The organism is Klebsiella sp. 141198, assembly GCF_050600785.1.
GTDB classification, from domain to species: domain Bacteria; phylum Pseudomonadota; class Gammaproteobacteria; order Enterobacterales; family Enterobacteriaceae; genus Klebsiella; species Klebsiella aerogenes.
In genome coordinates, this window is record NZ_JAQIRM010000004.1 from 113,736 (window position 1) to 171,406 (window position 57,671).

The following is a 57,671-nucleotide window of genomic DNA, read 5'->3' on the forward strand; positions in this document are numbered from 1 at the left end:
TCCACGTTCGAAGCATCTTCCATCGCCTGCACGAAATCATCGCAGGTGGCGGCGCTGCCGTCGTGGCGTTCAAAGTACAACTGCATCCCTTTCTGGAAATTGGCTTCGCCCAACAGGGTGTGCAGCATACGGATCACTTCGGCGCCCTTTTCATAGACCGTCAGGGTGTAGAAGTTGTTCATTTCGATAACCATATCCGGACGGATCGGGTGCGCCATCGGGCTGGCGTCTTCGGCAAACTGTAGCCCGCGCATGGTACGCACGTTATTGATACGGTTTACCGCACGCGAGCCGAGATCGGAACTAAACTCCTGATCGCGGAATACGGTCAGCCCTTCTTTCAGGCTGAGCTGGAACCAGTCGCGACAGGTCACACGGTTGCCGGTCCAGTTGTGGAAATATTCGTGACCTATGACGCGTTCGATATCGAGGTAGTCTTTATCGGTCGCGGTATCGGTACGGGCCAGCACGTATTTAGAGTTAAAGACGTTGAGGCCTTTGTTCTCCATCGCGCCCATGTTGAAGAAGTCGACGGCGACGATCATATAGATGTCGAGGTCATATTCGAGACCGAAACGAGTTTCGTCCCACTTCATCGAATTCTTCAGCGAAGTCATCGCCCACGGCGCGCGGTCGAGGTTGCCGCGGTCAACGTACAGTTCAAGGGAGACTTCACGCCCGGAACGGGTGGTGAAGGTGTCACGCAGCACATCGAAATCGCCGGCTACCAGCGCGAACAGGTAACAGGGTTTCGGGAACGGATCCTGCCATTGGATCCAGTGACGGCCATTGTCCAGCTCACCCTGGGCTACGCGGTTACCGTTAGAAAGCAGGTAGGGGTATTTCGCCTTATCGGCGATGATTTTGGTGGTGAAGCGCGCCAGCACATCCGGACGGTCGAGGTACCAGGTAATATGGCGGAAGCCCTCTGCTTCGCACTGGGTACATAGCGCTTCGCCTGACTGATACAGGCCTTCCAGCGCGGTGTTCGCCGCCGGGCTAATTTCATTGACGATAGTCAGGGTGAAACTGTCCGGCAAACCGCCAATCACCAGCTGATTATTTTCTTCTTTATAGTCGTTCCACGGCTGGCCGTTCACCTGTAGTGAAATCAGAGTCAGGTCTTCGCCATCCAGACGCAATGGCACATCAGACGCAGCCGCGTGACGGGAAACCTTACTCTCGGCCGTGACAACGGTTTTCGCGGCATCCAGGTCAAAGGTCAAATCAATATCGCTAATCAGATAATCCGGCGCACGGTAGTCGTGGCGGTATTTGGCTTGGGGCTGTTGTGTCATAAAAAACCTTTAGCGTGTCTGTAAAGTATCGGCTCCAGTCTATTCCTGTTGCGCAGATCGCGCTATGCAGAATCTTCATCTTTTCAACGTTCAACACGAAAATCGCTACATTTTGATAACACATGAGGCACGAAATGCGCTCGACCCGACGCAAAGCTTGTGGTGTGATCCGTGTTCAATATATTAAACTAGGCCTCGCAAATGACCGTCAGCGTTACCGTCGAGCCATCGCAGCAGGACAGCACCGGGTATTAAAGGTATACTCCGCCTCCTTTTTTCTGCTTTGGTTTGAATGGAACGCCCCAGTGAGAGGATGCTACTGCGCACCATGACACAATTCACTTCTCCTGTACTGCACTCGCTGCTTGATACGGATGCCTATAAGCTGCATATGCAGCAGGCCGTCTTCCACCGCTACTACGATGTGGAGGTAGCGGCAGAGTTCCGCTGCCGCGGAGACGATCTGCTCGGCATCTATGCCGACGCGATTCGCGAGCAGGTCGAAACCATGCGCGACCTGAAGCTGCAGGACGATGAGTATCGCTGGCTGTCCACCCTGCCGTTCTTCTCGCAGGACTATCTCGACTGGCTGCGCGACTTCCGTTACGACCCAAGCCAGGTCACCGTTATCAACGATCATGGCAAGCTGAATATTCGCCTCGCCGGGCCGTGGCGCGAAGTGATCATGTGGGAAGTGCCGCTGCTGGCGGTCATCAGCGAACTGGTGCACCACTACCGTTCGCCGGAAATCGGCGTCGATCTGGCGCTGGAGACGCTCGAACATAAGCTTGCCGACTTCGCCGACATGACCGCCGACATCGATATGTCGGCATTCCGCCTGATGGATTTCGGCACCCGCCGCCGCTTCTCCCGTGAAGTACAGCAGGCTATCGTGCAGCGCTTGCAGCAGGAGCCGTGGTTTGTCGGCACCAGCAATTACGATCTGGCCCGCCGACTCAATTTAACCCCGATGGGCACCCAGGCGCACGAATGGTTCCAGGCCCACCAGCAGATCAGTCCAAACCTTGCCAGCAGCCAGCGCGCGGCGCTTGCCGCCTGGCTGGCGGAATATCCGGATCGGCTGGGTATTGCTCTGACCGACTGCATCACCATGGACGCTTTCCTGCGTGATTTCGGTCCTGAATTCGCCACCCGCTATCAGGGACTGCGCCATGACTCCGGGGATCCGCTGGAGTGGGGCGAGAAAGCTATCGCCCATTATCAGAAATTGGGTATCGACCCGATGAGTAAAGTGCTGGTGTTCTCCGATAACCTCGACCTCGGCAAAGCGGTCGATCTGTATCGCCACTTCTCCTCGCGGGTGAATCTCAGTTTCGGTATCGGCACCCGGTTAACCTGCGACATCCCACAGGTGAAACCGCTGAATATCGTCATAAAACTAGTAGAATGTAACGGCAAGCCGGTGGCGAAACTCTCCGATAGCCCGGGTAAAACCATCTGCCACGATAAGGCGTTCGTCCGCGCCCTGCGCGAGGCCTTCGACCTGCCGCCGATTAAAAAGGCGAGTTAATTTCAACAAGGAGCCTGACAGGCTCCTTTTTCTTTATTAATTATTATCAAATTATCCCTTTATGATGCGAATTCTGCTTGTCTGATGGAAGATGACAGGTAACATAGATATCCCCCCTCTGAAGGGGGAAACAGAATTTTTTATTGGACTACAAAGAGAGACTATTATGAGCGTTGTGCCTGTAGCCGACGTACTCCAGGGCCGCGTTGCCGTTGACAGCGAAGTCACCGTGCGCGGATGGGTGCGTACCCGCCGAGATTCTAAAGCTGGCTTTTCTTTCCTCGCCGTCTATGACGGTTCCTGCTTTGATCCTGTACAGGCCGTTATTAATAATTCTCTGCCCAATTACAATCAGGAAGTATTACGCCTGACCACCGGCTGCTCGGTTATCGTCACCGGCAAAGTCGTGGCCTCCCAGGGTCAGGGCCAGAGCTTTGAAATCCAGGCCTCCAGCGTGGAAGTCACCGGCTGGGTTGAAGATCCGGACACTTACCCGATGGCGGCGAAACGCCACAGCATCGAGTATCTGCGTGAAGTGGCGCACCTGCGTCCGCGCACCAACCTGATTGGCGCGGTAGCGCGCGTACGTCACACCCTGGCGCAGGCGCTGCACCGTTTCTTCGACGAACAGGGTTTCTTCTGGGTATCCACCCCGCTTATCACCGCTTCCGATACCGAAGGCGCCGGTGAAATGTTCCGCGTATCAACGCTGGATCTGGAAAACCTGCCGCGTAACGACCAGGGTAAAGTCGATTTCGATAAAGACTTCTTCGGTAAAGAGTCGTTCCTGACCGTTTCCGGTCAGTTGAACGGTGAGACCTATGCCTGCGCACTGTCCAAAATCTATACTTTCGGCCCAACCTTCCGCGCCGAAAACTCCAACACCAGCCGCCACCTGGCGGAGTTCTGGATGCTGGAGCCAGAAGTTGCCTTCGCGAGCCTCAACGATGTTGCCGGTCTGGCGGAAGCCATGCTGAAGTACGTCTTCAAGGCGGTACTGGAAGAGCGTGCGGATGACATGAAGTTCTTTGCCGAGCGCGTAGATAAGGACGCCATCGACCGTCTGCAGCGTTTTGTCTCTGCTGATTTCGCCCAGGTTGATTACACCGACGCCGTCACTATCCTGGAAAACTGCGGCAAGCAGTTTGAAAACCCGGTGTACTGGGGCGTGGATCTCTCCTCCGAGCATGAGCGTTATCTGGCCGAAGAGCACTTCAAAGCGCCGGTGGTCGTGAAAAACTATCCGAAAGACATTAAGGCGTTCTACATGCGCCTTAACGAAGACGGTAAAACCGTCGCCGCAATGGACGTTCTGGCGCCGGGCATCGGCGAAATCATCGGCGGCTCCCAGCGTGAAGAGCGTCTGGATGTTCTGGACGCGCGTATGGCCGAAATGGGTCTGAATAAAGAAGACTACTGGTGGTATCGTGATCTGCGCCGTTACGGCACCGTACCGCATTCCGGCTTCGGTCTGGGCTTCGAACGTCTTATCGCCTACGTAACCGGCGTACAGAACGTTCGCGACGTGATTCCTTTCCCACGTACGCCACGTAACGCCACATTCTAATCGCGTTTCGTAAAAACACTGACAAGGTCGGCGCAAGCCGACCTTTTTTTATGTCAATTTTCGTGAGCGAATTTCAACAAACTTAAACATCAACCTTCACATTTCGTAATTATGTTACTCACTATTTCCTTACCCTTAGTACGTAGATTTCGCACCTTATGTTAAGACACCAGTGAATACGCTGATTGAATTGGCTATTTTTTAATCATTCTGCGCACGTTATGCAAAAATAGCGCCTGAGCGAAAATGGGACGTAATTGAGTCAAAAAATAATCAAATCTGGCTTTAGCGAAAATATTCATAACTAATTCATATAGATATATATGAGAAGGTGACAATCTTCGCAAAGTGGAACGGAATTTTGATTGAGTTCACAAAGTTCCTAAAAATACATATTTAGTTACATGTTTTTTCTTTTTGTAACTAATTTACGATATTGGTAGCATTTTCCGGCTAGCGAAACGGCACCACCGATGGAAAGATGCCTTCAGACACCAAACTATCTTCAATAGTTCTGTAAATTTTCATTGACGGAATTTATTGCTGGCGGTGGCAAGTGTCATATAAAAAATATTAATGAGGGTAATAAATAATGATGAAGCGCAATATTCTGGCAGTGGTGATCCCTGCCCTGCTGGTAGCCGGTGCGGCCAACGCTGCGGAAATCTATAACAAAAATGGTAACAAACTGGATTTCTACGGAAAAATGGTTGGCGAACATGTCTGGACCACCAATGGTGACACCAGCAGCGACGACACCACCTATGCCCGTATCGGCCTGAAAGGCGAAACCCAGATCAACGACCAGTTGATCGGTTACGGCCAGTGGGAATACAACATGGATGCGTCCAACGTTGAAGGTTCCCAGACCACCAAAACCCGTCTGGCCTTCGCCGGTCTGAAAGCGGGCGAATATGGTTCATTCGATTACGGCCGTAACTACGGCGCCATCTACGACGTCGAATCCGCAACCGATATGCTGGTTGAGTGGGGCGGCGACGGCTGGAACTACACTGATAACTACATGACCGGCCGTACCAACGGCGTGGCCACCTACCGTAACTCAGACTTCTTCGGTCTGGTGGACGGCCTGAGCTTCGCGCTTCAGTATCAGGGCAAAAACGATCACGACCGCGTTATTCGTAAACAGAATGGCGACGGTTTCAGCACCGCGGCAACCTACGCGTTTGATAACGGTATCGCGCTGTCCGCAGGTTATGCTAACTCCAACCGCAGCGCCGACCAGAAGCGTGACGGTAACGGTAACAAAGCTGAAGCATGGGCAACCTCTGCTAAGTACGATGCTAACAACATCTACGCCGCTGTCATGTACTCCCAGACTTACAACATGACGCCGGAAGAAGATAACTACTTCGCGGGCAAAACTCAGAACTTCGAAGCCGTGGTTCAGTATCAGTTTGATTTCGGTCTGCGTCCGTCCCTCGGCTACGTGCAGACGAAAGGTAAAAACCTGCAGGCTCGCGGCGGCTTCGGCGGCGGCGATGCTGACCTGGTTAAATACATTGAACTGGGTACCTGGTACTACTTCAACAAAAACATGAACGTGTACGCGGCGTACAAGTTCAACCAGCTGGACGACAATTCCTATACTCGTGAAGCTGGCGTCGCCACCGACGACCAGGCTGCGGTTGGTATCGTTTACCAGTTCTAATCTGTAGTACACCCCTTCGTGATATGCCTAAAAAGCAGGACTTCGGTCCTGCTTTTCTGCGTTACTAAGACGAAGATCGTAACTTGCAAAAACCTTCTCGCTTTTTGTCGCAAACGGTTGGCAATTTGTAAATCTACCGTTACCCTGATAGCGGATTTCCCTCAGTAATCACAATGGAACCTCGTCATGTTTGAGAACATTACAGCCGCCCCTGCCGACCCTATTCTGGGCCTGGCCGATCTGTTTCGTGCCGATGACCGCCCTGGCAAAATTAACCTCGGAATTGGTGTTTACAAAGATGAGACAGGTAAAACACCTGTTCTGACCAGCGTAAAAAAAGCCGAGCAATATCTGCTGGAAAATGAAACCACCAAAAACTACCTCGGTATTGATGGTATTCCGGAGTTTGGTCGCTGCACTCAGGAGCTGCTGTTCGGTAAAGGAAGCGCAATTATCAGCGATAAGCGCGCCCGTACCGCCCAAACCCCAGGCGGCACCGGCGGCCTGCGCGTAGCGGCTGATTTCCTTGCCAAAAACACCGACGTTAAACGGGTATGGGTAAGCAACCCAAGCTGGCCGAACCATAAAAGCGTTTTCGGCGCAGCCGGGCTGGAAGTGCGTGAATACGCTTACTACGATGCCGCTAACCACCAGCTTGATTTCGACGGTCTGCTGGCCAGCCTGAACGAAGCGCAGGCGGGCGACGTTGTGCTGTTCCACGGCTGCTGCCACAACCCAACCGGTATCGATCCGACGCTGGAGCAGTGGCAGCAGCTGGCGCAAATGTCCGCCGAAAAAGGCTGGCTGCCGCTGTTTGACTTCGCCTACCAGGGCTTCGCCCGCGGTCTGGAAGAAGACGCTGAAGGCCTGCGCGCCTTTGCCGCACTGCATAAAGAACTACTGGTCGCCAGTTCTTACTCAAAAAACTTCGGCCTGTATAACGAGCGCGTTGGCGCCTGTACGCTGGTTGCCGCCGATCAAGACACCGTCGATCGCGCGTTCAGCCAGATGAAAGCGGTTATCCGCGCCAACTACTCTAACCCGCCGGCGCACGGCGCCTCGGTGGTAGCGACAATTCTCAGCAACGACGCGCTGCGTGCCATCTGGGAACAAGAACTCACCGATATGCGCCAGCGTATTCAGCGCATGCGCTTACTGTTTGTGAATACTCTGCAGGAAAAAGGCGCCAGCCGCGACTTTACCTTCATCACCAAACAGAATGGGATGTTCTCGTTTAGCGGCCTGACCAAAGAGCAGGTACTGCGTCTGCGTGAAGAGTTCGCTATTTATGCGGTCGCGTCCGGGCGTATCAACGTTGCCGGCATGACGCCTGATAATATGGCGCCGCTGTGCGAAGCCATCGTCGCGGTGCTGTAATTCTCAGCCCTGACGCATAAGAAAAAGGCCGCAAACGCGGCCTTTTTTACTTCCTTGAGGTCAGGCATTACCAGACCGGCATTTCATCCTGCAGGAACGGATTATGCAGGCGCTCATATCCCAGCGTCGACAACGGGCCATGACCGGGGATAAACGTCACGTCGTCGCCCAACGGCAGCAGTTTACGTTTAATCGCATCAATCAGTTGTCCATGGTCGCCGCGCGGGAAGTCGCTGCGCCCTACTCCGCCTTTGAAAATCACATCGCCGGAAATCAGCAGACGAGAGGCATCGTCAAAGAAAACCACGTGCCCCGGCGTATGGCCAGGACAGTGCAATACCTGCAAAGCGATATTGCCGACGGTCACCACATCGCCTTCATTCAGCCAGCGGTCCGGTTGCAACGGCTGACACTCATCCAGCCCGAACATGCGGCTTTGCGCCGGCAATCCTTCCAGCCAGAACTCATCTTCTTTTTCCGGTCCAATAATTGGCACACCGTAATGTTGCGCCAGCTCGGCTGCCGCGCCGACGTGATCCAGGTGACCATGCGTCAACAGGATCTGCATCAGGCTGACGCCTGCCGCCGCCACTTCTTCCTTGATGCGCTCGGCATCGCCGCCAGGATCGACCAGAGCGGCAAGCCGGGTTTGTTCACACCAAATTAAAGAACAGTTTTGGGCGAACGCCGTGACCGGAATAATACGATAGTTCATGATGCTCCTTTCGTTACCAGTGCCGTACCGGACCGGTATCAATATGCACAAAGTTGCTACGTGGGTAGTATCCTACACCACCTGAGCGCATAGATAACGCCGCTTTGCGAATATTGCTTAAGGCAACGCCTTCAATGTGGAAATCCATCGCCTGGCCTTTGGTGTGATAGCTGTGTTTCGCTACACCACGGCTTCGTGCGCGAAGTTCATCGTTGGTATCGACGGAGCGATAACCGGAGATGAGCTGGACAGGCTTGTTGGTGCCGAGTAGTCCCTGCAGGCGGTAAAGCTGATCGAACAATCCTGGGTCAATAGACTTAATTTTGTTCGCGCGGAAATCACGGAAAAAGTGGTTAAGTCTTGCTAATTCATCCTGAATATAGCCTCTACCATCGAAAAACTCCGCCTTGAGTGATTCACCGGTGTGCAGGTTATTCAGCGTCAAAATACGCGGTCGGGGGGTCGAGAGGGTGGCAAATGCCGGCGCAGGGAGAATGGCGGCAGCACCGAGGGCAGCGCCACCCAACGCCAGCAATCTGCGGCGATTAGCGTCAAATTTGTCCATGATAATCAGGTCTACAGGTAAATGAATCGTAATATACTTTTCCGCTAAAACATTTTTGGCTGGGTCGTATTGACCGCCGCAATACATTTTTGCGGATTATATGTATATGCACTTCTGGCGCACGAAAGGCACCTTACCGGGCATTATTGCCAACGTCAAGGCAGCCTCACCCCAGGAAATACGGGCCTTGTAGACGACCATGGCCCGATTTCGTTCAGTGCTAGGACAACATTTTTCGCAGAACTACTTCATTTACCTGATTAATTGTTCCGCTTTTGGCAGAATTTGTGCGCTGGATCGCGCGGTGAGATCGTAATTGTAAATATCTGTTCGATATTGTGTACGTCCATCAGCGCCAACAAAGGCGGTCAAATAATATAAATTAACCGGAATATTTTGCCGAATATTGACGTAGCGCGTATCCCCCTGCTTCAGCGCGTCGGAAATGCGTGAATCATTCCAGCCAGCATCCTGCAAAAGCATATTCGCCAGTTCAGAGGCTTTATTGACGCGAACGCAGCCAGAGCTCAACGCGCGAACATCTTTCTGGAACAGATTGTGGTTCGGCGTATCGTGGAGATAAATAGCATCCGAGCTTGGCATATTGAACTTATAACGTCCCAGCGAGTTGCGCGCGCCCGGCGCCTGCTGGAAACGGAACGGTAGATTCTTCTCGGTGATGGTAGACCAATCGACGCCATACGGATCGATAGCTTCTTTGCTGTTCCAGCCGCGCATCAACGTATAACCATGCTGTTCCAGATAGCCTGGATTGTTGCGCACCTTCGGCAGAATATCTTTGCGCGCCAGCGTCGGCGGCACGTTCCACGGCGGGTTGACTACCACGTTGTTCAACGCGCTGCTCATCATCGGCGTTTTACGATCCGGACGACCGACAATGACTCTCGATGCCAGCACCTGACTGCCGTCCTGGTAATAGACCAGCGAGAACGCCGGAATATTGACCATGATGCCGGTGGACAATTTACTCGGTAACAAACGCAGACGCTGGATATTCAGCGCCAGTACGCCGGCACGCTGCGCCGAAGAGACGTTCAGCCAGTCGCGGGTGGACTGGCCGATGACGCCATCAGCGCCCAGCCCTTGCCAGGCCTGAAAGCGTTTAACGCCCTCGACCAGTTGGCGATCGTACACGCCGCGCGCGGCAGGTTTTGTTTTCGATTTCGGTTTCGCCGATGGGCTTACCACATCGCCCGGGAGGGCGATTTTCGCCGAATCATCCAGCATGCCGGTACGCTGCAGGATTTCACGCAGCGCGCCAATATCGTTGCTCCACTCTCCCGGACGTAGCGAGGCGTTGCTGGTCAGTTGCGGCCACGGACGATTATCCGCCACCAGCGTCAGCAGCGCCTGATGCATTGCTTCATATTGTGAATGTTGCGGCGCCAGTCCGGCAATAAATTGCGCTAACGAACCGTTATCCAGCGCCAGCTGCCACTGATTGATGACCGAGAGCGGCGGCGTCGTCATTTTGTAAGGCGTTGAGCCGTACAGCCAACGGTTTCCCTGCATCGGAATACCGCTAATAAAATGCAGATATCCCATCATGGCGTCGGAGAGCACGACATCGCGGGCCAGGCCGCTGACTGACGGGTCAGTCAGTAGGCTCACCCAGGTGGTGAACTGCGGCTGGAAGCCAGCGATAGCGACCTCCGCCAGCTGCTGCTGGAAGGCCTGTACCGCTTCGCGGTTCTCCCACATGGGTTTCATGTCGCGGGCAGCGTACAGCGCTACCAGCGGATTGATATAAACCGGATGATAACCAGACGGCAGTAAGGCCTCGATTTCAGCACGGCTTTTCGCCACCGCATCCGCCGCCAGCGGCTTCTCGCCGGCCATTTGCGCGACCGCAGCGGACTGACCATCGTTTTGTACCAATGCCGACGAAAGATCGCCCACCGTCGCAGAGCTGTCGGTGGGTATAACTTCAGGCTCTGCGGCCTGGACATTGAACAGTGGAGCAAATGCAAAAGCCAGGCTCAAGCTGAGCACCGACAATTGTCGACCATACCGTTTCTTTAGCAACATCCCTTGCCCCCTGTTAACACATTGCTGCCCGCCTGATGGGGCTTATTCTCAGTATATAAAGGCGAAAACGCTTTTGCCTTACCAAATGTAAAGAAGTTTAAAGACTATACCTTGTTAGCGTACTGTACAGAAAAACAAAAAGGGCGACAAATTGTCACCCTTTTTCCTATTAATCGACGCCCTTTCAGGAGGCGTCAGCGGTTCCAGGCAGCGCTTCCGGTACCGGCGCGGCAAAACCGCGCAGGCCGACAACGTGTACGTGTTCGTGATTATTAAACACTTTACGCACCAGTTTATAGGTGGTGCCTTTTTCCGGGCTGATATTTTCCGGGGCCGCGATAATCAGCTGCATCTCGAGACGTTCGCACAGTTCGAACAGCGTGGCGATAGAGCGAGCATCCAGACGTGCTGCTTCATCGAGGAACAGCAGACGGCAAGGCGAGATATCCTTCCCGCGCAGACGACGGGATTCATCTTCCCAGCTCTGCACCACCATCACCAGAATCGACATCCCGGTACCGATCGCTTCACCGGTCGACAGCGCGCCGGACTCCGCACGCAGCCAGCCGTCTGAACCACGGTTAACTTCCACTTCCATTTCCAGATAGTTGCGGTAGTCGAGCAGTTCCTCGCCGATGGTTTGCGGCGTACGTTGCCCCATGTCAATCTGCGGATTCAGGCGCTGATACAGTTTGGCCAGCGCTTCCGAGAAGGTCAGGCGATTGCTGTTAAACAGATCCTGATGTTGCTCATGCTGTTCAGACAGGACATCCAGCAGCGTCGAGTGGGTCTCGCGCACGTTGACGTTCAGACGCACGCTGTTGACCTGGCCGAACGACACGCTCTGCAGCCCCTGGTTGAGCATGCGAATACGGTTCTGTTCACGCTGGATGGTCTTGCGAATGATATTCGCCACGCTGCGGGAGCTGATCGCCAGCTTCTGTTCACGGTTGGTCAGCTCTTCGGTCAGACGGCTGAGTTCGATTTCCATCTGCTCGATCGCTTCTACCGGATCATCGGTGCGAATAATATCCTGGCGGATTCGCTCGCGCAGATGCTGATAAACGGCAACGAAGAACTGAATTTTGCGCTCCGGACGTTTCGGATCTTCCGAAATACGCAGGACGTCGCGCAGGTGTTCGTTATCGGCGACCGCCAGACGCAGCGCGCCCAGCGCCTTATCCGACATCGAACGCAGTTCGTCGGCGGAGAGATAGGCCAGCTCGCGGCGGTGAAGACGACGTTCCACGCCGTTGTCTTTCACCAGACGCATCACCGCGCACCATCCCGCTTTAGCGCTCACTACCTGCTCGCGCATTTCGCAGTAATCGCGCTCCAGCTTGCGCAGTTTGCGGGTCAGGTTGTCCATCTCCGCTTCGCAGAAGGTCAACGCTTTCTCCAGCTGATTACGGCGGGAGCGGTTGTTGCTCAGCTGCATATGCAGTTCATCACGACGCGCACGCGCACGCTCTTCCGCGCCGGCATCGGCGCGCACGCCGATATCCTGCAGCTCTTTATACAGATCGTTGAGCAGCTCTTTCTTGGTGTCATACGAGCTTTTCAGCGACGCCAGCACCTGGTTGTACTGGTTCAACTGCGCAACGTGGCTACGCATTGCTTCGCGAGCGCGGCTACGCTCGGATTCTGCTTGTTGCAGGCGCTGGCGCAGCTTCTCGTTGAGATCGCTATTGCCGCTGAGCATCTCCGCCGAGTCAGAATAGCTGAAGTGGGCGCGACGCTGCACGACTTCCGCCAGCGCGAAAGCCTGCTGGCGCGCATCGCGCTGGATTTGCTGCGAATAGGCGTAATCTTCTTTCAGCTGCTCGAACTGCTCCGGGTCGCTCTGCAGTACCGAGACGATCGGTTCCAGTTTCGCCAGCTGAATGCCATGCTGCTGGATAAAGCGCGCCGCTTCCTGCGCTTCGTCCAGACGCTCCTGGATTTCATCTACGCGATCGGCCAGCGTCTCATCGGCCAGCAGATTCAGGCGCGGCAGCAGGCGGTTAAGCGCCGACACGCCCTCTTTCGCCTGCTCGTACTGGACGCGGTTCTGTTGGTTATCGCTTTCATGCGCATTCAGCGCGCGCTCGAGTTCTCCGCGGCGGCTGTTGAGTTTGCGGATCTCTTCTTCCGGGTCGTCATCAAAGGCAACCGCCAGATGGCTACCGATGAAGCGGCTGAAGGCCTGATGCAGGCGCTGCGTTTTCTGCACGTCAAACGACAGCGTAGCAAAACGCTCGGAGAGGCTTTCGCGCTCTGCGTGCAGCGTTTCGATGCGGTTTTCACGCGCGGCGCGGCCAAACAGCGGCAGCGTCGGGAAGCGCGAATAGCGCCACTGGCGGTCGGCAATTTTCACTACCACCGCTTTTTCCAGCTCATCGACGCTGAAAACGCTGTCATCGAAGGACTGCGGATCGCCTTCGATCAGATACAGGTCTTCCGGGCAATCTTCCAGCCCTTCGAGCTGCTCCGCCACCTGTGACAGATCCGGAACCACGATCGCATGGCGCGATGGGCCATAAAGCGCGGAGAAGTACGGGGCATCTTCGAGGCTAACGTCGTCGTAGATTTCCGACAACAGCACGCCGCCAAAGCGCTCTGCCAGCGCGTTCAGACGAGGGTCTTCAGAACCGCCCGGCTGGCTGAGACGCTCGATTTCTTCGTCGATGGCGCGCTTGCGGGCGCCGACTTCATCACGCTCAACAATTGCTTCGCGCTCGCGCTCCAGCAGTTGCTGCAGGTACTCGGTGACATCCTGGCTTGATTCAAACTGCTCGCCGCTCTGCTCGCACAGCTGGTTGAGGCTGTTTTGCGCCGCCAGCCAAATCGGCGCCCGGCGCATCAGCGTCTGGGTACGCGACTGCAGCTGTTCCAGCTCCTGACGCAGAGCCATGCGCTGTTCCTGAGCGTTAGAAACGCTATCGGCTAACGAAGCGATGCGCGCTTCCAGCTCCTGATGCAGCGTTTCCAAATCGTCGATATCGTAGCGTTTGCCCTGGCGCTTACAGAACTCGGCCAGCTGGCGCTCGGCGTCCTGTTGTTCACGCAGACGCTGTTCCAGCTCGTTGAGACGGCTACGCAGCCCATGAGCCTGCTCCGCCAGGTGGCGCTGGTTGACGCCGTCGCGTAATAATTCACGCGCCACATCCCAGGCTTCATTACGCGCCAGCGGACCGTTGATCGCCGCAACCAGCTGATACGCTTGTTCAAACTGGCTGTGCGCGGTTTGCGCCACGCTCATTTTCTGTTCCAGCGACAGCATTTTTTCCGTCGCTTCCAGCTCTTTCGCCTGGAAAGTTTCCAGCCATTCGTCGGCGCTGTCGGCGGTTAAATCCGGCAGGTGACACAGCGCACGCGCGCGTTCCAGCGCCTGTAGCGCCTGATTGTACTGAATGGCGCGAGTCTGCTGCACGTCGAGCGCCTGCTGGTAATCGGCGAGCTGGCTTTTCAGCTCATCCACTTCCAGTTCGGCGGCCTCGGCGCGGGCTTCGTTTTCTTCCTGCTGGTCGGCGGCTTCCGCCACCACTTCATTTTGCTCCTCCAGACGAATCTGCAGTTCGTCGAGATCCGCCTCGTAGCGCTCGATTTTTTCTTGCTGACGCAGGGCGGTTTGTACCAGGTTCAGGTGATCGCTGGCGGCCTGATAATCAGCTTCCAGATCGCCTTCTGCGCCGTTGTGTTCCTGCAGCTCGCGCGCCATATCGACATGTTTGTACTGCTCTGCCGCCAGCTGCGAACGCGAGGTAAAGAGCTCGCGACGGTACTCCAGCGCTTTATCCAGATGGATTCGCCGCTCGTTGGCGTGGCGCATGTAGTCCGCCGCCACGTAGTTGGTGGCTTCGCTGATAAGGTGCTTAAACAGATCGCGATCGGACTGAGTAACGCGAATCGCTTCCAGGGTCATACGGTTTTCACGCAGCGCCGCTTCCATATCCTGGAACGCCTTACGCACGCCGCTGTTTTCCGGCAGCAGGTAATCGCGCAGGGAGCGGGTAATGGTGCTGGAGATCCCGCCGTACAGCGAGGCCTCAATCAGGCGGTAGTATTTGCTACGATCGGATGCTGAACGCAGACGACGCGCTACCACGCCCAAATCAAACATCAGCGAGTGATATTCGGTAATCGAGTTAAACTGTTTGAATTGCACCCCTTCCATCGCGTCGAGCTTGTCTTTCAGCTCGTTGAGGCTCACGACGCGCGCCTGGCGCTCGTTAAGGGTTTCGGTCAACAGTTGGGTCGGCTGGATCGAAGTTGGCAATCCCTGGATGGCAAATGGCTTAATATCGACTTTACGATCGCGCCCGGCAACCTGCTGCAGACGTACCCCGACGACCACGCGCTGGTGGCGTGAGTTGATCACATCGAGCACCGAGTAACAGACCCCAGCGCGCAGTTTACCGTGCAGGCCTTTATCGCGCGAACCGCTGGTGGCGCCCGCTTCGGTGGTGTTACGGAAGTGCAGCAGGGTTAAATCCGGGATCAGCGCCGTGACGAAAGCCGCCATGGTCGTGGATTTACCTGCGCCGTTGCCCCCGGAAAGGGTGGTTACCAGCTCATCAAGATCGAAGGTCCGGGCAAAAAAACCGTTCCAGTTAACCAGCGTCAGCGAGCGAAACTTACCGCGTTCAATCATTATTCTTCCTCCCCGCTATCCGGCTGATTCTCTTCATTCTCATCATTGAGCTGCAGGTGATTCTCCAGCGCCATCGCTTCGCCGTCGCGGATCATGCGCAGCTGCGCTTCGCGCGGATCGTCGCCAACGCGCACGTCAGCGCCAAAGCGGAACACCGATTCGGTGATGCGGAATTTACTGCTGTCGTGGCCCATAAACCACACCATGCCGAGGCGGCGCAGGCGGTTGAGGGACGCGCGCATTTTTTCCTGCAGCTTCTGGCGGTCGAGGTCGGAACCGGTGGAACGGTTGTTCACCAGCTTCAGTAATTTACTTTCGTCCGCCAGCGTCAGCAGCTCATCGTAGAGCTCCTGCTGGGTGAAGATGCCTTCATTAGCCAGACGTTCGGGGCTGAGATAGAGGTAGCAAAGAATTTTGCCGACCATCATGTCCAGCTCTGACAATACCGAGCGCGGGATCAAGGTCGTGGAGCGCGGGCGCAGGTAGAAGAACCCCTCCGGCGCGCGGATCAGCTCAACGTTGTAGCGAGCGTAAAACTCTTCCAGGTAATCCTGAAAATCCATCAAAAATGCGTGATTATCCAGCTCATCGAGGCCAATGTGACGGCCTGCGCGCAGGGCGCTATCCAGCGCCGGAAATAACGGATTGGCCAACGCCTGCGCCAGCTTAGCTGGCATCACTTGTTCAATATTTGTCAATGACATGCGCCTGTACCTTGGCTCCGTAATCATTAATCGGCTGCCATTTTGCCGGCAGTCCGGTGAAATCTGCCTGGGCGACGCCCAGCTGTACCGCCTGGTCAACGACGATTCGCGCGACGTCAAAGTGACGCGCGCGCGGATACTGCGCCAGGAACTCTCGCGCCACCAGGCCGAGATCCAGCGGCATACCCTTCTCTTTGTAAACCACCAGCTGCGCTTCAATCAGCGCGGCCAGCTGCTCGCGAATTTCGTTGAACTCTTCGAATTCGAGGTCTGCCGGCAGCTCGCCGGTGACTTCTTCATCGCGCAGCGCCATCTCTTCATCGCGCATATCCAGCAAACGGTCGGCGCTAGCGTAGGTCAGCGCCCACGGAGCATCGAAGTAGGTCTGCACCGACTGACGCAAACGCTGGGCGAAAACGCGGTTTTTATCCATATCGATGGCGGTACGGATAAATTTATGTACGTGACGATCGTAACCGATCCACAGGTCGATAGCCTGTTGGCCCCAGCTGACGATGCGGTCGAGCTTGCTTTGCAGGTCGAACACCAGACGGTCGACAAAATGCAGATCGTCGCGCGCGATGGTGGCGTCCTGGATACGCAGCAGGTTGGCCTGCAGCTTGTCGCCCGCCGCATCCAGGGTATCCTGTAATTCGCGCAGGGTGCCGGAGGTTTCGGACAGCAGCAGTTCACAGCTGGAAATCGCCGCGCGCCAGTCTTTGTTCAGCAACTGGGCGATATCATCTTTCACCTGCTGCTGCTGCTCATCCATGATGCGTTGAGTCAGATCGATACTATCGAAGATTTCCGCCACCGAATATTTCAGCGGCGCAAAAACGTTGCGATGCCAGTGGAATTCATCGCCGCCCTCATCCGCGGAATCTGCCGCCCGCTTCAGTTCGCCGGCCACAATCGACAGCTGCATCGACAAACGCAGGGTAGAAAATTCGCGCTGGCGAATGTAGTAGTCGGTAATGCCGATACCTAACGGCGTCAGGCGGTAGATCGCATTCCCTTCCGTTATTTCGCTGGTAAAGCGGTTCAGCAGACGCTGGCGCACCATATCGTTGATGGCGTTATTGGCGCGCTGGCTGATGGTTTCGCTGGTCTGCTCAAACGCATCACTAACGTGGCGGAACGCGTCCACCAGTTCTCCCTCGGTCATTTCCCCTTCCAACCGCTCGCCGTTCAGCGTGGCGACAGCCAGCAGAAAAGAGAGTCTGTCGACCGGCAGCGAGATGGAAAAATCATTTTTCCTGGCCCAGGCAACCAGTTCGGGGACTGTCTGGGAAAATTCACTCATAGTTTATCCTTGCATCTGCGGCTGTGCGCCTGGATCTTTCTTAAGCGCGGTGACATGAATATAGCGGCCCAGGCTGATATACGGCTCCTGGCGACAGTAGCGCGTTTCCAGCTCCAGCAGCGCCGCAAAGCTGTCATGCTGTTTACGTTTCTCACGCAGATAATCATGAAACACCCGCACGCCGGTTTTACCGGTTATCTGCCAACCGAGATCTTCCAGCCAACCGTAAACCTGCTGCGGATCGCGCGGATAATCCGGCGATAGCGTGCGTTTTTTCTTTTTCGGCATGCCAATTTGCACGTAGTCGAAGTTTCCGGCGACCATATTGTGCATCAGCAGGCCGTTAGCATTGTAGAACATTAACGACAGCGCGCCGCCCGGGCGCAATACCGACCACAGCGTGCGCAACATTTCCTGCGGTTCCGCGACCCACTCAAGCACCGCATGAAACAGTATCAGATCGACGGGGCTTTCCAAATGCTGAGCAATATCCTGCGCCGCGCATTGTACAAAATGCATGTTGTCGATCACACCTTTATCGCGGGCCGCCTGCTGAGCGCGAGCCACCATTTCGGCGGAAAGATCGCATAGCGTGACGTGGTGGCCTAATTCCGCGACGCGGATCGCCGTTTGCCCTTCGCCGCCGCCGGCATCCAGCACCCGCAACGGCCCTGGCCCCATCTGCGTTAGCAGCGGTTCCAGATCCTGCCAAAGGATCGCCTGGCGCAGTTGGCCCTTGGTGGTGCCATAAATATTGCGCGAAAACTTTTCAGCGATGTCATCAAAATTGCGATCCTGCACGGACGACTCCACAAGCCAACACAAAACCGCTATTTTGTCATACCCACGGCGATAATGAAGCGATCTGTTATAAGATCCACGCAGAACTTTGCTTATATGGTTAAAAAAGGAACCATTTGGGATGCTTTTCACACTGAAAAAGGTATTGGGCGGCATGATGCTGCCGCTTCCTCTGCTGTTATTGCTGATGGCGTTCGGCATCATCCTGCTATGGCGCAGCCGTTTTCAGAAAACCGGCAAAGCGCTGGTTACTCTGAGTTGGCTGTTGCTGGCGCTATTAAGCCTGCAGCCGGTGGCTGACGGGTTGTTAAAACCGATCGAGAAAAGCTACCCGACCTGGCGCGGCGGCAAATCCGTTGAGTATATTGTGGTGCTGGGCGGCGGTTATACCTGGAATCCACAGTGGGCGCCAAGCTCGAACCTGATCAACAACAGTCTGCCGCGGCTGGCTGAGGGGATACGCCTGTGGCGGGAAAACCCAGGCGCGAAAATGATCTTTACCGGCGCGGCGGCCAAAACCAACCCGGTTAGTACCGCCGAGGCGGGGGCGCGCGTCGCCGAAAGCCTCGGCGTACCGCGTAGCGCGATTATCGTCCTTGACCGACCAAAAGATACCGAACAGGAAGCGGCTGAAGTCAAAAAAGCCATCGGCGCGGCGCCATTCCTGCTGGTGACGTCCGCCTCGCACCTGCCGCGAGCGATGATATTTTTCCGCCATGCCGGACTGAATCCGTTACCGGCGCCTGCCAACCAGCTGGCGGTGGAATCAGCGCTTAACCCCTGGGAGCGCGCCCTGCCGTCACCGTATTGGCTGATGCACAGCGAACGCGCGATTTACGAGACCCTGGGACGAAGCTGGCAGTGGCTGAAGGGAGCGTCAGGCGATCCAGGGCAGGATTGATTTCGCGGCAAGCGAGAAACGGGCGCGATCGAAGCGCCCGGTATTCACCAGACTTTCGACTTCATCCCATAGCTGATACAGCCAACGCCGCCAGACGAAAGACTCCGCGACCGGCGCCCGCTGCAGGTAGCGCCAGAGTAACTGCTCCCCTAACCCGCCGTCGGCGAGGCGGAACAGTTCGTACTCGCGCGGCGCCCACAGCATCATCCCCGGACCGACCATCGCCAGCAGCTGATCGCTGCGCGCGTCTTTGAGCATACTACGTAGCGTAAAGCAGCCATGAACCAGCACGCAGTTATCGCTAAAATCACTAAACAGCTGCGGCAGGCTCTCACGACTGCGGAATAAAATGCGCTTATCCTGCATCGTCAGCCCGGTGTCGTGATAGAGGTTGAGCGTGCTCCACAGCATTTCTACCCGCTGGCGATACCAGTGAGGCCAGAGGTTTTCCTGAGTGCTATCGACCATCCCCACACAGCCGCCGCTATCGTGGCGATGCCACGCCAGTAACCCTTCGACAATCTGATCCTGCAACTGCTCCCACCGCTCGGGCGTACGCGCCGGCGCTTCCACTGAAACGCCGCGTAACCGTTCAATCAGCAATACGTCAGGTCCAGGATGTTCTTCATGCGTCATGACGCCGTATACCACCGGCATACGAACGGTGCCGCTACGGGCAAGCAGCGAAATTTTCCACGCCAGCTGGCGCGCTACGCCGGGCGTAGTAAAGCTTTTCGCCAACAGCGGCATTGGGTTTCCCTGCGCATCATACAGCGACCATAGCGCTGACGAGGGTTTCTCGCTAACGCACTCCACGCGACTTAGCTTCTCGCCAAGCAGGTGGCTCAGTTCGGCTCGCAACTGTTCCATCATAGATACCCTCATGAAAACTACTGTTTTCATAATGAGCGTATGGGGGCGACTTGTCAGCGGATAAGATCAAAAATGGGCTAATTAGCGGCAGAAATATGTCCCCTCCAGGCGAAGGGGACGGTAAGGATTAACGCAATTCGGCGCGGACGCGCTCCAGATCTTCCGGCGTATCAACGCCGGTGCCAGGAACCACTTCCGCCACCGCGACGTGGATTTTTTCGCCATACCACAGTACGCGCAGCTGTTCGAGCATCTCAATTTGCTCAAGCGGGCTTGGCGCCCAGCTAACGTAACGACGAATAAAACCAGCGCGATAACCGTAAATACCAATATGGCGTAGCAGGGAATCGCCAATTTCTTCGCGCGATTTTGCAAAACGATCGCGATCCCACGGAATAGTCGCTCGAGAAAAATAGAGCGCGTAGCCGTCGGCATCCATGACCACTTTGACCGCATTCGGGTTAAATGCTTCTTCGGCATCGTGGATAGGTACCGCCAACGTTGCCATCCCGCTGGTGCTGGCCGCGAGGTTTTCCGCCACCTGTCGCACGATCGCCGACGGGATCATCGGTTCATCACCCTGAATATTGACGATGATGGTGTCATCGCTGAAAGCGCATTTTTCAACGACTTCCGCCAGACGTTCGGTGCCGGATTGATGGTCCGCGCGGGTCATGCAAACCTCGCCGCCCGCGGCTTCAACCGCACGCGCGACATCTTCATGATCGGTGGCGACGATAATGCGATCCGCGCCAGATTCGCGGGCGCGCTCCAGCACGTGGACTATCATCGGTTTACCGTTAATATCCTGCAGAGGTTTTCCCGGCAGGCGCGTGGAGGCAAAACGCGCAGGAATAATGACGACGAAACTCATGGCCGGCTCTCTTCTACCGCGAGTGAGCGCGCTTCGTTTTCAAGTAGTACCGGGATGCCTTCGCGAAGCGGGAAGGCCAGGCTGTCGGCTTTGCAGATAAGCTCTTGCTTATCCTGGCTGTAGTACAGCTTACCGTTGCAAACCGGGCAGGCGATAATTTCAAGTAAACGGTGATCCATGATTCCTCCTGATGGACCGAATAGATTTGGCAGCAGCATATCACAGGATGGTCGCCCGCGTATCACGCGGCATCAACGCCCCAACCATGCCGCTGGTTAGCAAATAGCGTCGCGGGTAGCTGGCGCAGCACAACCTCTTCTGCACCTTGCCAGCGCGCAAAATCATTAATTGCCCGCTGGAGCCCGCTTTCCAGCCCGGCAGTCACTTTCACGCCCTCTTCCAGCCACAGCGAAAAGATCTCCAGCATGCCTCCCTTACGGTGCAACTTGCTGTCCATCCTGCCAACCAGTTTGCCCTGATGCAGCAACGGTAGCACAAAGTAGCCATATTGCCGTTTCGGCGCCGGGGTATAGCATTCCAGCCGATAGCTGAAGTTGAATAACTGCTCGGCGCGTTTACGGTCCCACACCACCGGGTCAAACGGCGAGAGCACGGCGCTGTGGCTGGCGGTTAACTTCCCGCCGGGTGCCGATTCCAGCACAGCGTGCAGATCGCGATACAGCCACATTTCACCCAGTTCCTCAACTATGACCGGCGTCACCAGCCCCTCATCCTGCCAGCCCTTCAGCAGCGCCGGTAATGCAGGCTGGCGTAGGCGATAATAATCGGCCAGCCACTGTGGGCGAAAAATGCCGAGGCTGCGCGCGCTGTTGCGCAGCATAATGGACTCGGCCTCCAGGCGGGAGAGCGCGTCGCGCTCATCATCCCAGTGCGGCATTGCCCGAAGGGTTAAATCATAGACGCGATGAAAGTTACGCCGCTCAACGACCATCAGTTTGCCGGCGGTGAACAACCCTTCAAGATGACGCTTATGCGGTTTCCATTCCCACCAGCCGCTGGCGCCTTTACGCGGATGGGAAAAATCCGCCGAGCGAACCGGGCCATTTTGCGCGATATGCGCCAGCAACTCTTCTATGCTGGCGGCATGTTCGTGCATCCACTCTTTATGGTATTTCCAGCCCATCTTGTCGGGATTCAACATCCGATGGCGTACAAGGGCGAAATCGCTGCGCGGCAAAAAACAGGCCTCATGAGCCCAGTATTCCATCAGTTCGCCGCTACGCAGAGAATCATCCAGCCAGTGCTGCGGATAGCTGCCAAGACGGCTAAACAGCACCAGATAAGGGCTACGGGCGACCACGTTGATCGTATCGATTTGCAGCAGCGACATCTGCTGGATGGTGGAAAGGATGTCAGTCTGGCGTGCGCGACGCCGGGGCTTTTTCAGTAACCCTTGCGCCGCGAGATGAAGATGGCGAGCTTCTTTTAGCGACAGTTGCAATACCGACATGCAGGTTCTCCGTAGGGGATTCAAGCACAGCGGCGAGCAAAACCAGTACGCAGGTTAACGTTGCGCCAGCGTCACTAAGTCCGCGAGCAACCGCTGTGCGCGATCATCGGTCATTATGGCGTCAACCGGCAGATACCACCAGTTAGCGGCGGCGAATTCACGACATTTCACCGCGTCTTTCTCGGTCATCAACAGCGTCTGTCCCGAGGTTGCCAGTGCGGCGACTGCGCTTTGACTCAGCGCCTGATGATCCGCCAGCGCTACGGTTTTCACCGGCCGTACGCCGCAGCTTTCAAGCGTCGCAAAAAAGCGCGGCGGATGGCCAATACCGGCCATCGCCACTACGTTGTCGAGGGTCGCAACATCGCGACGCTCGCCGGTAAGCAGGTTCACCGCCATGCCGGGACGCAACTGCATCGGGATTTCCCCCGGGCGCGAGACGCCGCCGTTGACGATAACGGCATCGACGCTTTTCAGGCGGGATGCGCGCTCGCGCATCGGCCCGGCTGGCAACCACCAACCGTTGCCAAAACGGCGTACACCGTCTATCACGACGATTTCTTTATCCCGCGCCAGCTTGTAGTGCTGTAGACCATCATCGGTGACGATAATTTGCAAATCGTGAGCGGCTAATAAGGCTTTTACCGCCTCGCTACGCAGTGGAGCAACCGCCACCGGCGCGCCTGTGCGTTGATGAATTAACACCGGCTCATCCCCCGCCTGCGCAGTACTGGTTACATTATCCAGCAACAGCGGGTAGCTGTCGGCTTTGCCGCCATAGCCGCGAGACACCACGCCGACGCGAATGCCTCGCTGCTGCAGTTGCTCCACCAGCCATACTACCACCGGCGTTTTACCGTTGCCGCCGGCGGTCAGATTACCGACCACGACGACCGGCACCGGCGCGCGCCAGGCTTTTTTCCACCCTAGCCTATAGCTAAGACGAATGAAAGCGCTCACCAGGCCATACAGCCAGGAGAACGGCAGCAATAGCCGCCATAGCGGCGATTCGCCGGACCAGATGCGCGCTATCATTGACCGAATTGCATCTTGTGTAGCTGCGCGTAAACGCCTTTATGTTCCAGCAGATCAAGATGGCTGCCGCGTTCAACGATGCGACCATCTTCTACCACCACAATTTCGTCAGCCTGTTCGATAGTCGACAGACGGTGGGCGATAACCAGCGAGGTACGGTTTTTCTGCAGTTCATCCAGCGCCGCCTGAATCGCACGTTCCGACTCGGTATCCAGCGCCGAGGTGGCTTCATCGAGGATCAGGATAGGGCTGTTGCGCAGCAGCGCGCGCGCAATAGCGATACGCTGACGTTGACCGCCGGAGAGCATCACGCCATTCTCGCCGATAATCGTGTCCAGTCCATTATCCATCTTGTTGATAAAGTCCATCGCATAGGCCATACGCGCCGCTTCTTCAATTTGCTCGCGGGTGTACTCTTCGGTACGCGCATAGGCGATGTTATTGGCGACGGTGTCATTGAACAGGTGCACGTTCTGCGAAACCAGCGCCACCTGATCGCGCAGGGAGCTCAGTTTGTACTCGCGCAAATCGTGGCCATCCAGCAGAATCTGCCCCTCGTCGACGTCGTAGAACCGGGTAATCAGGCTGGCAATGGTGGATTTACCTGAGCCTGAACGCCCTACCAGCGCAACGGTTTTCCCTTCCGGGATGCTCAAATTGATGTTACGCAGCGCGGCAACTTCGCGGCCTGGATAGCTAAAGGTGACGTTGTGGAACTCCAGGTTACCTTTGGCGCGCTCAATCACGCGAGTACCTTCGTCTTTCTCCTGTTCTGAATCCAGAATGGAGAAAAGCGTCTGACATGCGGCCATACCACGCTGGAACTGCGCGTTGACGTTAGTCAGGGATTTCAGCGGGCGCATCAGCGCGATCATCGACGAAAAGACCACGGTGATGGTACCGGCAGTCAGGGTTTCCATGACGCTTGGGAAGCTCGCCGCGTAGAGCACAAAGGCCAGCGCCAGAGAGGCAATCAGCTGAATGACCGGGTCGGAAATGGAGGACGCGGAGACCATTTTCATCCCCTGCAGACGCATCTTATTACTGACCTTGTCAAAACGCTTGGTTTCAACGGCCTGGCCGCCGAACATCAGCACTTCTTTATGCCCTTTAAGCATCTGTTCCGCGCTGGTGGTCACCTGGCCCATGGTGTTCTGCATATTCTTACTGATATTACGAAAACGCTTCGAAACCACCCGAATCGCGACTGAGACGATAGGCGCCAGCACGATAAGAATGAGCGACAGTTGCCAGCTGTAATAGAACATCATGGCGAACAGGCCAATAATTGAGGCCCCTTCACGCACTACGGTTATCAATGCGCTGGAGGAAGATGAAGCAACCTGTTCGGAGTCGTAGGTGATACGCGACAGCAACGTCCCGGTGGACTGTTTGTCGAAGAAGGCGACGGGCATGCCCATCATATGACCGAACAGGCGGCGACGCATCGTCATTACCACTTTGCCGGAAACCCAGGAGATACAGTAGCTCGATATATAGCTACTGATGCCGCGAAGCACCATCAAACCGATCACCACCAGCGGCATCCATAACAGCACTGAGCGATCCGTTTTACCAAAACCATCATCCAATAACGGTTTAAGAAGCGATAACATGAAGGTATCACTTGCCGCGTTAAGCACCAACGCCACGGCCGCTACGATTAGCCCGGCTTTAAACGGCGCTATCATCGGCCAAAGTCGGCGGAAGGTCTGCCACGTGGAGAGATCTTTATCGTTCTGCATTCAATAAACCAGCTTATGTTGAAATAGCCGCATATTCTACCCGTTCTGCGCGTCCCCGCCAAACCACTGATGATACCAACGAGGTAAAAGTTGATCTCGTAAGCTATGGATTTGCCAACCATCTGGAGAAAAAACAATCGTTATTTGCCCCGAGTGCGGTGTATCAAACCACTGATACCCTTGCTCACGATAACGCTGCTCGACTTTACTGGAAGGCATCTTCCACGCATTGTAACGCGCTGCCGAGGCGATAGCCGCCTCTCCTCCTACCCTCTGCAGCAACGTCAGACCAGATGAGGTATTGCTGCCGTGGTGCGGGACCTGAATAAGTGTAGACACAAGATGCTGCCAGTAATGGCTTATCATCCGCTGTTCGGCCGGGATTTCGATATCGCCGGTAAGTAAAACGCTACGCTTGCCGTCATCGACCCTAACTACACAGGAACCATTGTTCCCTTTATGTTCACCCGTAGGCAATGGCCAAAGTGCCTGAAATCGGAGCCCTCGCCAGCGCCAGGTTACCCCTCTGCGACAGGGTAGATGCCCGCGCGCGTTAAGCGGACTACGAATCCCGAGATTTGGCCACGCCTGAATAATCGCATTCAGGCCACCGCGATGATCAAGATGCTCGTGGCTCAATATTACGCCTTCCGGGCGGAGGCCGCGCCAGCGTAACCAGGGTACGATAAGCTGCTGGCCGCTATCTCCTCCCGGCCAGGCAGGCCCCGTATCGTAGAGCATTGCCGCCCCCTGACGCTCGATGACCACCGCCAGCCCTTGGCCGACATCCAACATCGTCACCCGCCACTCGTCCGGTGAGGCGGCGCGCCAGAAGGGCCAACTAAGGAGCGCCACGCCGCTAATACAGAGTAACGGCATCTGACGCCAGGCCTGAAAACGCCATACCAGGAACGCCAGCCACGGCAGTAAACTGACCGCCAACCAGCGTTCGTCGAGCGATACCCATCCCGCAGGCAAATGGCGTAAGAACCAGAATAATATTGCCAGCAACCGATCGGCGAGTTGCCATAACGCCATTTCAAGCAACGCCGGACCGCTAAGATGCAGTAGCATGGCCGCTAAAATCAGCGGGACTATTAGAAATGTCACCAGCGGAACGGCAACCAGGTTAGCTATCAATGAAGTCAGGCTAATACCATGAAAAAGGGCTATCTGCAGCGGCGCAAGCAGTAACATCAGGCCGCATTGTAGGTGGCTTAGCGCCAGCAGCTGCCGCCACGGTGAACGACAGCGGTGCCGGCGAAGCGGCGCGAGCTGATACCAGAAAATCAACGCAGCAACCGCAAACACGGATAACCACAGGCTTTCTGAAATCATCGCCAGTGGATCGGCCAGCAGTATTGCCGCAATACAACAGCAAAATATTTGCCAGGGCGACCAGCGCCTGGCCTGTAGCCGCAACAGACATCCTGCGGTTAAGGCCGCACAGGTACGAAGCGCCGGGGGTTGCATGCCGGTAAGCCAGGCGTAAAACAGCGCGCAACTTAACCCGACAAGCAGCGGTATCCGCCAACCTATCCAGCGGCACGGAAGAAAGAACTGTATTCCGCGAACCAGCAACCAGCCAAGTGACGCCCCCAGCGCAATATGCAGGCCGGAGATAGCCATTAAATGGGACGTTCCCGTCTCCTGCATTAACTTTTTTATCTCATCCGCAACCGCGAGGCGCTCCCCCATTCCCAGCCCGAGCATAACCGTTCTCCATGGATACTCAGCGAGTGCGCGGTTCAACGAGGCCAGATAGCGGGCCCGGGAGCTACAACGTGAATCAAGCGATGAGGCATTTAGAAAACGTCCGCTAAGCGGACGATGCTGCGCAAGGGCGTAACGCTGGCTATCAAAGCCGCCCTCATTTAGCTGCCCATGTACCGGACGGGCGCGGATGGTCATCAGCCAGCGCTGCCCAACGCAGCCTGCTTCAGGCAGTTCGCCGCCGTAGAGGGTAATCCCAACCGCGGGATATAAACGCCGCCCCTCAAGACGGATTATCTTACCTTGCCAGCTCGTCAGGCCATCACCGCCTACCAGCTCAATAACGGCCTGCCGGCTGCGACCGGGAATATGCTCAGTGGGCCACAGCGCTTGCCGGGCATGTAATATTCCCCACGCGAACAACAGCAATGTCAATGCGGCATACGTTGTGTAAGGTTTGCGCAGCGTGGTAATAATTAGCGCAGCGCCAATAAGACACCAAACGCTTAACATATTCGGTAGCGCCGGTAGCCAAAGCAGCGGCGAGATTCCGATTATGGCGCAGCCTGCCAGATGTGGTAATCGCATAACTCCTCCCTGTTATCGGGGAGTGTCAGACAATTCACCGCCGTGGTCATGTTGAAAAGAATGGCGTTGCGTCGCGCTGTCCGGGAAATATTGTCTCTTGCTATCAGGTAACAACAGTTTTGCGAGCGGACACGGAAAACGGGCATAAAAAAAGCACCCTCAGGTGCTTTTTTATTAAGTAAGTCTTTGCCTGATGCGGTAAAACTTACTCTTCGTAAATATTGGCGCGGTCGCGTAGTTCTTTCCCAGGCTTAAAGTGCGGAACGTACTTACCTTCCAGTTCCACTTTATCGCCAGTCTTCGGGTTACGCCCGGTGCGAGGTGCTCGATAGTGCAGAGAGAAGCTGCCGAAACCGCGGATTTCAATGCGCTCACCTTGAGCAAGCGTTGAGGCCATATGTTCCAGCATTTCTTTAACAGCATCTTCCACCGCTTTCGCCGGGATATGAGATTGCTGGCTGGCAAGTCTTTCTATCAATTCTGACTTGGTCATTTTTCCTCCGGTTTCCTTCAAGGCAAAGTTAGCTTACAGCTTAAACAAGGGCGGCCGTAGCCGCCCTTTGTGCTTGATTACAGGACGAATCCTGCAATCTGTCAAGTAAACTCGTCATTATTCAGACCGTTGTGGCCTGAATAACTAAGATTACTCGCCTTTAGCTGCTTTGAAAGCTTCAGCCATTGCGTTGTTAGAGAAGTTTGCATCTTCCTGTTTGTTAACAGTTGCGATTGCATCTTTCTCGTCAGCTTCGTCTTTCGCACGAACAGACAGGCTGATTGCGCGGTTTTTACGATCAACGCCGGTGAATTTAGCTTCAACTTCGTCGCCAACGCTCAGAACCAGAGTTGCATCTTCAACGCGGTCACGGGATGCTTCAGAAGCACGCAGGTAACCTTCAACGCCGTCAGCCAGTTCTACGGTTGCGCCTTTAGCATCAACTGCAGTTACTTTACCGGTTACGATAGCGCCTTTCTTGTTCAGAGCAACGTAGTTGTTGAACGGATCTTCCGCCAGCTGTTTAACGCCCAGGGAGATACGCTCACGTTCTGCGTCAACCTGCAGTACAACTGCAGCGATTTCGTCGCCTTTTTTGTATTCACGAACTGCTTCTTCGCCTGCAACGTTCCAGGAGATGTCAGACAGGTGAACCAGGCCGTCGATGCCGCCGTCCAGGCCGATGAAGATACCGAAGTCAGTGATAGACTTGATTTTACCTTCAACACGGTCGCCCTTGTTGTGGGTTTCCGCGAACTGCTGCCATGGGTTAGATTTGCACTGCTTCAGACCCAGGGAGATACGACGACGTTCTTCGTCGATATCCAGAACCATAACTTCCACTACATCGCCAACGTTAACAACTTTGGACGGGTGGATGTTTTTGTTGGTCCAATCCATTTCGGAAACGTGAACCAGGCCTTCAACGCCTTCTTCGATTTCAACGAAGCAGCCGTAGTCGGTCAGGTTGGTCACGCGACCGGTCAGTTTGGTACCTTCCGGATAACGCTTAGCGATAGCTACCCACGGATCTTCGCCCAGCTGTTTCAGGCCCAGAGATACACGGGTACGCTCGCGGTCGAACTTCAGCACTTTAACAGTGATTTCGTCGCCAACGTTTACGATTTCGCTCGGATGCTTAACGCGTTTCCAGGCCATATCGGTGATGTGCAGCAGGCCGTCAACGCCGCCCAGATCAACGAATGCACCGTAGTCAGTGAGGTTCTTAACGATACCTTTGACTTCCATGCCTTCCTGCAGGTTTTCCAGCAGCTGATCGCGCTCTGCGCTGTTTTCGGATTCGATAACGGCACGACGAGAAACAACGACGTTGTTACGTTTCTGGTCCAGCTTGATGACTTTGAATTCAAGCTCTTTGCCTTCCAGGTGCAGCGTGTCGCGCACCGGACGAACGTCTACCAGGGAGCCCGGCAGGAACGCACGAATACCATTCAGCTCAACAGTGAAGCCACCTTTAACTTTGCCGTTGATAACACCGACTACAGTTTCAGCGTCTTCGTAAGCTTTTTCCAGCGTGATCCAAGCTTCGTGACGTTTAGCTTTCTCACGGGACAGCAGGGTTTCACCGAAGCCGTCTTCTACTGCATCCAGAGCAACGTCAACTTCGTCACCAACCTGGATTTCCAGCTCGCCCTGGGCGTTTTTGAACTGCTCAGCCGGGATGGCGGACTCAGATTTCAGACCAGCGTCAACCAGTACGATATCTTTGTCGATAGCAACAACAACACCACGAACGATGGAACCCGGGCGGGTTTCGATTTCTTTTAAGGATTCTTCAAATAGTTGAGCAAAAGATTCAGTCATGTTTAATCTTCAGGTTTCATATTTAACGTCCACCTGGCTCCGTGCCGGATGGGGTTGTTTAACATACCCGCTAACACTCCGTTGCTGCGGGGGTACTGCTATAATTCGGAGGCTCGCAACGCTTTACCGGTTAACGGCTAAGCGACAGCCAGTTTTTCGCGCGCATATTGTAGCGCTTTTTCAATTACTTGCTCAATGCTTAGTTCGGTGGAATCAAGAACTAAAGCATCAGCGGCCGGGATAAGCGGCGCCACGGCGCGATTACGGTCGCGATCGTCACGCTCTTTTATCTCGGACAAAAGACGTTCAAAGTTAACACTAAAACCCTTTTCCTGCAACTGTAGCAGGCGGCGCTGCGCACGTTCTTCCGCCGACGCATCGAGGAAAATTTTAACCGGCGCATCGGGGAAAACGACGGTGCCCATATCGCGGCCGTCGGCAATCAGGCCAGGCAGTTCGCGAAAGGCGCGTTGACGGCGCAGCAGCGCTTCGCGCACCCGCGGGAAGGCAGCGACTTTTGAGGCGGTATTGGCCACTTCCTGGGTACGGATCTCCGCACTGACATCCTCACCTTCCAGCACCACTTCCAGATTGCCGTCAGTAGAAATAAAACGTACATCGAGATGGGCTGCCAGCGGAACCAACGCCTCTTCTGACTCGACGTCAACGTGATGATGTAAGGCCGCCAGCGCCAAAACGCGATAGATGGCGCCGGAATCAAGCAGATGCCAGCCAAGCGCTTCCGCCATTGCCTTGCACAACGTGCCCTTACCCGCACCGCCAGGTCCATCAATGGTGATTACCGGAACATTTGCCGTCATCTTTTTCTCCTTTAGCAAGGCGCATGAATATAAACGCCGCGCATTATACGCATCAATGCGCCAGAAAGTGAGCCTTGCGTGCAAATTACGGAATAGTTGAAATTAAATGTAGAAGAATTGCGCAATTATAGCGGGCTGGCAGAATACCAGCCCGCAAGATGACAAAGCTTTACCTTATCGGACGAGACAGAATTTACGCCAGGGTACTAATTCGCGCCAGCTGCTCGAAATAGTCCGGGAACGTTTTCGCCGTGCATTTTGGGTCAAGGATAGTGACCGGCGTCGCCGACAATGCCACCAGCGAGAAACACATCGCCATGCGGTGATCGTTGTAGGTGCCGATTTCAGCGAATTTCAGCGTCGCAGGCGGCGTAATGCGAATATAGTCTTCGCCCTCTTCCACTTCTGCGCCGACTTTACGCAGTTCAGTTGCCATCGCGAACAGGCGGTCGGTCTCTTTCACCCGCCAGTTATAAATATTGCGCAGCACCGTGGTGCCTTTCGCAAACAACGCCGCGGTAGCAATGGTCATGGCCGCATCCGGAATATGGTTCATATCCATATCAACGGCATTCAACTCACCGCGGGTACAGGCGATAAAATCGTCGCCCCAGACAACCGTCGCGCCCATTTTTTCCAGCACGTCGGCAAAGCGAATATCGCCTTGTACGCTATTGCGACCAATACCGGTCACTTTTACCGTACCGCCCTTGATAGCGCCGGCAGCGAGGAAATAAGAGGCTGAAGAGGCATCGCCCTCCACCAGGTAATCGCCCGGCGACTGATACTGTTGCCCGCCGCGCACGACAAAGCGCTGATAGTTGTGGTTTTCAACGTCAACGCCGAAGGTTTTCATCAGGTGCAGCGTGATATCGATATAAGGTTTAGATACCAGCTCGCCTTTAATCGCAATCGTCGTGTCCTGCGGCGCCAGCGGCGCAGTCATCAGTAAAGCGGTAAGGAACTGGCTGGAGACGCTGCCATCGACTTCTACCTGGCCGCCGTTGAAACCACCGCGCAGGCGCAGGGGCGGATAGTTTTCCTGCTCCAGATACTCAATCTGCGCGCCCCCCTGGCGTAACGCATCGACCAGGTGGCCTATCGGCCGCTCTTTCATCCGCGGTTCGCCGGTCAGCACAATATCGTTGTGGCCGAGACACAACGCCGCCGCCAGCGGGCGCATCGCCGTACCGGCATTCCCGAGGAACAATTCCAGCGCGCCGCTGGCCTGTAACGGGCCGCCGTGGCCGGTGACTTCACAACGAGTGCGGTCGGCAGACAGGGTGTAGTGAACTCCCAGGGCGTTAAGCGCATTAAGCATATGGCGAACATCATCGCTGTCCAGCAAATTGGTCAGCACGGTGGTGCCGTGGGCTAATGCCGCCAGCAGCAAAGCGCGGTTAGAAACACTTTTTGACCCGGGCAGGTTTACGGTGCCATCAACGCGCGCAATGGGTTGTAACGTCAGGGATTCCATGGAACTCAACTCTCAAAAAACAGAATAAAAACCCCGCAGACCAGCCGCGGGGATGAAAATAAGCGCTCAGCAATTAGCCGCGGCGACGTTCGAAGTCCTGCATGAAGTCGGTGAGCGCCTTGACGCCGGCCAGCGGCATCGCATTGTAAATAGAAGCACGCATACCGCCTACCACGCGATGGCCCTTCAGCGCATGCAAACCGGCCGCAAAAGACTCTTCGAGGAACAGTTTATCCAGCGCGCTATCCGCCAGCTGGAACGGCACGTTCATCAGCGAGCGGTTGGCAGCGGCTACATCGTTACGATAAAAATCGCTGTTATCAATCACGCCATACAGCAGATCCGCTTTTTGACGGTTGATTTTATCCATCGCGGCCACGCCGCCCTGCTCTTTCAGCCATTTGAATACCAGCCCCGCCAGATACCAGGCGAAGGTCGGCGGTGTGTTGAACATTGAATCATTGGCGTTCAGCACGGTGTAATCAAGAATCGATGGGCAGGCGATGCTGGCTTTACCCAGCAGGTCTTCACGCACGATAACCAGCGTCAACCCTGCCGGGCCGATATTCTTCTGCGCGCCAGCGTAAATCACGCCATAGCGGCTGATGTCGATTTCATGGGACAGGATACTGGAGGAGTAATCCGCGGTGACGACGACATCTTCGTTAAAATTCGGCGTTTCATGGATAGCGATACCATCGATGGTTTCATTTGGGCAGAAGTGCAGATAGGCTGCGCCCGGCGTCAACTGCCATTCGCTCATCGGCTTAACGGCCCGCAGGCCATCAACGGTGGTTTTCGCATCGATAACGTTAGGCGTGCAGTATTTTTGCGCTTCTTTCACCGCACTTGCCGCCCAGTAACCGGCGTCCACATAATCTGCTGTCGTTTTATCACCCAGCAGATTTAACGGGATCCCGGCAAACTGACCGCGACCGCCACCATGACAGAACAACACTTTGTAGTTGGAAGGGATATTGAGCAGATCGCGGAAATCCTGTTCTGCCGTTTCAGCCACCTGGATAAACTCCTTACCACGGTGGCTGATTTCCATTACCGACGTCCCCAGACCGTGCCAGTCGCACAGCTCCTGTTGCGCCAGTTTGAGAACTTCTGCCGGCAGCATTGCCGGGCCCGAACTAAAGTTATAGACCTGAGCCATTTCCCCTCACCACGTTGCTATATTGTCTGCACGCGAACCGTCGCGGGCATAAGTTATTCCTGTGGCTATCGGTTTTATCATTCAGTGACACACACCGCAACGAGTAAAACTAAGCGGCCCATAAACGAGGCCATCGTCACACAAAAGAATCAACCAGCTTGACGTCATTAAACCGACATAATTGCTGCAAGAGAATCGCTTTTAGCCTGCGTTCCGTCACCCATTCCGGATTTGGACCCACGGCATAAATAGTTATCCACTACATTCACAGGTAACGATCTCGCCATAGCGCAATCCGTCAACTCATTTAATACTTGAATATTATCTTAATTCTTCATGAATTCTGTTTCCGCGAGAGCATGGCCATTTACCGCCGCATTCCCCGATCATTAAAATTTTTAAACCAGCCGATGAAGACTGGTATTAATCACTTTTAAAGGAATATTTATGCGTGAATTAACCTATAACGAAATGTCTGATGTGAGCGGCGGCTTTGGCCTGTTATCCATTCCGGCGGCAATTGGTTTGCTGGTCAGCATCCCGACAATTGTCATCGGCGCGATTACCGGGCCCTTTACGCTGGGTGCAGGCTTCGCAGTGATGGCGGCAGGCATCGTCGGTACCAGTCTTGCCGGCGCCGCGATGATCGTTAGCATTTGTACGCCTATCCTGTAACTTGCTATGGCATGTGGAGTTTCTCCTCATGCCATTTACCGCTCTTCTCTTTTTATCCATTGCCGCGGCTAACGACATAGCCACTTACCGGTAAAACCCGTATCATTGCCCATCCTGCCAACAATAAACGAATTGCTATGACCCAGACATTTATCCCCGGCAAAGATGCCGCCCTGGAAGATTCCATCGCTCGCTTCCAGCAGAAACTGCTCGACCTCGGATTTGATATCGAAGAGGCCTCGTGGCTGAACCCGGTACCACACGTGTGGTCCGTTCACATTCGCGATAAAGAGTGCGCGCTGTGCTTTACCAATGGTAAAGGCGCAACTAAAAAGGCGGCGCTGGCTTCCGCGCTGGGCGAATATTTCGAACGTCTGTCTACCAACTACTTCTTCGCGGATTTCTGGTTAGGCGATACCATCGCCAATGGTCCATTCGTTCATTATCCGAACGAAAAGTGGTTTCCACTGACCGAGGACGATGAAGTACCAGAAGGCCTGCTGGATGCCCGCCTGCGCGCCTTTTACGATCCGGACGATCAGTTGACCGCCAGCATGCTCGTGGATCTGCAATCCGGTAACGACGAGCGTGGCGTCTGCGGCCTGCCGTTTACCCGTCAATCAGACGGCGAAACCGTCTATATTCCGATGAACATCGTCGGCAACTTGTACGTCTCCAACGGCATGTCAGCCGGTAATACCGCAAATGAAGCGCGCGTGCAGGGCTTGTCTGAAGTCTTTGAGCGTCATATTAAAAACCGCATCATCGCAGAAAGCATCAGCCTGCCGGAGATCCCGGCTGAAGTAATGGCGCGCTATCCGGGCGTCGTTGAATCTATCGCCAAACTCGAAGCCGAAGGTTTTCCGATCTTCGCCTACGATGGCTCCCTTGGTGGTAAATACCCGGTTATCTGCGTGGTTCTGTTTAACCCGGCTAACGGTACCTGCTTCGCCTCTTTCGGCGCCCATCCGGATTTCGGCGTGGCGCTGGAGCGTACCGTTACCGAACTACTACAGGGCCGCAGCCTGAAAGACCTCGACGTCTTTACCCCGCCGACCTTTGATGACGAAGAAGTTGCCGAGCATGCCAACCTGGAAACTCACTTCATTGATTCCAGCGGCCTGATCTCCTGGGATATGTTTAAACAGGATGCCGACTATCCGTTCGTGGACTGGAATTTCTCCGGCACAACTGAAGAAGAGTTCGCCACCCTGATGGCTATCTTCAAAGCTGAAGATAAAGAAGTCTATATCGCCGACTACGAACATCTAAGCGTCTACGCCTGCCGGATCATCGTTCCGGGGATGTCAGATATTTATCCAGCGGAAGACCTGTGGCTCGCCAATAACAGCATGGGCGCGCACCTGCGTAGCATCATTCTCTCCCTGCCGGGTAGCGAGTGGGAAAAAGAAGATTATCTGGCGCTCATTGAACAGATGGACGATGAAGGCCTTGATGATTTCACACGCGTCCGCGAGCTGTTAGGCCTGGCAACCGGCAAAGACAACGGCTGGTATACCCTGCGCATCGGCGAACTGAAAGCAATGCTGGCGTTGGCCGGCGGCGATCTGCATCAGGCGCTGATTTGGACGGAGTGGACCATGGAATTCAATGCCTCCATCTTCAGCCCTGAGCGCGCCAACTATTATCGCTGCCTGCAAACGCTGCTGCTGCTTAGTCAGGAAGAAGAACGCCAGCCGCTGCAGTATCTGAATGCCTTCATCCGTATGTATGGCGCAGATGCGGTGGAAGCCGCAAGCGCCGCTCTGAGCGGCGAAGCGCCGTTCTATGGCCTTCAGGCGGTCGATAACGATCTGCGCGCTTTCCCGGCGCATCAGTCTTTACTGAAAGCCTACGAAAAGCTACAGCGTGCCAAAGCGGCCTTCTGGGCCAAATAATCCTTTAGGGGTAAAAAATAATGTACGGAGCCGCCAGCGGCTCCGTTTTCTTATGATTTGTGGCAAAACCACGCCATTTTGTAGGAGCAAAGTTAAATATACGTAAAAATCAAACTTTGGTGATATTTAGATTGTTAATTTTAATAAAAATACTCCATTTTAATTAACCGTAATCAATGGTCACCCATGGAAATTTTCAACATTATTTGCAAATATTAAAATTTAGTTTTTCTTTTAAAATCAAAAACATAAGACAATAACAAGCTAATTCCACACGCAAAATGGGCCTATGACTCCGGTAGGATATGATCTACATCAAATTCCCTTCTATAATGCTTTGTTAGTATCACACCGCCAACTTATATAAAGAGAGAGTTAGTGTGAAAGCTGACAACCCTTTTGATCTTTTACTCCCTGCCGCGATGGCGAAAGTCGCCGAAGAAGCAGGTGTCTATAAAGCGACGAAACATCCGCTGAAGACGTTTTATCTGGCGATTACCGCAGGTGTCTTCATCTCCATCGCTTTTGTGTTTTATATCACGGCGACCACCGGTACTGCCGCAATGCCTTTCGGGATTGCCAAACTTATCGGCGGGGTATGCTTCTCACTAGGTCTGATTCTTTGCGTCATCTGCGGTGCTGACCTTTTCACCTCGACCGTACTGATCGTCGTGGCGAAAGCCAGCGGACGTATTACCTGGGGTCAGCTGGCAAAAAACTGGCTTAACGTCTATGTTGGAAACCTGATCGGCGCGCTGCTGTTTGTACTGTTAATGTGGTTATCCGGCGAATATATGACTGCCAACGGCGGCTGGGGCTTAAATGTTCTGCAAACTGCAGACCACAAAATGCACCACACGTTTATTGAAGCCGTCTGCCTGGGTATCCTGGCTAACCTGATGGTATGTCTGGCCGTCTGGATGAGCTACTCCGGCCGCAGCCTGATGGACAAAGCGATGATTATGGTGTTGCCGGTTGCGATGTTTGTCGCCAGCGGCTTTGAACACAGCATCGCGAATATGTTTATGATCCCGATGGGTATCGTAATTCGCAACTTTGCGAGCCCGGAATTCTGGACCGCTATCGGTTCAACTCCGGAGAGTTTTTCTCACTTAACCGTTATGAACTTTATCACTGATAACCTGATTCCAGTCACTATCGGAAACATCATCGGCGGTGGTTTGTTGGTTGGGTTGACGTACTGGGTCATTTACCTGCGTGGCGACGATCATCACTAATGGTTGTCTCAGGCAGTAAATAAAAAATCCACTTAAGAAGGTAGGTGTTACATGTCCGAGCTTAATGAAAAGTTAGCCACAGCCTGGGAAGGTTTTGCGAAAGGTGACTGGCAGAACGAAGTCAACGTACGTGACTTTATCCAGAAAAACTACACCCCATATGAAGGTGACGAATCCTTCCTGGCTGGTGCAACTGATGCGACCACCAAGCTGTGGGACAGCGTAATGGAAGGCGTTAAACAGGAAAACCGCACTCACGCGCCTGTTGATTTCGACACTTCCCTCGCATCCACCATCACTTCTCACGACGCGGGCTACATCGAGAAAGCGCTCGAGAAAATCGTTGGTCTGCAAACTGAAGCTCCGCTGAAACGTGCGATTATCCCGTTCGGCGGTATCAAAATGGTTGAAGGTTCCTGCAAAGCGTACAATCGCGAACTGGACCCGATGCTGAAAAAAATCTTCACCGAGTACCGTAAGACTCACAACCAGGGCGTATTTGATGTTTACACCAAAGACATCCTGAACTGCCGTAAATCCGGCGTGCTGACCGGTCTGCCGGATGCTTACGGCCGTGGCCGTATCATCGGTGACTACCGTCGCGTTGCGCTGTACGGTATCGACTTCCTGATGAAAGACAAATACGCTCAGTTCCAGTCTCTGCAAGAGAAACTGGAAAGCGGCGAAGATCTGGAAGCAACCATCCGTCTGCGTGAAGAAATTGCTGAACAGCATCGCGCTCTGGGTCAGATCAAAGAAATGGCAGCGAAATACGGCTGCGATATCTCCGGTCCGGCGACTACCGCTCAGGAAGCTATCCAGTGGACCTACTTCGGTTACCTGGCCGCCGTTAAATCTCAGAACGGCGCGGCAATGTCCTTCGGTCGTACTTCCAGCTTCCTGGATATCTACATCGAACGTGACCTGCAGGCGGGTAAAATCACCGAGCAAGACGCGCAGGAAATGGTTGACCACCTGGTCATGAAACTGCGTATGGTTCGCTTCCTGCGTACCCCGGAATATGATGAGCTGTTCTCCGGCGATCCGATTTGGGCAACTGAATCTATCGGTGGTATGGGCGTTGACGGCCGTACTCTGGTAACCAAAAACAGCTTCCGCTTCCTGAACACCCTGTACACCATGGGGCCGTCTCCGGAGCCGAACATCACCATCCTGTGGTCTGAAAAACTGCCGCTGAGCTTCAAGAAATTCGCCGCTAAAGTATCCATCGATACCTCTTCTCTGCAGTACGAGAACGATGACCTGATGCGTCCGGACTTCAACAACGACGACTACGCTATCGCATGCTGCGTAAGCCCGATGGTTGTTGGTAAGCAAATGCAGTTCTTCGGCGCTCGCGCTAACCTCGCGAAAACCATGCTGTATGCCATCAACGGCGGCGTTGATGAAAAACTGAAAATGCAGGTTGGTCCGAAATCTGAGCCGATCAAAGGCGACGTGCTGAACTATGACGAAGTCATGGAGCGCATGGACCACTTCATGGACTGGCTGGCTAAACAGTACGTCACCGCGCTGAACATCATCCACTACATGCACGACAAGTACAGCTACGAAGCCTCTCTGATGGCGCTGCACGACCGTGACGTTATCCGCACCATGGCGTGTGGTATCGCAGGTCTGTCCGTTGCTGCTGACTCCCTGTCTGCTATCAAATATGCGAAAGTTAAACCGATTCGTGACGAAGACGGTCTGGCTATCGACTTCGAAATCGAAGGCGAATACCCGCAGTTTGGTAACAACGATGCTCGCGTCGATGACATGGCCGTTGACCTGGTTGAACGTTTCATGAAGAAAATTCAGAAACTGCATACCTACCGCAACGCTATCCCGACTCAGTCTGTTCTGACCATCACCTCTAACGTCGTGTATGGTAAGAAAACCGGTAACACCCCAGACGGTCGTCGCGCTGGCGCGCCGTTCGGACCTGGTGCTAACCCGATGCACGGCCGTGACCAGAAAGGTGCTGTTGCCTCTCTGACTTCCGTTGCTAAACTGCCGTTTGCTTACGCTAAAGATGGTATCTCTTACACCTTCTCTATCGTGCCGAACGCGCTGGGTAAAGATGACGAAGTCCGTAAGACCAACCTGGCGGGCCTGATGGATGGTTACTTCCACCACGAAGCGTCCATCGAAGGTGGTCAGCACCTGAACGTGAACGTCATGAACCGCGAAATGCTGCTCGACGCGATGGAAAACCCGGAAAAATATCCGCAGCTGACCATCCGCGTATCTGGCTACGCGGTACGTTTTAACTCCCTGACTAAAGAACAGCAGCAGGACGTTATTACTCGTACCTTCACTCAGACCATGTAATTCCCTGTCTGACTGAAAAAGCGTACAATAAAGGCCCCACATCAGTGGGGCCTTTTTAACAAGTGATTCCCTGCCCCAGCCTGCTTTGCCAGTTATCTATACTTTGGGTACCTGTCAAAACAGACTTAACACAGCCGGTTTGAGCTGTGCATCACAGGCCCTGGAGGGCCGAACCCGGAGATATCACCGCAATGTCAACTATTGGTCGTATTCACTCCTTTGAATCCTGTGGCACCGTCGATGGCCCAGGCATCCGCTTTATTACCTTCTTCCAGGGCTGCCTGATGCGCTGCCTTTACTGCCATAACCGCGACACCTGGGATACCCATGGCGGTAAAGAAATCACCGTTGAAGAATTGATGAAAGAAGTGGTGACCTATCGCCACTTTATGAATGCCTCCGGCGGCGGCGTCACCGCATCCGGCGGCGAAGCGATCCTGCAGGCGGAATTTGTCCGCGACTGGTTCCGCGCCTGTAAAAAAGAAGGCATTCATACTTGCCTCGATACCAACGGATTCGTGCGCCGCTACGATCCGGTGATTGACGAGCTATTGGAGGTCACCGATCTGGTGATGCTTGATCTCAAACAGATGAACGATGAAATCCACCAGAACCTGGTCGGCGTTTCTAACCATCGTACGCTGGAATTCGCGCAGTATCTGTCAAAGAAAGGGATTAACGTATGGATCCGCTACGTTGTCGTTCCCGGCTGGTCCGATGATGACGATTCCGCGCATCGCCTGGGTGAATTTACCCGCGATATGGGCAACGTCGAGAAAATCGAACTCCTGCCCTACCATGAGCTGGGTAAACACAAATGGGTAGCGATGGGCGAAGAGTACAAGCTTGACGGCGTACACCCGCCGAAGAAAGAGACCATGGAGCGGGTGAAGGGTATCCTTGAGCAGTATGGTCATAAGGTGATGTACTAACGGCTCTATACCATAATAACGGTTGCCATTAAGCAGCCGTTATTATTATTACAGTTAACTATGCATTAGAAAGGAATCTATGCGCTTACTTATCTTCGCTCTTTCCCTGCTATCAGCCCAGTGCGTCTTTGCTGCTAGCGAGTGTGATCTCAATACCATCGTCAAAAAGGCCTGGCCAGAAGGCGTGCCGCAAGGTAAATCAATAATTATTCGCGGTGAAAGCGATAGTTATTCACCGCAGAGCGCAATTTGCCGCGTCTGGCCGGCTCATCCTGAGCTCACGCTGGCGGCCATTCCGCTGATGTCTCACGAACAAACTGACTACGAACATACTGGCGATCTTGAACTTCTGGTCCTCAACTCCGCCACTCTCGAGGTGAAACAGCGGTTACGCCTCGTCGACCGTATGAATGATGATACGATTAGTATTGATAGTATTGCCCTTGATACCGCCCGCTGGAAAATCACGCCTACGCAAACCGCTTTTGGTTTACGCATTACACTGAGGAATCCCTCCAGAGTAGCCCCTTTTAGAGAAGAGGTGTTGTGGCTGTATTCATATGATAACAATCAGATTCATAAAGTACTTGATGGCCTTGTCGTTAACAGAACACATGGCGAATGGGATGGCATGTGCGCAGGTGAATTCGATCATATTGAACGTACTCTGGTCATGGTTCCCACATCCGGCAATGGCGGCTATGCCGATATCCGGGTAAGTGGAAGAAACGTACATACCACCAGAACCATTTCCAAAGAGAACGATTGCGAAGATATGGAAAAAACCGGCAAAGAGACATGGTTATTGCACTTTGATGGCAAACACTACCCTATTCCGAAAAAGCTCGCCCCTCTACTTGATTAACGTCGCCCAAATGAGCTGACGTTTTTCTTAGTTCGTCATGGAAGCATTGAAAATGGACATCCGGAAGATGACTATACGCCTGTTAGTTTCAACAACATTCTTACTGGTATCGCAGTGCATTTTTGCCGCCAGCAGCTGTGATATCAATGCCATCATTAAACAGGTATGGCCTGATGCTCAGCCGACTGAGCAGGGGGTCATCACACCGGCAGAGCAATTTATCAAAACACAAAATGGCTCGCCTTTTAGCGCTATTTGTCGCATCTGGCCTGCTCATCCCGAGCTCACGCTGGCCGCCGTTCCGCTAATGGAGCCAGAACAGCGCGACCATAACCATAATGCCGATCTCGAGCTGCTGGTACTTGATACTGCAACTCTTGAAGTTAAGCAACGTTTACATCTTCCCGAACGTATGAACGATGACGCGATCTATATTAGCGATCTTGCTATTGATACCGCGCGCTGGAAGATAGCGCCAGAGCAAACTGCGTTTGGATTGCGCATACAGAAAACCGGAAGTTCTCGCGTTAATCCCATTAGTGAAGAGGCGCTATGGCTTTATACACTCGATCGCGGCCAGCTTCGCGTAGTGCTGGACGGCATAGTGCTAAAATATAGCGTCGGGGAATTGGATGGCAACTGCGCCGAGGAATTTACGAATATCATACGCACGCTGGCAATGGGCGCCACAAAACATCATGGCTTTAGCGACATAAAAGTCAGCGAAAAGAATGTCGCCTCAACGGCCTGGCTGGACGAAAATAACGAGTGCAGGTCGAAAGATATTCCGACGCAAAAAACATGGACGCTGCAATACGATGGTAAGCAATATCGCGTTCCAGCTAAGTTACACCCAATACAGTAGCCATATTGTTATACTCACGATTGCACGCATCGATGGGGCCCTCCCATCGATGCCCTGAGGGTATCAGGCGTGTGCCACCGGCGTCGGGTGATGTCCGGCTTTGCGCAGCAGCGTCAGCAGGTAGATAAACGATACGCTGGCGATCATGATAAACAGCAGGTTATCAGAAAAGTTCTGCATCAGCATTGCCGTCAGGGTCGGTCCCAGCAGGCTGCCAATGGTATAACTCATCAGCAGCGCCTGGTTCATCGCCACCAATTGATGGTGTTCAACCTTCTCGCAGGCCCAGGCCATCGCCACCGGATACAAAGTAAAACCGGATGCGCCGAGCACAAAAAGCGCCGGCGCCATTGCCGCCTGGCTGAGCATCGCCAGACAGCCCAGAATCACCACAAAGACCTGAACGCGCAACACCAGAAGACGGCCATAGCGGTCAGCCAAACGCCCTACCGGCCACTGCCCAAGGATCCCGGCGCTGACCATCACCGCCATCCAGAAACCAATACCGGAATCGCTGACGCCCTGATGGTTCAGCCACAGCGGCATCAGGCCGTATAGTGAACCGAGTACAATACCGGATATAATGCAGCCATTCACACCGTGGCGAGCCTGACGCAGCTTCAGCATCGGCCAGATACGTACCGTTTCATGCGGCTCGTCGGCCTGGCTCATGATACGCGTAAACAGCAGCGGCAGGATCGCCGCCAGCGCCAGGCCGGTAACCCACGGCAACACGCTCATTAAATCGGTCGGTAATTTACTTACCATCAGTTGACCCAACACGGTACCGACGTAATAGACCATCATGTACGCCGCCAGCAGCCTACCACGGCTGCGGGAAGTACCGCTGCACACCAGCGCGCTTTCCACCACCACCCAGATCATCGCGCAGCCCACGCCGGCGATAAAACGCCAGCTCAGCCATGTCCAGAAACCGAGTGTAATACCCAGGCCAACGCAGCCGACGGCAAAAATCAATGACGCCAGGTAATAGCTACGATTAAACCCCAGACGTTTAATGACCCAACCGGCAAATAAGGTTCCCACCAGGTTACCGGTGAAATAAGAGGAGCCGACCATCCCAACCTGCCAGGTTGGCATATTTTCATGGGCGAGCCAGAGCGGGACAAGCGTATTTAAAACCGCGATTGCCAGCGTCAACAGAAGCAGGCCACAGAGCAACATTTGCACTGGGCGAGTGTAGATGGTCATGGGTGTTAACCGTGAGGAAGTTCAGATTTCGTGCGCATCATGCCACTGCTGTAAACATTGTCAATCCGCCAGAATTCAGGCCTGACGCGGTTTTCAGAGCAACGATAGAAGTTTTTTATCCAGCGCAGCGGCAATGGAATTATTCATTATATTATTCCATTGTTTTTATTAATTTATTGGAAAACCCGGAAGGAAATATCAGTAGAAAAATTTCATCAATCAACCGCATTTTTTCATCACGCCGGAATAGGCTTCCGGCGTGATTTCACGTTATTAACTGGCGATAGCCATACCGACGGTCATATGTAGACCATAGAATACGCCGCGGCCAACCATCTCGCCGACCAGCACCAGCACAAATGCCAGCCCCAGCAGCGGCAATGCGGGTTGATAACCTTTAAGCTGCGGTACAATCCAGCAGACCAACGCCAGCACTAACGCGACCGTCCGCCATGCCATTAAGGAACCGTAATTCGGCACCAGCGCCGAAGCCTGCTGAATCGAACTATGGATCGTCGCCAACTCGCTGCCTTGAATCAACGCGACGGTCACGCTAATCACCAACGCCACCAGCATAATCACCGGCAATAAACGCATCGCCCAACCGTCCACACCCGCGACACGCAGCAGCAGGTAGCCCAACAGCGGCCCGCCGATAAACACGGTCAGGAAGAAGTTGAGCGGCGTCCAGATGGTATACCAGGTGGGTACGGTATCGATGGTGTTATACACGCGGATCATCATCCAGACAAAGATGACGCCGAGGATCATGGTGACGACCAGCCACAGATTGCGCAGCACAGACGGCAGTTTGTTTACCACCGCCAGCAGCCAGCCAATCCCGCCGACGGCAAAGAAAAGCGCGCCGCTGGCGATTTCATTGCTTAACGATGATGCGCCAACGCGGTTCAGCGAATTAAACGCGCGCATTGGCGAACCAAGGTGCATGGTGGAGGCAATAAAACCGATCCCCATTAGCACCCACAGCCCGAACATGCTCATTACCACCCGCCGCTGCCGCTCGCGCGAAAGTTCGCCCTTCATCAACGCCAGCGCGAGAACGATAAAGCCCCCGGCGACGCACTGCCCGAAGACCGTGAAAATCATCAGCGGCCATTCATGCCATCCATTTCCCATTTTAGACCTCCTTCGGATTGGCCAGATAGCCGGTGGTATCGCCGCACGGACGGCTGTTGGCGTTTGGTTTTATCACAATGCTCGGCCTGGTGAAGTGCGCTGACGGCAGCGGCGCCACGGCGGCCAGTTGGCCGTGCTTTTCACGCAGTTCGGCAATCGGCCCGAAGTCCAGCGCCCGCAGCGGGCAGGACTCGACGCAAATCGGCTTTTTGCCTTGTGCCACACGCTCGTGACAGCCATCGCATTTGGTCATATGCCCTTTAGCGGCGTTGTACTGCGGCGCGCCGTACGGGCAGGCCATATGGCAGTAGCGACAACCAATGCACACCTCTTCATTGACCACCACAAAACCATCTTCGCGCTTGTGCATTGCCCCGCTCGGGCAGACCTTGGTGCACGCCGGGTCTTCGCAGTGGTTGCAGGCGATAGAGAGGTAGTAGGCAAAAACGTTCTGATTCCAGACGCCGTTGTCCTCCTGCCAGTCGCCGCCGGCATACTCGTAGATACGACGGAAGCTGACGTCCGGCGTCAGGTTCTTGTAGTCTTTACAGGCCAGCTCGCAGGTTTTGCAACCGGTGCAACGGGCGGAATCGATAAAAAATCCATACTGAGTTGTCATCGGTTACTCCTTACAGCTTTTCAACCTGGACGAGGTTGGTATGCGATGGGTTGCCTTTCGCCAACGGCGACGGTCGTTGGGTGGTCAGCACGTTAATGCTGCCGGCCTGATCCACGCGTGAGGCATCCGGGTTATACCAGGCGCCCTCGCCCAGCGCGACGACGCCAGGCATCATTCGCGGCGTCACTTTCGCTTCGATATGCACTTCACCGCGGTCGTTGAAAATGCGTATGCGATCGCCGTTGGCGATGCCGCGCCTCTGCGCATCGATCGGGTTAATCCACATCTCCTGACGGCAGGCTGCCTGCAGGACATCAACGTTGCCATACGTTGAGTGGACGCGAGATTTATAGTGGAACCCCGTCAGCTGTAGTGGATATTTAGCGGTCAACGGATCGTTGTAGTTTTCAAAACCAGGGGTGTAGATCGGCAGCGGATCGATCACATCGCCTTCAGGCAGTTCCCAGATCGCGGCGATTTTGGCAAGCTCCTGGGAGTAGATTTCGATTTTGCCCGATGGCGTGGTCAGCGGATTGGCCTGCGGATCGTCACGGAAGGCTTTATACGCCACATGATGGCCTTGTGGGTCACGCTGCTTGAAGATGCCCTGCTGGCGGAAAGTATCAAAATCCGGCAGTTCGGGAATCGCTTTACGCGACTGCTCATACAAATAGCGCATCCAGCCTTCCTGAGTGCGCCCTTCAGTAAACTTCTCCGCCACCCCCATACGTTTCGCCAACTCGGTGGTCATCTCATAGATAGTTTTGCATTCGAAACGCGGTTTAATAGCCTGGTCGGCAAAGATGACGTAAGACATATTGCCGCAGGAGGCATCCAGCGCGAAGTCCATCTGCTCCGAGGCGGTACAGTCCGGTAACAGAATATCGGCGTATTTCGCAGACGACGTCATGTGGCAGTCGATGACCACGATCATTTCGCACTTCTTGTCGTCCTGCAGAATTTCGTGGGTGCGGTTGATCTCAGAGTGTTGGTTGATAAGGCAGTTACCCGCGTAGTTCCAGATCATTTTGATCGGCACGTCGAGCTTATCTTTGCCGCGTACGCCATCACGCAGCGCGGTCATTTCCGGACCACGTTCAATCGCGTCGGTCCACATAAACATGGAGATGCTGGTCTCTACCGGGTTTTCCAGCGTCGGCATGCGTTCGAAAGGCAGGCTATATGAACCTTCTCGCGCGCCGCTATTACCGCCATTGATGCCAACGTTGCCGGTCAGAATGGCGAGCATAGAGATGGCGCGGGTGGCGATTTCGCCGTTGGCGTGACGCTGAGGTCCCCAGCCCTGGCTGATATACGCCGGTTTCGCCGTCGCAATCTCACGGGCCAGCTTCACAATGCGCTCACGCGGGATCCCGGTAATAGTGGATGCCCACTCCGGCGTTTTAGCGATACCGTCGGAGCCCTGACCAAGAATGTAAGCTTTATAATGCCCATTAGCCGGCGCATCGGCAGGTAAGGTTTTCTCGTCGTAGCCGACGCAGTATTTATCAAGGAAGGGTTGATCGACCAGATTTTCAGTAATCATCACCCACGCCAGCGCTGAAATGAGCGCCGCGTCGGTTCCCGGACGAATCGGGATCCATTCATCTTCACGCCCGGCGCCGGTGTCGGTATAGCGCGGATCGATAATGATCATGCGGGCGTTGGATTTCTGCCGCGCCTGCTCAAGGTAGTAAGTAACCCCGCCGCCGCTCATTCGCGTTTCGCCAGGGTTATTGCCGAACAGCACCACCAGCTGACTGTTTTCGATATCTGACGGACTGTTACCGTCTGCCCAACCGCCATAGGTGTAATTCAACCCTGCCGCAATCTGCGCCGATGAATAGTCGCCATAATGATTGAGATAGCCGCCGCAGCAGTTCATCAGACGTGCAATCAGGGTTTTACCCGGCGGCCAGGAACGAGTTAGAGTCCCGCCGAGCGTCCCAGTTCCGTAGTTCAGATAGATAGATTCGTTGCCATAATCTTTAATCAGGCGCTGCATATTGCTGGCGATAGTATCGAACGCCTCTTCCCAGCTAATTTGTTCGAATTTTCCTTCACCGCGTTTGCCAACGCGCTTCATCGGATATTTCAGCCGGTCAGGGTTATAGACGCGGCGGCGCATAGAGCGGCCGCGCAGACAGGCGCGGACCTGATGCAGGCCGTCGTAGTTATCGTCACCGGTATTATCGGTTTCTACGTACTTAATCGCGCCGTCAACCACGTGCATACGCAGCGGACAACGACTTCCGCAGTTTACGGTGCAGGCGCTCCAGACGACCTTCTCATTTTCCGGGGCCAACGTATCAGCGGCGTGCGCAATACGCGTAAAGGGCAAGGTCAATGCGTTGCTGGCCATCGCCAGGCCGCCTATCGCCGTGGTTTTCATTAAACCACGTCGGCTAACTTCGGCAGCCAGTAAAGCATCGGGGGCTTTGATTTTCATAGATACTCGCTTTGGTTGCTCACAATAAGCTGACAATCGTTATATAATTTTATATATATCGGATTTTATTGGCTTTTTATGCTGTATTAATCCAAAGGGAGTATCACCGGATTCACTGAATGGATTATTGCCCGGTATCAATAAGGATATAAAAAAAGCGCCCACAGGCGCTTTTAAGGAAAGAGTAGAAAAGATTAACCGATATATTCGAGGCCGCGCATATACGGGCGCAGGACTTCCGGGATCTCGATACGGCCATCGGCCTGCTGATAGTTTTCCATCACCGCAACCAGCGTACGGCCAACCGCCAGACCAGAACCATTCAGAGTATGAACGAGACGAGTCTTTTTGTCGGACTTGCTGCGGCAACGCGCCTGCATACGACGCGCCTGGAAATCCCAGACGTTGGAGCAGGAAGAAATTTCGCGATAGGTATCCTGCGCCGGAACCCACACTTCGAGGTCATAGGTTTTACAGGCGCTGAAGCCCATATCGCCGGTGCACAGCGCTACCTTACGGTACGGCAGACCCAGCAGTTGCAGAACCTTCTCAGCGTGGCCGGTCATCTCTTCCAGCGCCGCCATGGAGTCTTCCGGACGTACGATCTGCACCATTTCAACTTTGTCGAACTGGTGCATACGGATCAGACCGCGAGTATCACGACCATAGGAACCCGCTTCAGAACGGAAGCACGGCGTATGGGCGGTCATTTTGATCGGCAGATCGTCTTCGTCGATGATTTCGTCGCGGACCAGGTTAGTCAGCGGCACTTCGGCGGTCGGAATCAACGCGTAGTTGCTGCTATCGGCTTCTTCTTCCAGCGGACGAGTATGGAACAGGTCGCCGGCGAATTTCGGCAACTGGCCAGTACCATACAGCGTGTCCTGGTTCACCAGATACGGAACATAGTTTTCACTATAGCCGTGCTGTTCGGTGTGCAGATCCAGCATGAACTGCGCCAGTGCGCGGTGCAGGCGGGCCAGTTGGCCTTTCATCACCACGAAACGGGAACCGGTCAGCTTAACGGCGGCGGCGAAGTCCAGACCGCCATGCATTTCGCCCAGCGTAACGTGGTCGCGCACCTCGAAATCGAACTGGCGCGGCGTACCCCAGCGGCTGACTTCAACGTTGTCGTTTTCGTCGCGGCCAACCGGCACGTCATCGTGAGGAATATTCGGGATCGCCAGCGCGATATCGCGAATTTCCGCCAGCAGCGTTTCCAGCTCGGACTTTGCGGCATCCAGCTGTTCGCCAAGTTTGTTCACTTCCAGGCGTAATGGCTCGATATCTTCCCCGCGCGCTTTCGCCTGGCCAATGGATTTCGATCGGGAGTTACGCTCCGCCTGCAGGTTTTCGGTTTGAACCTGCAGAACTTTACGACGCTCTTCAAGAGCGCGCAGTTTATCTACATCCAGCTTAAAGCCCCGGCGTGCCAGTTTTTCTGCGACTGCGTCTGGCTCGGTACGCAGCAGATTGGGATCGAGCATGCTTATCCTGTGCTTATCGAATTTAAATAGGAAAAGTGGCCGCAAACTACGGCCACGGAAATATAGGTAATAACCTTACCGCAACGCCACAATTAGCGGTAGCGTTTTATCTGGCTATTTTGATCCAGTTCGGCAAGCCAGGCGAGCTTTTCAGCGATTTTGCCCTCGAGCCCCCTGTTTGTTGGCTGATAATAGCGCGTTTGCGCCATTTCCTGCGGGAAATACTGCTCGCCGGCGGCGTAGGCGTTAGGCTCATCGTGCGCGTAGCGGTATTCCTGACCATAGCCCATCTCTTTCATGAGTTTGGTCGGCGCATTGCGTAAATGAACCGGCACGTCGTAATCAGGGCGATCGCGGGCGTCGGCCAGCGCGGCCTTAAAGGCGGTGTACACCGCATTACTCTTCGGCGCGCAGGCCAGATAAACAATCGCCTGAGCGATAGCCCGTTCGCCTTCCGCCGGCCCGACGCGGGTAAAACAATCCCACGCGGAAATGGCCACCTGCATGGCGCGAGGATCGGCGTTACCGACATCCTCAGACGCGATAGCCAGACAACGGCGCGCAACATACAGCGGGTCGCCGCCCGCGGTAATGATCCGTGCGTACCAGTACAGCGCCGCATCCGGCGCGCTTCCGCGCACGGACTTATGTAGCGCGGAGATCAGATCGTAAAAACGGTCGCCTTTATTATCAAAACGCGCGCTACGCTCGCCGGCGATTTCGGTAAGCAACTCTGCCTTCAGCACTCGCTTGCCCGAATCATCGTTTTCAGCCATATCGGCCATCATTTCCAGCGTATTCAACGCCCGGCGCGCGTCGCCGTTAACCAGTTCGGCAATCGCCTTGCGGGTTTCATCCGGCAGGACAATATCCTGTCCGCCGTAACCTCGCGCTTTGTCGCTCATCGCCTGGTTGAGCACCTGCTCGATATCGTCCGTGGTCAGTGATTTGAGCAAATAGACGCGAGCGCGGGAGAGCAAAGCGGAATTAAGTTCAAATGACGGATTTTCGGTCGTCGCGCCAATAAAAGTAATAGTGCCGTCTTCGATGTGCGGCAGAAAGGCGTCCTGCTGACTTTTATTGAAACGATGCACTTCATCAACAAACAGGATAGTGCGTCGGCCGGCGTTGCGGTTTTGCCGCGCGCGCTCGATAGCTTCGCGGATCTCTTTGACGCCAGAGGTGACAGCCGAGATACGTTCAACATCGGCATTAGCATAGCGGGCGATCACTTCCGCAAGGGTAGTTTTACCGGTGCCCGGCGGCCCCCACAGGATCATCGAGTGCAGATGCCCGGCCTCAATCGCCCGCGGCAGCGGTTTGCCCGGCGCCAGCAGGTGCTGCTGGCCAATGTACTGCGCTAAATTTTCTGGCCGCATACGGGCGGCCAGAGGTTGAAATGCATTATCGGAAAAATCGAGCGAAAAGTTGCTCACATTCGCCTCTACTTACGTTGATCGTCCACCGTCACCCCTTGCGGCGGCGTAAAAGTGAACTTAGATGCATCGACGGCGCCATTCTGCTGCGACTTCAGCTGATAGCTGCTGCGCTGGTCGTCCTGCTCAACGGCGCTGAACTGATGGATAGTGCCGTCACGACCGACATTGATCGTGAACTGCTTCAGATTGCCGTTACCGCTTTTTGGCGTCAGCACAAAATCATCGCCGTTTTGCTTGATATTATATTGCTGCCAGTCCGCTGACTGGTTGCGGGCGATCAGCATGAACGGCGTGTTGCTGGTCGCGTTTTTCAGCCAGGTCGCGGTTGCCTGCTCGACAAACGGGTTGTAGAACCACAGCGTTTTCCCATCCGACACCAGAATGCTTTCATCCGGCTGGGTCATATGCCAGTTGAACAGATTCGGGCGTTTCACCCACAAATCGCCCTGCCCGTCCTGCACGGCATTACCGCTTGCGTCGGTTACTTTCTGAGTGAAGCTGGCATGGAAGCTGCTGACTTTATCCAGACGGCTTTTTAAGTCGCCGGCAGCGTCTGCCCAAACCTGGCTTACCACGAAGCCAGACAATAATGCACAGGTGATGGCAAGTTTCTTCATTGTTGATCCTTATTGTGCGTCACTCCCGACGCGGGAGCCTGTTCTGTCTCTACTGTAGAGCCGTTGATAGCAACGGAATAGCAGAACAGGCTGATTTTGCGCTTATTTACCGAACTTTGCACTTACTCGAAGGGCGGCGGCGCCAGGACTTCACGGTTACCATTATGGCCCTGCTCGCTGACGATCCCCTGAGCTTCCATCTGCTCAATGATGCGCGCCGCGCGGTTATAGCCGATGCGGAACTGACGCTGCACCCCGGAGATCGAGGCTTTGCGCTTCTCGGTCACGAAGTTGACCGCCTGGTCGAACAGCGGATCCAGCTCTTCGCCGCCATCAAAGCCGCCACTACCGCCTTCGCTTTCGCTGTCGGAGGTAATACCGTCAACATACTGCGGACGACCGCGCGCTTTCCAGTCCTGCACCACGGCGTGTACTTCCTGGTCACGGACAAACGCGCCATGCACACGAACCGGCATCGTGGAGTTTGGCCCGGAATAGAGCATATCACCCATGCCCAGCAGCGATTCCGCGCCGCCCTGGTCAAGGATGGTGCGCGAGTCAATCTTGCTTGATACGGTAAAGGCGATACGCGTCGGGATGTTGGCCTTGATAAGACCGGTAATCACGTCAACCGACGGACGCTGGGTCGCCAGCACCAGGTGAATGCCCGCCGCGCGCGCTTTCTGCGCCAGACGCGCAATCAGCTCTTCTACCTTCTTACCGACTGTCATCATCAGATCGGCGAATTCATCCACCAGCACCACGATATACGGCAGTTTTTCCAGCACCGGATGTACGGCATCCATGCTGTCGCCCGGTTTCCAGTACGGATCCGGGATCGGACGTCCCATGCGCGCGGCCTCAGCGATCTTCTCGTTGTAGCCCGCCAGATTACGCACGCCCAGCGCCGACATCAGCTTATAACGGCGCTCCATTTCATTGACGCTCCAGCGCAGCGCATTAGCGGCGTCTTTCATGTCGGTGACCACTTCCGTCAGCAGATGCGGGATACCTTCGTACACCGACAGCTCAAGCATTTTCGGGTCGATCATGATGAAACGCACGTCTTCCGGCTGCGCCTTGTAGAGCATGCTGAGGATCATGGCGTTCACGCCAACCGATTTACCAGAACCGGTGGTACCGGCAACCAGCAGATGCGGCATTTTCGCCAGATCGGCCACCACCGGATCGCCGGCGATATCTTTACCCAGCACCACGGTAAGCGGCGATGGGTTCTCGCGGAATTTCGGACAATCGAGCACTTCGCGCAGGTATACGGTCTGGCGTTTTTTGTTCGGTAATTCCAGGCCAACGTAAGGTTTACCCGGAATGACTTCTACCACGCGCACCGCCACGGTCGACAGCGAACGCGCAAGGTCGCGCGACAGGTTAGAGATACGCGCGGCCTTCACCCCCGGCGCAAGATTCAGCTCAAAACGGGTGATCACCGGGCCCGGCGAGTAGTTCACCACATCCGCTTTAATGCGGAAATCGGCGAGACGCGCTTCAACCAGGCGCGCCATCTGCTCAAGCGCAAAGGTATCGACAGGTTCAACTTCGCTCGGCGGCGGCGTCAGGAGATCCAGCGACGGCAACGGCGTTGTTGGCCTTTGTAGCGGACGGCTGTCGCCATTACGCATCAGCAATGGATGAATAAGGCTCTCCTGCGGCTGCGGCGCGGGCGGCTGATAACCCTGCGGCGCAACCGGCTGTTGCTGCTGCATTGGCTGTTGAGCCGTCTGATAAGCCTGCGGCTGCGGCGCTACCGGCTGATGGTGTACGGGCTGCTGCGCAGGTTGATAACCCTGCTGCGGCGCGGCTGCCGGTTGTTGATAATGCTGAGCCGGTTGCTGGGGCTGTACTTCCGGCGTCGGCGTAAACAGCGGCTCGCTCGGACCATCATTGACCAGCGTTTTCATCGGCGAGAACTCATAGTCCGACGGTGAGAAGGGATTAGCTCCCGGCGGCTGCTCGCTGGCATAGCGCTGTTGCTGAGTGGCGGCAAACTGGCGCGCCAGTTCCGCTTCAGCGGCAGCGTCTTCGTCCTGCTCATCGCTTTCTGACTCATAGGACTCGCCATAGCGCTGTTGTTGGGTTGCGGCAAACTGACGAGCCAGCTCGTCCTGTTCCAGCGCATCGGCTTCTTCGTCGCTCAACGGCTCATTATCGTAATGATGTTCAAGCTCGGCCCGACGCGCGCGCTCTTCAGCAATACGCTGAGACGGCAGCTTAATGCCATAGGAAGCCAGTTCCCGACGAGTCGGTACGCGGACGCGATTCGGACGCGGCAATTTCGGACCGATGCCCTCTTTTACCTGTACCCGCGGGCCGCTGGATGCCGGGCTGAAAACGGGCGCTGCGTCAGCGACGGTTGATGCCACTGAGGCGGCCGCGGCTGCGCTTCCAGAAGTCGTGGCCTGATGAACGCCAGCGGCGACGGCTGTCACGGCGGCGGCCTCAACTGATGGCATGGATGGAGCAGTCGGAGTGGTTATCGGTTTGGTCGCCACCGGACTCGCTGGTTCAGGGATTGGCTGGTACCAGGACTCCAGCAACTCGCGTTCGCGCGCGCGTTTCTCTTCAACTTCCTCGAAGTAATACATCGGCGGACGTTTAGTTTCTTCCTGCGGCGCTTCAGGCTCAGCGGCAGGCGCCGGTTCCTGATGGTAAACAGGCTGCTGCTGCGGCGCGTATTCAGGCTGATACACCGGCTGCTGCGGATGCGCGGCTTCCGGCTGGTAAACCGGCGGCTGCTGCGGCGCGTACTCAGGCTGATAAACCGGCGGCTGTGGATGCGCGGCTGCCGGCTGGTAAACCGGCGGCTGCTGCGGCGCGTACTCAGGCTGATACACCGGCTGCTGCGGATGCGCGGCTTCCGGCTGGTAAACCGGCGGCTGCTGCGGCGCATACTCAGGCTGGTACACCGGCTGTTGCGGATGCGCGGCTTCCGGCTGGTAAACCGGCGGCTGCTGCGGCGCGTATTCAGGCTGATACACCGGCTGTTGCGGATGCGCGGCTGCCGGCTGGTAAACCGGCGGCTGCTGCGGCGCGTATTCAGGCTGATACACCGGCTGCTGCGGATGCGCGACTTCCGGCTGGTAAACCGGCGGCTGCTGCGGCGCATACTCAGGCTGATGCACCGGTGGTTGCAGGTGAGCAGCCTCCGGTTGGTATGCCTGCCCTGCCCCCTGCTCCGCCCATGCCTGCGGCACAGCTGCAGCGGCGGAAGCGGCGCCGATCGGGTCGGCCACCGTATGGCCATTCAGCAGCGGATCGTAAGGGTCTAAATCGCCAGGACGTGCGGCGCTGGCGCCTGAGAACAGGACATCATCAGCGGCGACAGGCGCGCCGCTGGCGCTGTATTGTACGGCTTCCGCATCATCCATACGTTTACCGGAGAACAGCGCGGCATCGGTTTTACGCCCCATCGGGTTGGCGAACTTTTCCGCCAGACGCTTACGACGCGCTAGCGCGCTGCGTAAGATGCGGGCGCGACGCGATTCCCGCGGCTGCGCGTTATCGTCGTCTTCATCATCTTCATATTCATCATCTTCATATTCGCCTTCATCAACCCAGGTATCGTCCCGACGGGTACGATTACTGGCAAAGGTCAAAATAGAAAGGATGGCGCCGCCGAGTTTCTCGGCAATGCTGACCCATGACCAGCCGGTAAACAGCGTTAAACCTGCAGCCCAGATACAAAGCAAGGCGATAGTGCCGCCGCTGCTGTGCAGCAAGGGTTGTAAGGTGGTGCTAAGCAGGCTGCCAATGACGCCGCCGGAGGCAAAGTACCAGATATCGTCGGCATTGATTGCCGCCAGACCGCAGGAAGTGAGAATGAGCGCCAGCGCGCCGATCAGGCGCAGCGAAACGGCGAAGTAGTCGACATACTCGTCATTTTCCTGATGACGCCATGCAAACCAGCAGCCGCCGATGATAATCACGGGGATGGTGTACGCCATTACGCCAAAGATGAAAAATAGCGTGTCCGCCAGCCACGCTCCGGGCATGCCGCCCAGATTATGGATAGGCTCATGCCAGGCGGTCTGCGACCAACTGGGATCGGATGGATTAAAGCTCAGTAATGCCGCCATCAGCCAGATGGCAAAAAGAGAGCAAAGGATGAGTAACGCCTCAAGAACGCGGCGCCCGCTGCTTAGCTTCGTTAGTTTGACTTCTTTGTCTTCGGTGTATTCCTGGCTCAAGAAAGGCTCTCCAGGTATCAGGCAATTTCCTGCCTGCTGCTAAAACGGACAACAGCGCCGGGTCTCCCCGGCACTGTTGCTGTATGGATTAACAGGAGTGTAATCAAACTACGTCGATTTTGCACCTGTTCCGTGTTAGCGCGTCTTGATTACCAGACGATTACTCTGCTTGACTTCTTCCATAACCACGTAGGTACGGGTGTCGTTTACGCCCGGCAGGCGCAGCAGGGTTTCGCCCAGCAATTTACGATACGCTGACATGTCCGGTACGCGGGTTTTCAACAGATAGTCAAAATCACCGGATACCAGATGACACTCTTGAATTTCTTCAAGTTTTTGCACTGCGGCGTTAAATTGCTCAAACACATCCGGCGCACCACGATTCAGAGTAATCTCAACAAATACCAGAAGTGATGCATCCAGATAATGCGGGTTGAGCAGCGCCGTATAGCCCTGAATAAAACCCTGTCTTTCCAGTCGACGCACGCGCTCAAGGCATGGCGTCGGAGAAAGTCCCACCCGTTTGGAAAGCTCGACGTTGGAAATACGCCCGTCTTTTTGCAGTTCATTCAGAATGTTACGATCGATGCGGTCGAGATCTTTGCCAGGGCGTTTCTTGCTATCTACCATTATTATTGTCTCTCTGTATTCCTTCCCTACTCCTGTTCTGACTCTGCGCCTTCACTGCCAGAGCCCATCCCGTTATTACCCGTACGACGTTGAGTAACCCAGGGGTACGTGAGAAGTCCGTTGCCTGATGGCAGTCACCGACATCACGCATGGCGTCTGTCCACACCATGCGTAGATTTCGCTGACCCGGATAAAAATGGCATTTGCGTGCATGAACATTCGCCACACGCGAAACACTGCTTTTCTTCTTCCATGAATGTTTTCGCAAAAGCACAGGGGATTGTCAAAGCAAAACATCGATTTTTAGTACAAGATGCCAGATATTCATCATCAACCCCCTCTGAATCTCATGTTTTCATCTTATAATCAGGGCGCTAACAGTAGAATTAATTATATTTTCCGCTCGTTAAATCGCCAATCCATCGGCGGGTTCTATTGCACATATCGTTAACAAAATCGCTACGCTCTTTTTTTACGCCCGCAAATTCCCTACAATCCAGCCCAATGTATGCCAATAAAATATGGGGATCTCATGGGCACAGCCAAACACAGTAAACTGCTTATTCTAGGTTCTGGACCTGCAGGATATACCGCGGCGGTCTATGCTGCGCGCGCAAACCTGCAGCCGGTGCTGATCACCGGCATGGAAAAAGGCGGTCAGCTGACCACCACCACTGAAGTGGAAAACTGGCCAGGCGACCCAAACGATCTGACCGGTCCGCTGCTCATGGAACGTATGCACGAGCATGCCACCAAGTTCGAAACTGAAATTATTTTCGATCACATCAGCAGCGTCGATCTGCAGAACCGTCCGTTCCGCCTGGTCGGCGACAGCGGCGAGTACACCTGTGACGCGCTGATTATCGCAACCGGCGCTTCCGCCCGTTACCTGGGTCTGCCTTCTGAAGAGGCTTTCAAAGGCCGCGGCGTTTCTGCCTGCGCCACCTGCGACGGTTTCTTCTATCGTAACCAGAAAGTCGCGGTCATCGGCGGCGGCAACACGGCGGTTGAAGAAGCGCTGTATCTGTCCAACATTGCGGCCGAAGTGCATCTGATCCACCGTCGCGACTCCTTCCGTGCGGAAAAAATTCTGATCAAGCGCCTGATGGATAAAGTGGAAAGCGGCAATATCGTACTGCACACCGATCGCACCCTGGAAGAAGTTACCGGCGATCAGATGGGCGTCAGCGGCCTGCGTCTGCGCGATACCAAAAATAGCGACAATGTTGAAACCCTGGACGTCGCCGGTCTGTTTGTCGCCATTGGACACAGCCCGAACACCGCTATCTTTGAAGGTCAGTTAGCGCTGGAAAACGGTTATATCAAAGTGCAGTCCGGCATCCACGGTAACGCCACGCAAACCAGTATCCCCGGCGTGTTCGCGGCAGGCGACGTGATGGACCATATCTACCGTCAGGCGATTACCTCCGCCGGCACCGGCTGCATGGCGGCGCTGGACGCGGAACGCTACCTCGATGGTTTAGCTGACGCTTGCAAATAATCTTTACAAGTCAGTAACAAAGGTAAAGAAGGCGACGAAAAGTCGCCTTTATTTTTGCCGCGTTGTAACATTGCCGTGCCCAAAAATCTCATAACGACACCTGCTAAGCGCGCAATGAATAAAACCCGTCAACAAGAGTTAACCCGCTGGTTAAAAGAAAAAAGCATTATCTCCCGTCGCTGGTTGATGATTTCTCGCCTGCTGGGCGTCGTGAGCGGTCTGTTGATCGTCGCTCAGGCGTGGTTCCTGGCGCGTATCCTTCACCGAATGATTATGGAAAATATCCCGGCGACGGCGCTGCTGCTGCCATTTACCTTGCTGGCGCTGGTGCTGATCCTGCGCGCCTGGGTGGTATGGCTACGCGAACGCGTCGGCT

At 54.9% G+C, this 57,671-nt stretch carries 42 protein-coding genes and 1 pseudogene (2 of these 43 cut by a window edge); 14 read left to right on the top strand and 29 right to left on the bottom strand.

Annotated features, from left to right (window positions below):
* On the bottom strand, positions 1 to 1,298 hold the start of the coding sequence (pepN, locus tag PGR10_RS14470; RefSeq protein ID WP_430923683.1) for an aminopeptidase N. 1,318 nt of this gene lie to the left of the window's left edge; only the first 1,298 of its 2,616 coding nucleotides appear in the window; its start codon is at positions 1,296 to 1,298; its stop codon lies beyond the left edge, outside the window.
* Positions 1,299 to 1,626: 328 nt separating this feature from the next.
* On the opposite strand from pepN, the gene pncB reads away from it, so the two are divergent.
* The 4 genes from pncB (at position 1,627) to PGR10_RS14490 (ending at position 7,445) form a co-directional block, all read left to right on the top strand.
* Entirely contained in the window at positions 1,627 to 2,829 is a 1,203-nt protein-coding gene (pncB, locus tag PGR10_RS14475; RefSeq protein ID WP_430914979.1) for a nicotinate phosphoribosyltransferase, read from the top strand.
* Positions 2,830 to 2,995: 166 nt separating this feature from the next.
* Positions 2,996 to 4,396 (top strand): asparagine--tRNA ligase, encoded by a 1,401-nt coding sequence (gene asnS / locus PGR10_RS14480; RefSeq protein WP_047045619.1) that lies wholly within the window; start codon positions 2,996 to 2,998, stop codon positions 4,394 to 4,396.
* Positions 4,397 to 4,988: 592 nt separating this feature from the next.
* Complete coding sequence (ompK35, locus tag PGR10_RS14485) at positions 4,989 to 6,068, top strand: porin OmpK35 (protein WP_063447558.1); 1,080 nt, start codon at positions 4,989 to 4,991, stop codon at positions 6,066 to 6,068.
* 186 nt (positions 6,069 to 6,254) lie between these two features.
* Positions 6,255 to 7,445: an amino acid aminotransferase gene (locus tag PGR10_RS14490; protein ID WP_045395708.1), complete on the top strand. Its 1,191-nt coding sequence runs from the start codon at positions 6,255 to 6,257 to the stop codon at positions 7,443 to 7,445.
* Between the two features lie 67 nt (positions 7,446 to 7,512).
* On the opposite strand, the gene PGR10_RS14495 is transcribed toward PGR10_RS14490, so the two are convergent.
* The 7 genes and pseudogenes from PGR10_RS14495 to cmoM form a co-directional block, all read right to left on the bottom strand.
* A complete protein-coding gene (locus PGR10_RS14495) occupies positions 7,513 to 8,160 on the bottom strand; it encodes an MBL fold metallo-hydrolase (protein ID WP_015367455.1) in 648 nt (215 codons plus the stop codon).
* Positions 8,161 to 8,173: 13 nt separating this feature from the next.
* Positions 8,174 to 8,725 (bottom strand): YcbK family protein, encoded by a 552-nt coding sequence (locus PGR10_RS14500; protein ID WP_015367456.1) that lies wholly within the window; start codon positions 8,723 to 8,725, stop codon positions 8,174 to 8,176.
* Positions 8,726 to 8,977: 252 nt separating this feature from the next.
* A complete protein-coding gene (ldtD, locus tag PGR10_RS14505; RefSeq protein ID WP_430923684.1) occupies positions 8,978 to 10,774 on the bottom strand; it encodes a L,D-transpeptidase in 1,797 nt (598 codons plus the stop codon).
* Between the two features lie 184 nt (positions 10,775 to 10,958).
* Positions 10,959 to 15,407: a chromosome partition protein MukB gene (gene mukB, locus PGR10_RS14510; protein ID WP_430923685.1), complete on the bottom strand. Its 4,449-nt coding sequence runs from the start codon at positions 15,405 to 15,407 to the stop codon at positions 10,959 to 10,961.
* Complete coding sequence (gene mukE / locus PGR10_RS14515; protein WP_015367459.1) at positions 15,407 to 16,111, bottom strand: chromosome partition protein MukE; 705 nt, start codon at positions 16,109 to 16,111, stop codon at positions 15,407 to 15,409. Before mukE ends, mukB begins: the two co-directional genes overlap by 1 nt.
* Positions 16,092 to 17,414, bottom strand: coding sequence for a chromosome partition protein MukF (mukF, locus tag PGR10_RS14520; RefSeq protein ID WP_087858143.1), 1,323 nt, complete (start codon positions 17,412 to 17,414; stop codon positions 16,092 to 16,094). The genes mukE and mukF overlap by 20 nt, the downstream gene beginning before the upstream one ends.
* Positions 17,411 to 18,215 (bottom strand): annotated as a pseudogene (cmoM, locus tag PGR10_RS14525) (tRNA uridine 5-oxyacetic acid(34) methyltransferase CmoM). Before cmoM ends, mukF begins: the two are co-directional and overlap by 4 nt.
* A 121-nt stretch (positions 18,216 to 18,336) precedes the next feature.
* Between cmoM and elyC the strand changes: the two are divergent.
* The gene (elyC, locus tag PGR10_RS14530) at positions 18,337 to 19,116 is read left to right on the top strand and encodes an envelope biogenesis factor ElyC (protein ID WP_113374285.1); all 780 of its coding nucleotides are present in this window, start codon (positions 18,337 to 18,339) and stop codon (positions 19,114 to 19,116) included.
* On the opposite strand, the gene PGR10_RS14535 is transcribed toward elyC, so the two are convergent.
* From PGR10_RS14535 to serC, 12 genes are all read right to left on the bottom strand, one after another.
* Positions 19,093 to 19,986 carry a YcbJ family phosphotransferase gene (locus PGR10_RS14535; protein WP_087858167.1) on the bottom strand — a complete coding sequence of 298 codons (894 nt, stop codon included), beginning with the start codon at positions 19,984 to 19,986 and terminating at the stop codon, positions 19,093 to 19,095. The genes elyC and PGR10_RS14535 overlap by 24 nt on opposite strands.
* Positions 19,987 to 20,116: 130 nt before the next feature.
* Complete coding sequence (kdsB, locus tag PGR10_RS14540) at positions 20,117 to 20,863, bottom strand: 3-deoxy-manno-octulosonate cytidylyltransferase (protein WP_045375627.1); 747 nt, start codon at positions 20,861 to 20,863, stop codon at positions 20,117 to 20,119.
* Complete coding sequence (gene ycaR, locus PGR10_RS14545) at positions 20,860 to 21,042, bottom strand: protein YcaR (protein ID WP_430923686.1); 183 nt, start codon at positions 21,040 to 21,042, stop codon at positions 20,860 to 20,862. The genes kdsB and ycaR overlap by 4 nt, the downstream gene beginning before the upstream one ends.
* Before the next feature lie 62 nt (positions 21,043 to 21,104).
* Positions 21,105 to 22,334, bottom strand: a complete 1,230-nt coding sequence (locus PGR10_RS14550; protein WP_430923687.1) for a winged helix-turn-helix domain-containing protein — start codon at positions 22,332 to 22,334, stop codon at positions 21,105 to 21,107.
* A 54-nt stretch (positions 22,335 to 22,388) separates the two neighbouring features.
* Complete coding sequence (gene lpxK, locus PGR10_RS14555) at positions 22,389 to 23,369, bottom strand: tetraacyldisaccharide 4'-kinase (protein ID WP_430923688.1); 981 nt, start codon at positions 23,367 to 23,369, stop codon at positions 22,389 to 22,391.
* Positions 23,366 to 25,114: a lipid A ABC transporter ATP-binding protein/permease MsbA gene (gene msbA, locus PGR10_RS14560; protein ID WP_032707692.1), complete on the bottom strand. Its 1,749-nt coding sequence runs from the start codon at positions 25,112 to 25,114 to the stop codon at positions 23,366 to 23,368. The genes lpxK and msbA overlap by 4 nt, the downstream gene beginning before the upstream one ends.
* A 36-nt stretch (positions 25,115 to 25,150) precedes the next feature.
* Positions 25,151 to 27,415 (bottom strand): ComEC family protein, encoded by a 2,265-nt coding sequence (locus tag PGR10_RS14565; protein ID WP_430923690.1) that lies wholly within the window; start codon positions 27,413 to 27,415, stop codon positions 25,151 to 25,153.
* Between the two features lie 205 nt (positions 27,416 to 27,620).
* Complete coding sequence (gene ihfB, locus PGR10_RS14570) at positions 27,621 to 27,908, bottom strand: integration host factor subunit beta (RefSeq protein WP_004100704.1); 288 nt, start codon at positions 27,906 to 27,908, stop codon at positions 27,621 to 27,623.
* A gap of 150 nt (positions 27,909 to 28,058) precedes the next feature.
* Complete coding sequence (rpsA, locus tag PGR10_RS14575) at positions 28,059 to 29,732, bottom strand: 30S ribosomal protein S1 (RefSeq protein ID WP_015367470.1); 1,674 nt, start codon at positions 29,730 to 29,732, stop codon at positions 28,059 to 28,061.
* 137 nt (positions 29,733 to 29,869) lie between these two features.
* Positions 29,870 to 30,553, bottom strand: a complete 684-nt coding sequence (gene cmk, locus PGR10_RS14580) for a (d)CMP kinase (protein ID WP_045375636.1) — start codon at positions 30,551 to 30,553, stop codon at positions 29,870 to 29,872.
* Positions 30,554 to 30,746: 193 nt separating this feature from the next.
* Positions 30,747 to 32,030 carry a 3-phosphoshikimate 1-carboxyvinyltransferase gene (gene aroA / locus PGR10_RS14585; RefSeq protein ID WP_113374289.1) on the bottom strand — a complete coding sequence of 428 codons (1,284 nt, stop codon included), beginning with the start codon at positions 32,028 to 32,030 and terminating at the stop codon, positions 30,747 to 30,749.
* A gap of 73 nt (positions 32,031 to 32,103) precedes the next feature.
* Positions 32,104 to 33,192, bottom strand: coding sequence for a 3-phosphoserine/phosphohydroxythreonine transaminase (gene serC / locus PGR10_RS14590; protein ID WP_430923691.1), 1,089 nt, complete (start codon positions 33,190 to 33,192; stop codon positions 32,104 to 32,106).
* 447 nt (positions 33,193 to 33,639) lie between these two features.
* On the opposite strand from serC, the gene PGR10_RS14595 reads away from it, so the two are divergent.
* From PGR10_RS14595 to PGR10_RS14625, 7 genes are all read left to right on the top strand, one after another.
* Positions 33,640 to 33,867, top strand: a complete 228-nt coding sequence (locus tag PGR10_RS14595; protein WP_015367475.1) for a hypothetical protein — start codon at positions 33,640 to 33,642, stop codon at positions 33,865 to 33,867.
* A gap of 137 nt (positions 33,868 to 34,004) precedes the next feature.
* The gene (ycaO, locus tag PGR10_RS14600; protein WP_430923692.1) at positions 34,005 to 35,765 is read left to right on the top strand and encodes a 30S ribosomal protein S12 methylthiotransferase accessory factor YcaO; all 1,761 of its coding nucleotides are present in this window, start codon (positions 34,005 to 34,007) and stop codon (positions 35,763 to 35,765) included.
* Positions 35,766 to 36,145: 380 nt separating this feature from the next.
* A complete protein-coding gene (focA, locus tag PGR10_RS14605; protein WP_015367477.1) occupies positions 36,146 to 37,003 on the top strand; it encodes a formate transporter FocA in 858 nt (285 codons plus the stop codon).
* Between the two features lie 51 nt (positions 37,004 to 37,054).
* Positions 37,055 to 39,337 (top strand): formate C-acetyltransferase, encoded by a 2,283-nt coding sequence (gene pflB / locus PGR10_RS14610; protein WP_047045583.1) that lies wholly within the window; start codon positions 37,055 to 37,057, stop codon positions 39,335 to 39,337.
* A gap of 191 nt (positions 39,338 to 39,528) precedes the next feature.
* Entirely contained in the window at positions 39,529 to 40,269 is a 741-nt protein-coding gene (gene pflA, locus PGR10_RS14615) for a pyruvate formate lyase 1-activating protein (RefSeq protein WP_015367479.1), read from the top strand.
* Positions 40,270 to 40,348: 79 nt separating this feature from the next.
* Positions 40,349 to 41,134 (top strand): hypothetical protein, encoded by a 786-nt coding sequence (locus PGR10_RS14620; protein ID WP_430923694.1) that lies wholly within the window; start codon positions 40,349 to 40,351, stop codon positions 41,132 to 41,134.
* 67 nt (positions 41,135 to 41,201) lie between these two features.
* Positions 41,202 to 41,999, top strand: a complete 798-nt coding sequence (locus tag PGR10_RS14625; protein ID WP_430923695.1) for a hypothetical protein — start codon at positions 41,202 to 41,204, stop codon at positions 41,997 to 41,999.
* 63 nt (positions 42,000 to 42,062) lie between these two features.
* Here PGR10_RS14625 and PGR10_RS14630 read toward each other — a convergent pair whose 3' ends face one another.
* The 9 genes from PGR10_RS14630 to lrp all read right to left on the bottom strand — a co-directional run bounded on the left by PGR10_RS14630 (position 42,063) and on the right by lrp (position 55,794).
* Positions 42,063 to 43,211 carry an MFS transporter gene (locus PGR10_RS14630; RefSeq protein ID WP_045389472.1) on the bottom strand — a complete coding sequence of 383 codons (1,149 nt, stop codon included), beginning with the start codon at positions 43,209 to 43,211 and terminating at the stop codon, positions 42,063 to 42,065.
* 273 nt (positions 43,212 to 43,484) lie between these two features.
* The gene (locus PGR10_RS14635) at positions 43,485 to 44,348 is read right to left on the bottom strand and encodes a dimethyl sulfoxide reductase anchor subunit family protein (protein WP_430919448.1); all 864 of its coding nucleotides are present in this window, start codon (positions 44,346 to 44,348) and stop codon (positions 43,485 to 43,487) included.
* 1 nt (position 44,349) lies between these two features.
* Positions 44,350 to 44,967, bottom strand: a complete 618-nt coding sequence (locus tag PGR10_RS14640; protein ID WP_015367482.1) for a DMSO/selenate family reductase complex B subunit — start codon at positions 44,965 to 44,967, stop codon at positions 44,350 to 44,352.
* A 10-nt stretch (positions 44,968 to 44,977) separates the two neighbouring features.
* On the bottom strand, positions 44,978 to 47,416 hold the full coding sequence (gene dmsA, locus PGR10_RS14645; RefSeq protein WP_430923696.1) for a dimethylsulfoxide reductase subunit A: 2,439 nt from the start codon (positions 47,414 to 47,416) through the stop codon (positions 44,978 to 44,980).
* A 194-nt stretch (positions 47,417 to 47,610) separates the two neighbouring features.
* Positions 47,611 to 48,903: a serine--tRNA ligase gene (gene serS / locus PGR10_RS14650; protein WP_015704878.1), complete on the bottom strand. Its 1,293-nt coding sequence runs from the start codon at positions 48,901 to 48,903 to the stop codon at positions 47,611 to 47,613.
* 92 nt (positions 48,904 to 48,995) lie between these two features.
* Positions 48,996 to 50,339 carry a replication-associated recombination protein RarA gene (gene rarA, locus PGR10_RS14655; RefSeq protein WP_113374875.1) on the bottom strand — a complete coding sequence of 448 codons (1,344 nt, stop codon included), beginning with the start codon at positions 50,337 to 50,339 and terminating at the stop codon, positions 48,996 to 48,998.
* 8 nt (positions 50,340 to 50,347) lie between these two features.
* Positions 50,348 to 50,959, bottom strand: coding sequence for an outer membrane lipoprotein chaperone LolA (gene lolA / locus PGR10_RS14660; protein WP_015367486.1), 612 nt, complete (start codon positions 50,957 to 50,959; stop codon positions 50,348 to 50,350).
* Positions 50,960 to 51,081: 122 nt separating this feature from the next.
* Positions 51,082 to 55,164, bottom strand: a complete 4,083-nt coding sequence (gene ftsK, locus PGR10_RS14665; RefSeq protein WP_430923697.1) for a DNA translocase FtsK — start codon at positions 55,162 to 55,164, stop codon at positions 51,082 to 51,084.
* Positions 55,165 to 55,299: 135 nt separating this feature from the next.
* Positions 55,300 to 55,794 carry a leucine-responsive transcriptional regulator Lrp gene (gene lrp / locus PGR10_RS14670; RefSeq protein WP_000228469.1) on the bottom strand — a complete coding sequence of 165 codons (495 nt, stop codon included), beginning with the start codon at positions 55,792 to 55,794 and terminating at the stop codon, positions 55,300 to 55,302.
* A gap of 532 nt (positions 55,795 to 56,326) precedes the next feature.
* Between lrp and trxB the strand changes: the two genes are divergently transcribed.
* Both trxB and cydD read left to right on the top strand, forming a co-directional pair.
* Positions 56,327 to 57,295, top strand: coding sequence for a thioredoxin-disulfide reductase (trxB, locus tag PGR10_RS14675; protein WP_045374041.1), 969 nt, complete (start codon positions 56,327 to 56,329; stop codon positions 57,293 to 57,295).
* 114 nt (positions 57,296 to 57,409) lie between these two features.
* Positions 57,410 to 57,671 carry the beginning of a heme ABC transporter permease/ATP-binding protein CydD gene (gene cydD / locus PGR10_RS14680; protein WP_087859963.1) on the top strand. 1,505 nt of this gene lie beyond the right edge of the window, so the window shows 262 of its 1,767 coding nt (coding positions 1–262); it begins with the start codon at positions 57,410 to 57,412; its stop codon lies beyond the right edge, outside the window.

Coding starts and splice junctions, on each gene's coding strand:
- pncB (WP_430914979.1), top strand. CDS start 1,627: ATGACACAATTCACTTCTCCTGTACTGCACTCGCTGCTTGATACGGAT.
- asnS (WP_047045619.1), top strand. CDS start 2,996: ATGAGCGTTGTGCCTGTAGCCGACGTACTCCAGGGCCGCGTTGCCGTT.
- ompK35 (WP_063447558.1), top strand. CDS start 4,989: ATGATGAAGCGCAATATTCTGGCAGTGGTGATCCCTGCCCTGCTGGTA.
- PGR10_RS14490 (WP_045395708.1), top strand. CDS start 6,255: ATGTTTGAGAACATTACAGCCGCCCCTGCCGACCCTATTCTGGGCCTG.
- PGR10_RS14495 (WP_015367455.1), bottom strand. CDS start 8,160: ATGAACTATCGTATTATTCCGGTCACGGCGTTCGCCCAAAACTGTTCT.
- PGR10_RS14500 (WP_015367456.1), bottom strand. CDS start 8,725: ATGGACAAATTTGACGCTAATCGCCGCAGATTGCTGGCGTTGGGTGGC.
- ldtD (WP_430923684.1), bottom strand. CDS start 10,774: ATGTTGCTAAAGAAACGGTATGGTCGACAATTGTCGGTGCTCAGCTTG.
- mukB (WP_430923685.1), bottom strand. CDS start 15,407: ATGATTGAACGCGGTAAGTTTCGCTCGCTGACGCTGGTTAACTGGAAC.
- mukE (WP_015367459.1), bottom strand. CDS start 16,111: ATGTCATTGACAAATATTGAACAAGTGATGCCAGCTAAGCTGGCGCAG.
- mukF (WP_087858143.1), bottom strand. CDS start 17,414: ATGAGTGAATTTTCCCAGACAGTCCCCGAACTGGTTGCCTGGGCCAGG.
- elyC (WP_113374285.1), top strand. CDS start 18,337: ATGCTTTTCACACTGAAAAAGGTATTGGGCGGCATGATGCTGCCGCTT.
- PGR10_RS14535 (WP_087858167.1), bottom strand. CDS start 19,986: ATGGAACAGTTGCGAGCCGAACTGAGCCACCTGCTTGGCGAGAAGCTA.
- kdsB (WP_045375627.1), bottom strand. CDS start 20,863: ATGAGTTTCGTCGTCATTATTCCTGCGCGTTTTGCCTCCACGCGCCTG.
- ycaR (WP_430923686.1), bottom strand. CDS start 21,042: ATGGATCACCGTTTACTTGAAATTATCGCCTGCCCGGTTTGCAACGGT.
- PGR10_RS14550 (WP_430923687.1), bottom strand. CDS start 22,334: ATGTCGGTATTGCAACTGTCGCTAAAAGAAGCTCGCCATCTTCATCTC.
- lpxK (WP_430923688.1), bottom strand. CDS start 23,369: ATGATAGCGCGCATCTGGTCCGGCGAATCGCCGCTATGGCGGCTATTG.
- msbA (WP_032707692.1), bottom strand. CDS start 25,114: ATGCAGAACGATAAAGATCTCTCCACGTGGCAGACCTTCCGCCGACTT.
- PGR10_RS14565 (WP_430923690.1), bottom strand. CDS start 27,415: ATGCGATTACCACATCTGGCAGGCTGCGCCATAATCGGAATCTCGCCG.
- ihfB (WP_004100704.1), bottom strand. CDS start 27,908: ATGACCAAGTCAGAATTGATAGAAAGACTTGCCAGCCAGCAATCTCAT.
- rpsA (WP_015367470.1), bottom strand. CDS start 29,732: ATGACTGAATCTTTTGCTCAACTATTTGAAGAATCCTTAAAAGAAATC.
- cmk (WP_045375636.1), bottom strand. CDS start 30,553: ATGACGGCAAATGTTCCGGTAATCACCATTGATGGACCTGGCGGTGCG.
- aroA (WP_113374289.1), bottom strand. CDS start 32,030: ATGGAATCCCTGACGTTACAACCCATTGCGCGCGTTGATGGCACCGTA.
- serC (WP_430923691.1), bottom strand. CDS start 33,192: ATGGCTCAGGTCTATAACTTTAGTTCGGGCCCGGCAATGCTGCCGGCA.
- PGR10_RS14595 (WP_015367475.1), top strand. CDS start 33,640: ATGCGTGAATTAACCTATAACGAAATGTCTGATGTGAGCGGCGGCTTT.
- ycaO (WP_430923692.1), top strand. CDS start 34,005: ATGACCCAGACATTTATCCCCGGCAAAGATGCCGCCCTGGAAGATTCC.
- pflB (WP_047045583.1), top strand. CDS start 37,055: ATGTCCGAGCTTAATGAAAAGTTAGCCACAGCCTGGGAAGGTTTTGCG.
- pflA (WP_015367479.1), top strand. CDS start 39,529: ATGTCAACTATTGGTCGTATTCACTCCTTTGAATCCTGTGGCACCGTC.
- PGR10_RS14620 (WP_430923694.1), top strand. CDS start 40,349: ATGCGCTTACTTATCTTCGCTCTTTCCCTGCTATCAGCCCAGTGCGTC.
- PGR10_RS14625 (WP_430923695.1), top strand. CDS start 41,202: ATGACTATACGCCTGTTAGTTTCAACAACATTCTTACTGGTATCGCAG.
- PGR10_RS14630 (WP_045389472.1), bottom strand. CDS start 43,211: ATGACCATCTACACTCGCCCAGTGCAAATGTTGCTCTGTGGCCTGCTT.
- PGR10_RS14635 (WP_430919448.1), bottom strand. CDS start 44,348: ATGGGAAATGGATGGCATGAATGGCCGCTGATGATTTTCACGGTCTTC.
- PGR10_RS14640 (WP_015367482.1), bottom strand. CDS start 44,967: ATGACAACTCAGTATGGATTTTTTATCGATTCCGCCCGTTGCACCGGT.
- dmsA (WP_430923696.1), bottom strand. CDS start 47,416: ATGAAAATCAAAGCCCCCGATGCTTTACTGGCTGCCGAAGTTAGCCGA.
- serS (WP_015704878.1), bottom strand. CDS start 48,903: ATGCTCGATCCCAATCTGCTGCGTACCGAGCCAGACGCAGTCGCAGAA.
- lolA (WP_015367486.1), bottom strand. CDS start 50,959: ATGAAGAAACTTGCCATCACCTGTGCATTATTGTCTGGCTTCGTGGTA.
- lrp (WP_000228469.1), bottom strand. CDS start 55,794: ATGGTAGATAGCAAGAAACGCCCTGGCAAAGATCTCGACCGCATCGAT.
- trxB (WP_045374041.1), top strand. CDS start 56,327: ATGGGCACAGCCAAACACAGTAAACTGCTTATTCTAGGTTCTGGACCT.